The 57671-nt window shown below is 68.2% G+C and carries 47 protein-coding genes, 1 tRNA gene and 2 pseudogenes; 33 read left to right on the top strand and 17 right to left on the bottom strand.

Annotated features, from left to right (window positions below; genetic code table 11):
* The first annotated feature begins 117 nt into the window (after positions 1-117).
* On the top strand, positions 118-792 hold the full coding sequence (locus ACGF5U_RS11825; protein ID WP_014046869.1) for a Crp/Fnr family transcriptional regulator: 675 nt from the start codon (positions 118-120) through the stop codon (positions 790-792).
* 195 nt (positions 793-987) lie between these two features.
* On the opposite strand, the gene ACGF5U_RS11830 is transcribed toward ACGF5U_RS11825, so the two are convergent.
* The 5 genes and pseudogenes from ACGF5U_RS11830 to ACGF5U_RS11850 all read right to left on the bottom strand — a co-directional run bounded on the left by ACGF5U_RS11830 (position 988) and on the right by ACGF5U_RS11850 (position 4897).
* Entirely contained in the window at positions 988-1875 is an 888-nt protein-coding gene (locus tag ACGF5U_RS11830; RefSeq protein WP_392709877.1) for a prohibitin family protein, read from the bottom strand.
* A gap of 204 nt (positions 1876-2079) precedes the next feature.
* Positions 2080-2910 (bottom strand): MBL fold metallo-hydrolase, encoded by an 831-nt coding sequence (locus tag ACGF5U_RS11835; protein WP_392709879.1) that lies wholly within the window; start codon positions 2908-2910, stop codon positions 2080-2082.
* A gap of 281 nt (positions 2911-3191) precedes the next feature.
* Positions 3192-4070 (bottom strand): annotated as a pseudogene (locus ACGF5U_RS11840) (NUDIX hydrolase); the annotation flags it as partial.
* A gap of 201 nt (positions 4071-4271) precedes the next feature.
* Positions 4272-4742, bottom strand: a complete 471-nt coding sequence (locus ACGF5U_RS11845) for a RidA family protein (protein ID WP_392709881.1) — start codon at positions 4740-4742, stop codon at positions 4272-4274.
* Positions 4739-4897, bottom strand: coding sequence for a DUF4177 domain-containing protein (locus ACGF5U_RS11850; RefSeq protein ID WP_019992579.1), 159 nt, complete (start codon positions 4895-4897; stop codon positions 4739-4741). The genes ACGF5U_RS11845 and ACGF5U_RS11850 overlap by 4 nt, the downstream gene beginning before the upstream one ends.
* A 94-nt stretch (positions 4898-4991) precedes the next feature.
* On the opposite strand from ACGF5U_RS11850, the gene ACGF5U_RS11855 reads away from it, so the two are divergent.
* Together ACGF5U_RS11855 and ACGF5U_RS11860 are read left to right on the top strand one after the other, a co-directional pair.
* Positions 4992-5954 (top strand): ArsA family ATPase, encoded by a 963-nt coding sequence (locus ACGF5U_RS11855; RefSeq protein ID WP_392709883.1) that lies wholly within the window; start codon positions 4992-4994, stop codon positions 5952-5954.
* Complete coding sequence (locus ACGF5U_RS11860; RefSeq protein ID WP_392709884.1) at positions 5951-7333, top strand: ArsA family ATPase; 1383 nt, start codon at positions 5951-5953, stop codon at positions 7331-7333. Before ACGF5U_RS11855 ends, ACGF5U_RS11860 begins: the two co-directional genes overlap by 4 nt.
* Before the next feature lie 398 nt (positions 7334-7731).
* Here the strand turns inward: ACGF5U_RS11860 and ACGF5U_RS11865 are convergent, their stop codons facing one another.
* Complete coding sequence (locus tag ACGF5U_RS11865) at positions 7732-8076, bottom strand: WhiB family transcriptional regulator (protein WP_175408568.1); 345 nt, start codon at positions 8074-8076, stop codon at positions 7732-7734.
* 850 nt (positions 8077-8926) lie between these two features.
* Between ACGF5U_RS11865 and ACGF5U_RS11870 the strand changes: the two genes are divergently transcribed.
* Positions 8927-11176, top strand: a complete 2250-nt coding sequence (locus ACGF5U_RS11870; protein WP_392709885.1) for a transglycosylase domain-containing protein — start codon at positions 8927-8929, stop codon at positions 11174-11176.
* 387 nt (positions 11177-11563) lie between these two features.
* On the opposite strand, the gene ACGF5U_RS11875 is transcribed toward ACGF5U_RS11870, so the two are convergent.
* Complete coding sequence (locus tag ACGF5U_RS11875; RefSeq protein ID WP_392709886.1) at positions 11564-12031, bottom strand: GatB/YqeY domain-containing protein; 468 nt, start codon at positions 12029-12031, stop codon at positions 11564-11566.
* Positions 12032-12119: 88 nt separating this feature from the next.
* Here ACGF5U_RS11875 and ACGF5U_RS11880 point away from each other — a divergent pair, with 88 nt between their 5' ends.
* The 5 genes from ACGF5U_RS11880 to ACGF5U_RS11900 all read left to right on the top strand — a co-directional run bounded on the left by ACGF5U_RS11880 (position 12120) and on the right by ACGF5U_RS11900 (position 15899).
* Positions 12120-13058: a metallophosphoesterase gene (locus ACGF5U_RS11880; RefSeq protein WP_392709887.1), complete on the top strand. Its 939-nt coding sequence runs from the start codon at positions 12120-12122 to the stop codon at positions 13056-13058.
* 33 nt (positions 13059-13091) lie between these two features.
* Entirely contained in the window at positions 13092-13826 is a 735-nt protein-coding gene (locus tag ACGF5U_RS11885) for a Pr6Pr family membrane protein (protein WP_392709888.1), read from the top strand.
* A gap of 28 nt (positions 13827-13854) precedes the next feature.
* Positions 13855-13928 (top strand) — tRNA-Pro (locus tag ACGF5U_RS11890).
* Positions 13929-14195: 267 nt separating this feature from the next.
* Positions 14196-14984, top strand: coding sequence for a DUF1883 domain-containing protein (locus ACGF5U_RS11895; RefSeq protein ID WP_392709889.1), 789 nt, complete (start codon positions 14196-14198; stop codon positions 14982-14984).
* Positions 14985-15593: 609 nt separating this feature from the next.
* Positions 15594-15899 (top strand): hypothetical protein, encoded by a 306-nt coding sequence (locus ACGF5U_RS11900; protein WP_392709890.1) that lies wholly within the window; start codon positions 15594-15596, stop codon positions 15897-15899.
* A 215-nt stretch (positions 15900-16114) separates the two neighbouring features.
* Here ACGF5U_RS11900 and ACGF5U_RS11905 read toward each other — a convergent pair whose 3' ends face one another.
* The 3 genes from ACGF5U_RS11905 to ACGF5U_RS11915 are packed head-to-tail and all read right to left on the bottom strand — an operon-like array spanning position 16115 to position 18380.
* The gene (locus ACGF5U_RS11905) at positions 16115-17644 is read right to left on the bottom strand and encodes a LacI family DNA-binding transcriptional regulator (protein ID WP_392709891.1); all 1530 of its coding nucleotides are present in this window, start codon (positions 17642-17644) and stop codon (positions 16115-16117) included.
* Between the two features lie 50 nt (positions 17645-17694).
* The gene (locus tag ACGF5U_RS11910; RefSeq protein WP_392709892.1) at positions 17695-18075 is read right to left on the bottom strand and encodes a helix-turn-helix domain-containing protein; all 381 of its coding nucleotides are present in this window, start codon (positions 18073-18075) and stop codon (positions 17695-17697) included.
* Between the two features lie 47 nt (positions 18076-18122).
* Positions 18123-18380, bottom strand: a complete 258-nt coding sequence (locus tag ACGF5U_RS11915; RefSeq protein ID WP_282696159.1) for a helix-turn-helix transcriptional regulator — start codon at positions 18378-18380, stop codon at positions 18123-18125.
* A 510-nt stretch (positions 18381-18890) separates the two neighbouring features.
* Between ACGF5U_RS11915 and ACGF5U_RS11920 the strand changes: the two genes are divergently transcribed.
* The 5 genes from ACGF5U_RS11920 (at position 18891) to ACGF5U_RS11940 (ending at position 24470) form a co-directional block, all read left to right on the top strand.
* Positions 18891-19823 carry a hypothetical protein gene (locus ACGF5U_RS11920; RefSeq protein ID WP_392709893.1) on the top strand — a complete coding sequence of 311 codons (933 nt, stop codon included), beginning with the start codon at positions 18891-18893 and terminating at the stop codon, positions 19821-19823.
* Complete coding sequence (locus tag ACGF5U_RS11925; RefSeq protein WP_392710622.1) at positions 19820-20521, top strand: ATP-binding protein; 702 nt, start codon at positions 19820-19822, stop codon at positions 20519-20521. Before ACGF5U_RS11920 ends, ACGF5U_RS11925 begins: the two co-directional genes overlap by 4 nt.
* A 226-nt stretch (positions 20522-20747) precedes the next feature.
* Entirely contained in the window at positions 20748-22040 is a 1293-nt protein-coding gene (locus ACGF5U_RS11930; RefSeq protein ID WP_392709894.1) for a hypothetical protein, read from the top strand.
* Positions 22041-22260: 220 nt separating this feature from the next.
* On the top strand, positions 22261-22737 hold the full coding sequence (locus ACGF5U_RS11935; RefSeq protein ID WP_392709895.1) for a plasmid mobilization protein: 477 nt from the start codon (positions 22261-22263) through the stop codon (positions 22735-22737).
* Positions 22734-24470 (top strand): relaxase/mobilization nuclease domain-containing protein, encoded by a 1737-nt coding sequence (locus ACGF5U_RS11940; RefSeq protein WP_392709896.1) that lies wholly within the window; start codon positions 22734-22736, stop codon positions 24468-24470. Before ACGF5U_RS11935 ends, ACGF5U_RS11940 begins: the two co-directional genes overlap by 4 nt.
* 132 nt (positions 24471-24602) lie before the next feature.
* Here ACGF5U_RS11940 and ACGF5U_RS11945 read toward each other — a convergent pair whose 3' ends face one another.
* From ACGF5U_RS11945 to ACGF5U_RS11955, 3 genes and pseudogenes are all read right to left on the bottom strand, one after another.
* Positions 24603-24794, bottom strand: coding sequence for a hypothetical protein (locus ACGF5U_RS11945; RefSeq protein WP_392709898.1), 192 nt, complete (start codon positions 24792-24794; stop codon positions 24603-24605).
* Positions 24795-25212: 418 nt separating this feature from the next.
* On the bottom strand, positions 25213-26022 hold the full coding sequence (locus tag ACGF5U_RS11950; RefSeq protein ID WP_392710623.1) for a DUF317 domain-containing protein: 810 nt from the start codon (positions 26020-26022) through the stop codon (positions 25213-25215).
* A gap of 183 nt (positions 26023-26205) precedes the next feature.
* Positions 26206-26553, bottom strand: a pseudogene (locus ACGF5U_RS11955) (DUF317 domain-containing protein); the annotation flags it as partial.
* 184 nt (positions 26554-26737) lie between these two features.
* Between ACGF5U_RS11955 and ACGF5U_RS11960 the strand changes: the two are divergent.
* Together ACGF5U_RS11960 and ACGF5U_RS11965 are read left to right on the top strand one after the other, a co-directional pair.
* Complete coding sequence (locus ACGF5U_RS11960; protein ID WP_392709899.1) at positions 26738-27442, top strand: nucleotidyltransferase domain-containing protein; 705 nt, start codon at positions 26738-26740, stop codon at positions 27440-27442.
* Between the two features lie 372 nt (positions 27443-27814).
* The gene (locus tag ACGF5U_RS11965) at positions 27815-28438 is read left to right on the top strand and encodes a nucleotidyltransferase domain-containing protein (RefSeq protein WP_392709901.1); all 624 of its coding nucleotides are present in this window, start codon (positions 27815-27817) and stop codon (positions 28436-28438) included.
* A 471-nt stretch (positions 28439-28909) separates the two neighbouring features.
* On the opposite strand, the gene ACGF5U_RS11970 is transcribed toward ACGF5U_RS11965, so the two are convergent.
* On the bottom strand, positions 28910-30136 hold the full coding sequence (locus tag ACGF5U_RS11970; RefSeq protein ID WP_392709902.1) for a damage-control phosphatase ARMT1 family protein: 1227 nt from the start codon (positions 30134-30136) through the stop codon (positions 28910-28912).
* Positions 30137-30161: 25 nt separating this feature from the next.
* The gene (locus ACGF5U_RS11975) at positions 30162-33689 is read right to left on the bottom strand and encodes an NB-ARC domain-containing protein (protein ID WP_392818373.1); all 3528 of its coding nucleotides are present in this window, start codon (positions 33687-33689) and stop codon (positions 30162-30164) included.
* A gap of 375 nt (positions 33690-34064) precedes the next feature.
* Between ACGF5U_RS11975 and ACGF5U_RS11980 the strand changes: the two genes are divergently transcribed.
* The 6 genes from ACGF5U_RS11980 to ACGF5U_RS12005 are packed head-to-tail and all read left to right on the top strand — an operon-like array spanning position 34065 to position 39866.
* On the top strand, positions 34065-34634 hold the full coding sequence (locus ACGF5U_RS11980) for a class I SAM-dependent methyltransferase (RefSeq protein ID WP_392710625.1): 570 nt from the start codon (positions 34065-34067) through the stop codon (positions 34632-34634).
* A complete protein-coding gene (locus ACGF5U_RS11985; protein WP_392709904.1) occupies positions 34631-35947 on the top strand; it encodes a N,N-dimethylformamidase beta subunit family domain-containing protein in 1317 nt (438 codons plus the stop codon). The genes ACGF5U_RS11980 and ACGF5U_RS11985 overlap by 4 nt, the downstream gene beginning before the upstream one ends.
* 14 nt (positions 35948-35961) lie before the next feature.
* Complete coding sequence (locus tag ACGF5U_RS11990) at positions 35962-37104, top strand: glycosyltransferase family protein (protein WP_392709905.1); 1143 nt, start codon at positions 35962-35964, stop codon at positions 37102-37104.
* A gap of 4 nt (positions 37105-37108) precedes the next feature.
* Entirely contained in the window at positions 37109-38701 is a 1593-nt protein-coding gene (locus tag ACGF5U_RS11995; RefSeq protein ID WP_392709906.1) for a hypothetical protein, read from the top strand.
* Positions 38653-39207 carry an FkbM family methyltransferase gene (locus ACGF5U_RS12000; protein WP_392709907.1) on the top strand — a complete coding sequence of 185 codons (555 nt, stop codon included), beginning with the start codon at positions 38653-38655 and terminating at the stop codon, positions 39205-39207. Before ACGF5U_RS11995 ends, ACGF5U_RS12000 begins: the two co-directional genes overlap by 49 nt.
* Positions 39208-39227: 20 nt before the next feature.
* Positions 39228-39866, top strand: a complete 639-nt coding sequence (locus ACGF5U_RS12005) for a histidine phosphatase family protein (RefSeq protein WP_392709908.1) — start codon at positions 39228-39230, stop codon at positions 39864-39866.
* Positions 39867-39898: 32 nt separating this feature from the next.
* Here ACGF5U_RS12005 and metG read toward each other — a convergent pair whose 3' ends face one another.
* Positions 39899-41620, bottom strand: coding sequence for a methionine--tRNA ligase (metG, locus tag ACGF5U_RS12010; RefSeq protein WP_392709909.1), 1722 nt, complete (start codon positions 41618-41620; stop codon positions 39899-39901).
* Between the two features lie 341 nt (positions 41621-41961).
* Here metG and ACGF5U_RS12015 point away from each other — a divergent pair, with 341 nt between their 5' ends.
* Genes ACGF5U_RS12015 through ACGF5U_RS12025 form a run of 3 tightly spaced genes read left to right on the top strand, consistent with a single transcriptional unit; the run spans position 41962 to position 45848 of the window.
* Positions 41962-43257, top strand: coding sequence for a nucleotide sugar dehydrogenase (locus tag ACGF5U_RS12015; RefSeq protein ID WP_392709910.1), 1296 nt, complete (start codon positions 41962-41964; stop codon positions 43255-43257).
* A gap of 12 nt (positions 43258-43269) precedes the next feature.
* Positions 43270-44337: an NAD-dependent epimerase/dehydratase family protein gene (locus tag ACGF5U_RS12020; protein WP_392709912.1), complete on the top strand. Its 1068-nt coding sequence runs from the start codon at positions 43270-43272 to the stop codon at positions 44335-44337.
* 50 nt (positions 44338-44387) lie between these two features.
* The gene (locus ACGF5U_RS12025) at positions 44388-45848 is read left to right on the top strand and encodes a DNA phosphorothioation-associated putative methyltransferase (RefSeq protein ID WP_392709914.1); all 1461 of its coding nucleotides are present in this window, start codon (positions 44388-44390) and stop codon (positions 45846-45848) included.
* 6 nt (positions 45849-45854) lie between these two features.
* Here the strand turns inward: ACGF5U_RS12025 and dndA are convergent, their stop codons facing one another.
* On the bottom strand, positions 45855-47000 hold the full coding sequence (dndA, locus tag ACGF5U_RS12030) for a cysteine desulfurase DndA (RefSeq protein WP_392709915.1): 1146 nt from the start codon (positions 46998-47000) through the stop codon (positions 45855-45857).
* Between the two features lie 75 nt (positions 47001-47075).
* Here dndA and dndB point away from each other — a divergent pair, with 75 nt between their 5' ends.
* From dndB to ACGF5U_RS12070, 8 genes are all read left to right on the top strand, one after another.
* On the top strand, positions 47076-48206 hold the full coding sequence (gene dndB / locus ACGF5U_RS12035) for a DNA sulfur modification protein DndB (protein ID WP_392709916.1): 1131 nt from the start codon (positions 47076-47078) through the stop codon (positions 48204-48206).
* Positions 48203-49711, top strand: a complete 1509-nt coding sequence (gene dndC / locus ACGF5U_RS12040) for a DNA phosphorothioation system sulfurtransferase DndC (RefSeq protein WP_150185333.1) — start codon at positions 48203-48205, stop codon at positions 49709-49711. The genes dndB and dndC overlap by 4 nt, the downstream gene beginning before the upstream one ends.
* A complete protein-coding gene (gene dndD, locus ACGF5U_RS12045; protein ID WP_392709918.1) occupies positions 49698-51689 on the top strand; it encodes a DNA sulfur modification protein DndD in 1992 nt (663 codons plus the stop codon). Before dndC ends, dndD begins: the two co-directional genes overlap by 14 nt.
* Positions 51679-52059 (top strand): DNA sulfur modification protein DndE, encoded by a 381-nt coding sequence (dndE, locus tag ACGF5U_RS12050; protein ID WP_392709919.1) that lies wholly within the window; start codon positions 51679-51681, stop codon positions 52057-52059. Before dndD ends, dndE begins: the two co-directional genes overlap by 11 nt.
* A 296-nt stretch (positions 52060-52355) precedes the next feature.
* Positions 52356-52823, top strand: a complete 468-nt coding sequence (locus ACGF5U_RS12055) for a hypothetical protein (protein ID WP_392709921.1) — start codon at positions 52356-52358, stop codon at positions 52821-52823.
* Positions 52824-52855: 32 nt separating this feature from the next.
* Positions 52856-53215 (top strand): GIY-YIG nuclease family protein, encoded by a 360-nt coding sequence (locus tag ACGF5U_RS12060; protein ID WP_392709922.1) that lies wholly within the window; start codon positions 52856-52858, stop codon positions 53213-53215.
* Positions 53216-53217: 2 nt separating this feature from the next.
* Entirely contained in the window at positions 53218-54948 is a 1731-nt protein-coding gene (locus tag ACGF5U_RS12065) for an ATP-binding protein (protein WP_392709924.1), read from the top strand.
* Positions 54949-55213: 265 nt separating this feature from the next.
* The gene (locus ACGF5U_RS12070; protein ID WP_392709926.1) at positions 55214-57301 is read left to right on the top strand and encodes a hypothetical protein; all 2088 of its coding nucleotides are present in this window, start codon (positions 55214-55216) and stop codon (positions 57299-57301) included.
* The last annotated feature ends 370 nt before the right edge of the window (positions 57302-57671 follow it).

Below are 57671 nucleotides of genomic sequence, written 5' to 3' on the forward strand. Positions count from 1 at the left end.
GCCGTGAAGCTGTATGAAGCTGCGAGGGGCCTGGGGAGCCGCTCTCCTCGACGGCACCGAACAGTCCGGCATCATGGGGACCAACGTCCCTGAGCAGGTCGACATAGGAGAGAACTCGTGGACGACGTTCTGCGGCGCGCCCCGCTCTTCGCGGCGCTCGATGACGAGCAGGCCGCGGAGCTCCGCGCCTCGATGAGTGAGGTGACGCTCGCCCGTGGTGACGCGCTCTTCCACGAGGGCGACCCGGGCGACCGGCTGTACGTGGTGACAGAAGGCAAGGTCAAGCTGCACCGCACCTCCCCCGACGGACGCGAGAACATGCTCGCCGTCCTCGGCCCGGGAGAGCTCATCGGCGAGCTTTCCCTGTTCGACCCCGGCCCGCGTACGGCCACGGCCACCGCGCTGACGGAGGTCAAGCTGCTCGGCCTCGGCCACGGAGACCTCCAGCCCTGGCTGAACGCCCGCCCCGAGGTGGCCACCGCCCTGCTGCGCGCCGTCGCGCGTCGGCTGCGCAAGACCAACGACCAGATGTCCGACCTGGTCTTCTCCGACGTCCCCGGCCGTGTCGCCCGCGCGCTCCTCGACCTGTCGCGCCGCTTCGGCGTGCAGTCGGAGGAGGGCATCCACGTGGTGCACGACCTCACCCAGGAGGAGCTGGCCCAGCTCGTCGGCGCCTCCCGCGAGACGGTCAACAAGGCCCTCGCCGACTTCGCCGGCCGGGGCTGGCTGCGGCTGGAGGCCCGCGCGGTGATCCTGCTGGACGTGGAGCGCCTCGCGAAGCGCTCGCGCTGACGCGGCGCGCAACCGGTCGGCAGACCGCAGCCCGTCCGGACGGCAGGCAGAGCGCCGAGACGGGCGGGCAGAGCGCCAGGACGGCAGCGCGGCACGGCGGCGCCACAGCAGAAGAGCCGCAGCACAGCAGCACGACGAAGGGCCGCCCCGGTCACCCGGGGCGGCCCTTCGTCCGTCCGTACCGCCGTGGCGGCGTCAGTTCTTCTTGCCGTCCACGATCACCGGGGTACCGCTTCCGCTGCCGCAGGGAACGGCGTACACCGGGTTCTTCGCCGCCGCCTCCTTGAAGGCGTCGATGCACTGGTTGAGCAGGACCTTCTCGGTCAGCGAGTCGTTGAGGATCTTGTTGGCCCTGGCGATGCCCTCGGCCTCGACACGGCGGCGCTCGGCCTCCGCCTTGGCCGTACGGGCAGCCTCCTGGGACCGCTCCGTGGCCTGCTCCTGCTGGATCTTGCGGTCGATCTGGCTCTGGAGCTGGTCCGACGGCTTCACGTTCCGGAGGTTGACCGTCGTCACGTCGATGCCGCGCGGGGCGAGCCGCTCCTTGATCAGGTCGGCGATCTCGGTGTTGATCTTCTCGCGGGCGGAGGCGTAGCCCTCCTCGCTCGTGTGGCGGGCGAAGACGTTACGGATGATCTCCCGGCTGTCCGGGAACACCAGCCGCTGCTGGATCGCGGACTCGCTGCCCGCCAGCCGGTACAACTCCACCGCCTTGGCGGGGGTCACCGCCCACTTCACGGTCACCTCGACGTACATGACGCCGCCCTGAGAGGAGCGGACCTCGACCACGTCCTTGTCGGAGAGGTTCAGGTCCACCGGGCGGGTGGAAAACGTGGTGACGGTGGTGAACGGCGAGGTGAAGTTCATGCCGGACGTCATCGGCGAGCCGACCTTGCCGAAGGTGACCGGGACACCGACCTCGTACGCGCTGATGACGTGCAGGCAGCTGGCGAGGCCCGCGAAGACTCCGGCGAGCAGGGCACCCACCGCGCCGAGCCGGAAGCCGCGGTGGCTGTCACCGCCGCGGGCGACGAAGTACAGCACCGCCGCACCGACGAGCAGCAGGATGGACAGGACGAACATGTGGAGACCCCCCATGGTGTGAACGCGTACGGCCGTACGGCTCAGCGGCCGGACGTAAAGGGAGCGTAAATCATCCTGTCGGTCCGGACCTTGTACGGACGGTTGCGGATCCGTACCGGATTCGTCCGTCAGAGCGGGCCGCGCCCGCCAGAGGAGGCCCTGCCCGCTGGAGCGGGCCGCGCCCGCCAGACCAGGCCGCGCCGGCTAGATCAGGCCGTGCTCGCTCAGGTACTCCAGCTGGGCCCGTACGGACAGTTCGGCCGCGGGCCACAGGGACCGGTCCACATCCGCGTACACGTGTGCCACGACCTCCGGCGCCGTCGTGTACCCGTCCTCGACGGCCGTCTCCACCTGGGCGAGGCGGTGGGCGCGGTGGGCGAGGTAGAACTCGACCGCCCCCTGTGCGTCGTCGAGGACCGGACCGTGCCCCGGCAGCACCGTATGGACCCCGTCGTCCACGGTCAGCGAGCGCAGGCGCCGAAGGGAGTCCAGGTAGTCGCCGAGACGCCCGTCCGGGTGGGCGACCATCGTCGTACCGCGTCCGAGGATCGTGTCACCGGTGAGCACCGCCCGGTCCGCCGGCAGGTGGAAGCAGAGCGAGTCGGCGGTGTGGCCGGGCGTGGGGACGACGCGGATCTCCAGCCCGCCGACCCGGACGGTGTCGCCCGCGCCGAGACCCTCGTCGCCGAGACGCAGCGCCGGGTCGAGGGCCCGCACCCGCGTCCCGGTCAGCTCGGCGAACCGCGCGGCGCCCTCCGCGTGGTCGGAGTGGCCGTGCGTGAGGAGCGTGAGCGCGACGCGCTTGCCGAGCCGCTCGGCGGTGTCGCGCACGTTCCGGAGGTGCCCGTCGTCCAACGGGCCCGGGTCCACGACCACGGCGAGTTCGGAATCCGGCTCCGACAGCAGCCAGGTGTTGGTGCCGTCCAGGGTCATCACGGACGGGTTCGGCGCGAGGACGTTGACGGCCCGCGCGGTGGCGGGACCCGAGACCACGGCTCCGCGCGGCTGGCCGGGGAGGGCGGCTGCGTCGGTCATACGGCACCTCCGGTGGGCGCGCCGGCGCCGGGCACGGACGGGGCCCCATCGGACATGGACAGCAGGGGCTCATCGGACGCGGACGGCGCCCCATCGGACACGGACAGGGACCCACCGGAGGCGGACGGGGCCCCATCGGAGACGGACAGGGACCCATCGGACACGGACAGGGGCCCACCGGACGCGGACGGGGCCCCATCGGAGACGGACAGCAGAGGCTCATCGGACGCGGACGGGGCCCCGTCGGACACGGACCGGTCGGCGCCGGGCACGGACGGGGGCCCGTCGGGCATGGACGGGGTGGCGCCCGGCACGTGCTTGGTGAACTCGTCGTGGCCGGGCCAGCTCAGGACGACCTCGTCGCCCTCCACGCGCGCGTGCGCCAGGACCGGCGTCAGATCCTGGTCGCGGGCCGCGTCCAGGGCCGCGAGCGGGGAGCCGTACGAGGCGAGGGTGCGGAGCGTGGCGATCGTCGGCGGCATCATCAGCAGCTCGCCCCGGTCGTATCCGGCCGCCGCGTCGGCGGGGTGGATCCACACGGTGCGGTCGGCCTCCGTCGAGGCGTTCCTGGTGCGCTGCCCTGCTGGGAGGGCGGCCACGAAGAACCAGGTGTCGTAGCGGCGCGGCTCGAACTCGGGCGTGATCCAGCGCGCCCACGCGCCCAGCAGATCTGAACGGAGGACCAGCTTCCGCCGGTCGAGGAACTCCGCGAACGGCAGCTCACGGGCGACCAGCGCGGCCCGGTCCGCCTCCCAGTCGTCACCCGTGGTGTCGCCGACCACCGACGAAGGGTCCGGCCCGGCCAGGAGGACGCCCGCCTCCTCGTACGTCTCCCGTACTGCGGCGCACACGATCGCCTGGGCCTCGGCCGCCCCGGCGACTCCCAGGCGCGCCGCCCAGTCGGCCGGGGACGGGCCGGCCCAGCGGACGGGCTGCTCGTCGCGCGGGTCCACGCCGCCGCCCGGGTAGGCGTACGCGCCGCCCGCGAAGGCCATGGACGTGCGTCGGCGCAGCATGTGCACCTCGGGCCGGCCGTCGGCGCCGTCCCGCAGCAGCAGCACGGTCGCGGCCCGTCTGGGCGTCACGGCCGTCAGCTCGCCGGCGGCGAGGGCGCGGATACGGTCGGGCCATTCCGGCGGATACCACTGACCATTGGACATGGCCGGAGCCTATGCGGATCGGTCCGGATGTTCGAGGGGTCGCCCGTACGACGACGGCCCCGCGTCCCGCCATGGGCGGGGGCACGGGGCCGTACGAGGGTGTCCACGAGCCGTACCCCGGCCCAGGACCGTCCACGGAACGCCTACCGGGAGCTCCCCGGCGAGTGCCGTCCACGGGACGACCGGGCGGGACGGCGTGTCCTAGTCCTGGACGAGTTCGACCTGGAGCTCCACCTCGACCGGCGCGTCCAGCGGCAGTACGGCGACGCCCACCGCGCTGCGCGCGTGCACGCCCTTGTCGCCGAGGATCTCGCCCAGCAGCTCGCTGGCACCGTTCAGGACGGCGGGCTGCCCGGTGAAGTCCGCGGCGGACGCGACGAACCCGACGACCTTCACGACCCGCGCGATGCGGTCCAGGTCGCCGGTGACCGACTTGACGGCGGCCAGGGCGTTGAGGGCGCAGATCCGCGCGAGGTCCTTGGCCTCCTCCGGCGTGACCTCGGCACCGACCTTGCCGGTGACCGGCAGCTTGCCCTCGACCATCGGCAGCTGGCCCGCGGTGTACACGTACGCGCCGGACCGCACGGCCGGCTGGTACGCGGCCAGCGGCGGCACCACCTGCGGAAGCGTCAGCCCCCGCTCGGCGAGGGCGGCCTCGACGCGCCCGGTCACGGCTTCTCCCGCTTCAGGTAGGCCACGAGCTGCTCGGGGTTGTTCGGGCCGGGGACGACCTGGACGAGCTCCCAGCCGTCCTCGCCCCAGGTGTCCAGAATCTGCTTCGTCGCGTGCACGAGAAGGGGCACGGTCGCGTATTCCCACTTGGTCATGGAGCCGACTGTAGCCGCTCCCCCGTCGCCCCTCGAACGCCCCCGAAGGCAGCCTCCTGCGTGGGCCGCGACACGACTGGTTAGGCTCGCTGGTGTGAGCAGGCTCCAGGTCGTCAGCGGCAAGGGCGGTACCGGTAAGACGACGGTCGCCGCCGCCCTCGCTCTCGCCCTCGCGACGGAGGGCAAGCGGACCCTCCTCGTAGAGGTCGAAGGCAGACAGGGCATCGCACAGCTCTTCGAAACCGAGGCGCTTCCGTACGAGGAACGCAAGATCGCCGTCGCGCCGGGCGGCGGGGAGGTGTACGCGCTGGCCATCGACGCCGAGCGCGCGCTCCTCGACTACCTCCAGATGTTCTACAAACTGGGCGGCGCGGGCCGGGCGCTGAAGAAGCTCGGCGCCATCGACTTCGCGACCACCATCGCGCCCGGCGTACGGGACGTCCTGCTGACCGGCAAGGCGTGCGAGGCGGTGCGGCGCAAGGAGAAGCACGGCGGTTACGTGTACGACCACGTCGTCATGGACGCGCCGCCCACCGGCCGTGTCACCCGCTTCCTGAACGTCAACGACGAGGTGGCGGGCCTGGCCAGGATCGGTCCGATACACCATCAGGCACAGGCCGTGATGCGGGTGCTGAAGTCCCCGGAGACGGCCGTCCACCTGGTGACCCTCCTGGAGGAGATGCCGGTCCAGGAGACCGCCGACGGTATCGCCGAGCTGCGCGCGGCCGACCTCCCGGTCGGCAACGTCATCGTGAACATGGTCCGCCCGCACGTCCTGGACGAGGACGCCGTACGGGCGGCCGCGGGCGACCACCGCAAGGACATCGCCCGGGCGCTCACCGCCGCCGGGGTGAGCGGTGGGGCCCGGCTCGTCGCCCCGCTCATCGCGCAGGCGGCCGAGCACGCCCAGCGGGTGGAGCTGGAGCGGGAGCAGCGCGAGACGCTGGCGAAGCTGGACGTCCCGGCGTACGAACTGCCGTTCATCGGCGAGGGCGCCGATCTCGCCGGGCTGTACCGGCTGGCCAAGGAACTGCGGAAGCTGGGGGTGGGCGCATGACACGCGAGGCGGACCGCGACCGTGACGGTGACCGTCGCACAGCCGTCGACCTCGACCGCGAGCGCGGCTCCGGCCCCGACTCCGGCCCCGGCCCCGGCATCGACGTGCCGCCGCGGCTCGAGGTCGATCCGCTGCTGGACGACCCGGCTACCCGCATCATCGTGTGCTGCGGTGCGGGCGGCGTCGGCAAGACGACCACCGCCGCAGCGCTCGGCGTACGGGCGGCCGAGCGCGGCCGGAAGGTCGTCGTCCTGACCATCGACCCGGCCCGCAGGCTCGCGCAGTCGATGGGGATCGACGAGCTGGACAACACCCCGCGGCGGGTCGAGGGCGTCGAGGGCACCGGCGAGCTGCACGCCATGATGCTCGACATGAAGCGCACCTTCGACGAGATCGTGGAGGCGCACGCGGATCCGGAGCGGGCCCGCGCGATCCTGGGCAACCCCTTCTACCAGTCCCTGTCGGCCGGCTTCGCGGGCACGCAGGAGTACATGGCGATGGAGAAGCTGGGCCAGTTGCGGGCGCGCGACGAGTGGGACCTGATCGTGGTGGACACGCCGCCGTCCCGTTCGGCGCTGGACTTCCTGGACGCGCCGAAGCGGCTGGGGTCGTTCCTGGACGGCAAGTTCATCAAGCTGCTGATGGCGCCCGCGAAGGTGGGCGGCCGGGCGGGGATGAAGTTCCTGAACGTCGGCATGTCGATGATGACCGGGACGCTGGGCAAGCTGCTGGGCGGTCAGCTGCTGCGGGACGTGCAGACGTTCGTGGCCGCGATGGACACCATGTTCGGCGGCTTCCGTACGCGGGCGGACGCCACGTACCGGCTGCTCCAGGCGCCGGGAACGGCGTTCCTGGTGGTGGCGGCGCCGGAGCGGGACGCGCTGCGGGAGGCGGCGTACTTCGTGGAGCGGCTGGCGGCGGAGCGGATGCCGCTGGCCGGGCTCGTACTCAACCGGGTCCACGGCAGCGGCGCCTCCCGGCTGTCCGCCGAGCGGGCCCTGGCCGCCGCGGAAAATCTTGACGAGGGCCGCATTGTGGATCAGGGGGGCGGGCAGACTCGTGGGGGTGGCCGGGAGGCCGCCTCTCCCGGGACCCCCGAACCCGAATCGACAACCGGCACCACCACCGTCACCGGTACGTCGCCCGCCGTGGCGGAGTTGACGGCGGGTCTGCTGCGCCTGCATGCGGAGCGGATGCAGGTGCTCGCACGTGAACAGCGAACACGTGACCGCTTCACCGCGCTCCACCCCGAGGTCGCGGTGACCGAGGTGGCCGCGCTGCCCGGCGACGTCCACGACCTCGCGGGGCTTCGGGCCATCGGCGACCGGCTCACGTCCACGGGCGGCTCGTCGTCCGGTGGGCGGTCGGCCGCGCGGTGACGACGGGCACGGTGAACACGGACGTGGTGACGGCGGGCGCGGTCGCGCGTACGCGCAGGGGCGCGGTCACGCGAGGCGCCGTCGGACCGTGAGGTCCATCGGGCTGCGGGGCGCCGCCCCGTCGTAGGGCAGACCGCCCGGGCCACGGAACACCGCCGTACGGTCAGGGCCGCCGGGCGGCGAAGCACCATCGACCGCGCGGCATCGCAGGTCGCGAAGCATCGCGGGTCGCGAGCCAGGCCGCGAGGCACCGTAGGCCGCGAGGCACCGTAGGCCGCGAGGCACCGTAGGCCGCGGCGTGGGTCTATGGTGCGGCGAGCCGTCGGGCGGGCCGGGGCCGACGCGCCGACGCCGGGTCGGCGGTTCAGCCACCCGCGCGCTCAGTCCGGTCGCGCGGTTCAGCCCACCGCCGCGTACGTCTCGTAGGTCTCGTCGTCGTTCAGCGCGACGGGCAGGATGCCCGCGCTCCGCTCGTACTCCGTACGCGCGGTCTCCAGAAGCCGGCGCCATGAGGTGACGGTCGGCCGGCGGCGCAGCAGCGCACGCCGTTCGCGCTCCGTCATGCCGCCCCACACGCCGAACTCGACGCGGTTGTCCAGCGCGTCGGCCAGGCACTCGGTCCGCACCGGGCATCCGGTGCACACCGCCTTGGCCCTGTTCTGCGCCGCTCCTTGTACGAACAGTTCATCCGGATCGGTAGTGCGGCAGGCCGCCTGCGCACTCCAGTCAGCTACCCAGCCCATACCGGCGCCGTCCTCTCCCGAATCGAGGCTCCCCCACGGCGGTAGCGGCATATTCACCGCTGCCAGTTGAGGACGTTACGGAAGGCAGGCACAGCGCAACACCCCCTTCGGGCCCAATCTTGAATGGTCCGAACGGACTATGCGTACGCGGCAGATCACCCAGGGGAGTGACCGATAGACATACAAGATGAACCCAGCAAACTGGGGCATTTCACACGCGCCACACTCGACACCTCACAACACAAGGGATGAAAACGGGCATCCATCGATGCGCGGTGCGCAGACCGGGAACCCGCCCGTCAGGACCAGGCGGCCCGGCGCACAGCAAGGATCTCGGCTACGGGGATGACAGGGGCAATCGACGGCGGCAATGACGGGACGGCTCAGTAACGGGCACCGCCCAGAGCCACAACAGGGGCGAGGAAGCAGGGGGCTTGCTTCCTGACCGCTACTGCTGTGACAGTTGTGACCAGCTTAGGCCAACGCATGTCCGCGTGTCCGGCGAATGGGAACGTAGCCGCGCGAGGAATCCGACCGCCGGGCCGGACGGCTTCCCATGCCGACGACCGCCGTATCGGCGACCCGCCATATCGGCGACCCGCTATATCGGCGACCCGCTATATCGGTGGGAACCCCCGCCTGCCCTCCAGCCCTCCAGCCCTCCAGCCCTCCAGCCGAGGTCCGCACGGCCCGACTGTCCCCTGCCCGGCTGCCCCGTCGCCCCGTCGCCCCAGGTGATCGGCTACCGCTACCGCTACGACCGGTTCCGGATGTCACGGTCTGGTACTCGAACGCTCCGAGAGGCCCCCGCTCCTGCGGAACGCCGTCGGCGACGGATTAGGCTGCCTTCATGCCAAAGAAGCGCTCGGGCGGAGGTCTGTCCCGGACCCAGCAGGCCGCCAAGTTCCTCGGTGTCAGCGTGCTCTCCGGAGCCGTGCTGGCGGGCATCGCGCTGCCCGCCGCCGGAGCGCTGGGGCTCGCGGCGAAGGGCACGGTCAAGGGGTTCGACGAGATCCCCTCGAACCTGAAGACGCCCCCGCTGAGTCAGCGCACCACGATCCTCGACGCGAAGGGCGGCCAGATCGCCACCGTCTACTCGCGTGACCGGACCGTCGTCCCGCTGGACAAGATCTCCCCGTACATGCAGAAGGCGATCGTCGCGATCGAGGACTCGCGCTTCTACGAGCACGGGGCCATCGACCTGAAGGGCGTCCTGCGCGCGCTGAACCGGAACGCCCAGTCCGGCGGTGTCGCCCAGGGCGCCTCGACGCTGACCCAGCAGTACGTGAAGAACGTGTTCGTCGAGGAGGCGGGCGACGACCCGGACAAGGTGGCCCAGGCCACCCAGCAGACCCTCGGCCGCAAGATCCAGGAGCTGAAGTACGCGATCCAGGTCGAGGAGGAGCTCGGCAAGAAGAAGATCCTGGAGAACTACCTCAACATCACGTTCTTCGGGCAGCAGGCGTACGGCATCGAGGCCGCGTCCCAGCGCTACTTCTCCAAGCACGCGTCCGAGCTGACCCTGGCGGAGTCCGCGATGCTCGCCGGGCTCGTCCAGTCACCGAGCCGCTACGACCCCGTCAACGACGCCGAAGAGGCGACGAAGCGGCGCAACATCGTCCTCCAGCGCATGGCCACCGTCGGCGACATCAGCCAGACCGAAGCCGACCAGGCCAAGGCCAGCCCGCTGAGCCTGAAGGTCAGCAGGCCGAAGAACGGCTGCATCACCGCCGTCGACGGCGCCGGCTTCTTCTGCGACTACGTCCGTGAGGTCTTCCTCTCCGACCCGGTATTCGGCAAGGACCGGGAGGAGCGGAACAAGGTCTGGAACCGGGGCGGTCTGACCATCCGGACCACGCTCGACCCGCAGGCCCAGAAGTCCGCGCAGGAGTCGATAAAGGATCACGTCTACCAGAGCGACAAGGTCGCGTCGGCGGTCACGATGGTCGAGCCGGGCACGGGCAGGATCGTCGCGATGGGCCAGTCGAAGCCGTACGGCTTCGGGCGGAACGAGACCCAGATCAACTACTCGGTCAACAAGGGCATGGGCGGCTCGAACTTCGGCTTCCCGACCGGTTCGACCTTCAAGCCGTTCGTGGCGGCGGCGGCCATAGAGCAGGGCAAGCCGCCGACGCAGGTCTACTCGTCGCCGTACAAGATGCCGTACCCGGCGTCCGTGGCGTCCTGCGGCGGCAGGCCGTGGGTGAACAACGGCGGCTTCACCGTGGAGAACGAGAACACCTCCGAGGTGGGCCCGTACGCGCTGAAGGAGGCGATGGCGAAGTCGGTCAACACCTACTTCGTGCAGATGCTCGGCGAGATCGGCATGTGCCCGGTCGTGGAGATGACCGACAAGCTCGGCGTGCTCATGGGCAACGACAAGAAGCTGCCCGAGAACCCGTCGGGCCTCACCCTCGGCTCCCAGGGCATGTCGCCGCTGATCATGGCCAACGCGTACGCGACCTTCGCCAACCGCGGCACGTACTGCACGCCCGTCGCCATCGAGTCCATCAAGACGGCCGACGGCAAGCGCATGAAGGTGCCGCAGACCAAGTGCTCCAAGGCGATGTCGGAGCGGACCGCCGACACGATCAACGAGCTGCTGCGCGGTGTGATCGACTCCGGTACGGGTCAGCAGGCCGGGCTCTCGTCCCGTGACAACGCGGGCAAGACCGGTACCACGGACGGCCGCAAGAACGCCTGGTTCGTCGGTTACACCCCGAACCTGGCCGGCGCGGTGTGGGTCGGCAGTGCCGCCCAGGACGTGGAGATGGAGTACATCACCATCGGTGGCCAGTACCACGAGAAGGTCTTCGGCGGCAAGGTGCCGGGCCCCATCTGGAAGGACGCCATGACCGGCGCGCTGGACGGCAAGCCTGCGCCGCAGTTCACCCAGGTCTACATCCCGGACGCGCCGAAGCCGGACAAGGACAAGGGGCGCGGCGACAACAAGCCGGGCCGTACGTCCGGCGGCGGCAACAACGACCCGTTCCCCGGCATCTCGATCCCGCCGGATCTGCTCGGCGGCACCGACGGCGGCGACGACGCCACCGGCGGCCCGGGCAACGGGAACGGCGGCCCCGGCGGCGGAGACCGCTGACCGACCGATACGAGAGAGGGCGCCCGGCCGATGCGGCCGGGCGCCCTCTCGTCATGTCTTCGCAGCCCCGGCCGCCGCCCTTTGTCAGCCCCAGGCTGCCGCCGCGCGTGCTCGGCCCGCGCCGGGAGCCGCCGCGAGTGCTGAGCCGGGGGGCCGCCGCACCTCCTGAGCCCCGGGGGCCGCCGCGCCTCCGCAGCCCCAGGAGCGCCGCCGAGCCTCCTGAGCCCGGGGGCCGCCGCGCGTGCTCAGCCCCAGGCTGCCGCCGCGAGTGCTGAGCCGGGGGGCCGCCGCGCCTCCTGAGCCCGGGGGCCGCCGCGCGTGCTCAGCCCCGGGGCGGCCGCACCGCCGCGGCGCCGCACAGGAACCGCGCGGCGGGGGTTTGCCGGCCTACTGGCCCGCGAGGAGCTGCTTGACCACGGCGGCCACCCGGCCGCCCTCGGCGCGGCCCGCCACCTTGGGGTTCACGATCTTCATGACGGCACCCATCGCGCGCGGCCCCTCGGCTCCGGCCGCCTTGGCCTCGTCCACGGCCTGCGACACGATCTGCCGGAGCTCGTCGTCCGTCAACTGCTGCGGCAGGTACGCGTCGAGGATGACGCCCTCCGCCTTCTCCCGCTCGGCCTGCTCGGCACGACCGCCCTGCGCGAAGGCATCGGCGGCCTCGCGGCGCTTCTTCGCCTCCTTGGCGATCACCTTCTGCACCTCGTCGTCCGAGAGCTCACGCGCTGCCTTGCCCGCGACCTCCTCCTTGGTGATGGCGGCGAGGGTCAGCCGGAGCGTCGAGGAGCGCAGTTCGTCGCGCGCCCTGATCGCCTCGGTGAGGTCTTCCTGAAGCTTGGACTTGAGCGTGGTCATGCGGACAAGTGTGGCAGGTGGGTCCATGTGCACGCCCGCACATTTCACCGCGGCCGCCCTGCGGTCCCCGGTCTGCGACGATGGCACCATGCGCGCGCGATACGGAGTACCCCTGAAAGTCACCGCGGGAGTCGCGGCGGTCGGCGCGGCCGGCCTCGTCTACGCCGCGGGCTTCGAAGCCCGTTCCTTCCGGCTGCGACGGGTCACCGTGCCCGTACTGCCGCACGGCACACGGCCGGTGCGGGTGCTTCAGGTCTCCGACGTCCACATGGTCGCAGGGCAGCGCAAGAAGCGCGCCTGGCTCCAGTCGCTGGCCGGTCTGCGGCCCGACTTCGTCGTCAACACCGGTGACAACCTCTCCGACCCGGACGCCATCCCGGAGCTCCTGGACGCCCTCGGACCGCTGCTCGACTACCCCGGCGTGTACGTCTTCGGCTCCAACGACTACTACGGGCCGACGCTCCGCAACCCGGCCCGCTATCTGATCGAGAAGGTGCAGGGCCGGCACGGCCTCAACGGCAACGCCCCGGTCGTCGGAGCCGTGCACAACGAGTGGGAGCGGATCCGGGACGCGTTCGACGCGTCGGGCTGGCTGAACCTGACCAACACGCGGGGCCGGCTCAAGGTGGACGGCCTGGAGATCGCCTTCACCGGTCTGGACGACCCGCACATCAAGCGCGACCGCTACGAGCGGGTCGCGGGCGGCCCCGAGACGGACGCCGACCTGTCGGTGGGCGTCGTGCACGCCCCGTACCTGCGGTCCCTCGACGCGTTCACGGCCGACGGCTACCCGCTGATCCTCGCCGGTCACACGCATGGCGGACAGCTGTGCATCCCGTTCTACGGGGCGCTGGTCACCAACTGCGACCTCGACACCGACCGGGTGAAGGGCCTGTCCACGCACCGCGCCGGGGGCCACACCGCGCACCTGCACGTCTCGGCGGGGTGCGGCACCAGCCGCTACACCCCGGTCCGGTTCGCCTGCCCGCCCGAGGCGACGCTCCTGACGCTCACGCCCCAGGACTGAACGAGGCTCCGGCCCGCCCCTTACGGTAGGGCCATGTCTGCCCCGTTTTGGACGCATGTGCCCGCATCGGCGGTGGCCCCGCCGGTGCGACGCCCGTACGCGGCCGTCTTCCGCGCGCTGATCGCGCTGGCCGCACTCACCGGGGTCGTCATCGACCTGGTGCTCGGCAGCCCGGCGCGCGTACTCAGCTACTTCACGATCCAGAGCAACGTCCTCGTGGCGGTCGTCTTCGCCGTCTCCGCCCGCCGCGCCTGGTCAGGCCGCCCCCCGGTACCGGCCGGCGTCACGGGCGGCACGCTGCTGTTCATCTCGATCACCGGCCTGGTCTACCACCTGGTGCTGGCCGACGACGCGAGCGGCTTCGCGATGACCGCCGAGATCGCCGCGCTCTCCAGCTGGCAGTCCCTCGCCAACCAGCTCCTCCACACCGCCACCCCGCTGGGCGTCGCCCTCGACTGGCTGCTCCTCACCCGCCCGGGCGGCCTGCGTCCCCGGGACGCGACCCTCTGGCTGCTGTACCCGCTGGCGTACCTGCTCTTCGCCCTGACCCGGGGCTCGCTGCTCGCCCCGGGAGCCCCGGCCCGCTACCCGTACCCCTTCCTCGACGTCGCCGCCCACGGCTACGACGGCGTGCTCGGCAACGCCGTCCGCCTCGGCCTGGGCTTCTACATCCTGGCGATCACCGTCGTCGGCCTGGACCGCGTCCGTCCCTACGTCCGGGGCCGCGAGAACCGGATTTCGCCTCAGGGCCCCGGTGGGCTAAAGTAAACGACGTCGCCGGGACAAACGGCGACATCGGGGTGTAGCGCAGCTTGGCAGCGCGCTTCGTTCGGGACGAAGAGGTCGTGGGTTCAAATCCCGCCACCCCGACAGCTGAAACACCAGGTCAGGCCCGGTGCTGAGAGATCAGCGCCGGGCCTGATTTGCTTTGTGGCCCCGTTTTGGGAGCCGTTTGGGAGCCGACTACGGAATCCGGCTCCCAGGCGGCTCCCGCGAGCGCTGCCCCGAAGGACTCGCCACCGACGGGAGTCGAGCGTCCCACCGACAGGGGGTTGCCCCTGCTCCGCATCACCCTCCGATTGTCAGTGGCGGTCCCTACCCTGAGACGTGCTCGGCCGTACGTTCCCAGGAGCAACCGTGGACCACCTCTACAAAGATCTCGGCAACCTCAAGGGAGGTTCCGCAGTCATCATTACTCTGCGTAACCAAGCCAACGTCCAGGTGATGATGCGCAGCGAGTACAGCAAGTACAAGTCAGGGAGGACGTATCGATACCTGGGCGGTCGTGTCACTCGCTCTCCTCACCGGATCACCATCCCCAGCAACGGACACTGGGTCGTGGCCATCGACCTGGGTGGCTATTCCGGTCGTATCGCCGCCTCTGTCCAGGTCCAGCCGCCTCCGCGGGGTTTCCTCCCCCCGGCTCAGCAAGCACAGGGCAGCCCGGCCCGCTCCGTCGCAGTCCATGAGCCGGAGGAGCCTGCCGGGGACGTGCTCGGGGGCCAGACGTGGGACGTCTTCATCTCCCACGCGTCTGAGGACAAAGGCGCTGTTGCCCGACCCCTTCGGGACGCACTTGCCAAGCTTGGCGTGACTGTCTGGCTCGACGAAGCCCAGATGCGGATCGGCCACAGCCTCCGCCGCAAGATCGATGAAGGGATCAGGGCAAGCCGATTCGGCATCGTCGTGCTCTCCGAACCGTTCTTCGCCAAAGGCTGGACCAACCACGAACTCGACGGACTCGTCACCCGCAACGTGGCTGGCGAGCAGTCGCTCCTGCCGATCTGGCACAACCTGAGTGCTGATGACGTCCGGCGCTACAGCCCCTCGCTCGCGGACAAAGTGGCTATGAGCACAAGCGAATACTCCATCGAGGAGATCGCACGGCAGATCGCTGATGTGGTTAGAGAAGAAGGCCCAGCTTGAGCCCGGGAGCACTGTCGCCGAGTCAGCTGCCAGCCCACCCTCTCTAGAGTGGCATGGCCACGTTCACCGGAGAAGGGAGCACACGAGCCCCGGAGAACGGGAGGTGGCCGTCGTGTCAGATGCTAGGGACGCCACTCAAGACGGAGTCAGTACGACAGGGGGACCGATGGCCAGGTGGAGTGGGCGGGGAGGCAGTGGCGCAGTTCGCGTGGCGTTGCGCGCGGTATTAGCCGGCGTTATGGGCAGCGTGATCGGTATTGCCGCATACTCGATCAGCCAGACCGGCGGGCAGCGGCTGTCGGTCATCGTGGGGTGTCTAATCGGCGTCGCCGCAGTCCTCGGTCTGGAGCTGTACCGCAGGCCAGCTCAGCTGACAGAAGTCCGCCTCATCTTCCTCGGCAACGAAATGTCGTTCACCACCAAGGCGGACATGCGTCAGGCCGCGCAACGGATGTTCTTCCAAGCCGCCACCCGGGTGGCCACTCGCCCGCTGGAAGAAGGCAGCGGGAACCTGCGCGAGGCCCTGACCTCACTCAAGACGCTATTCGATCTCTATCGCGAGCCCCTGGAGGGCTACACAACCCCTCCTCCCCCGCCAAGGGGGACTCGGTGTACGAACTGGCGCTGGATATCCTCAACTTCGAGCTCGCTCCGTTCCTGGCCAAGTGGCACCCCAGCCTCAAGGACTTCGAAGACCGTCACCCCGACCAGGACGAGTCCGAGTGGCCACAGCACGCCGCGTTCCGCGTAGAGCTCAGCCAACTGCAGGAACGGCTGAAGCCGTATGTAATCGGGCTGGGAGAGATCGCCGGTATCCGTGATCCGGAGCGGCACCTACGCCCGTCAGGCCGCTACGTGCAGTCCCGACTTGTCGCGCCACGGCAGGACGGGTCGAGACCTGGGCCGCAGGAATGAGTCCCCCCGGCGCAGTCGTACGGCGGACGCGGTGTCGCATGATGACAAGGGGGACGATCTTCGTGGTGCAGACGCCTCGTGGGTCGGCCCCGGACGACCAAGCGATCTACGTGCCCCCCATGGCCGACCGCGCCGAGACGACGGCCTCGCGCAGGCTTCGGGGACATGACTGTGCCCTCCGGCAGGGGTCGCTGGAGGGCACAGCACTCTGTTTGCTACGACTTGATGGGCACACGTGACACCTCGCGTGCCCGCAGGAGATCACTCAGCACGCGCACTGGTGACGTGCCACTCATGGCCAAACGTGCGTCGAGTGCTGCCTCCCACTGCTCGGTCAGCCCCAGCATGAGGCGCTTACGCATGCCTGGGGTGACGTGGGCGTAGCGTGCCGAGACCGAGCCGTCGATGTGGCCCATGCGTTCGTCCATGAGTACCTTCTCGGTTCCCAGGTCCTCCATCATCGTCCGGTGGGTGTGGCGAAGGCCGTGGGGCGTGAGTCCCTTGGCTATCGGGAGCCAGCAGGCTTCGGCCCGTTCGCTGGCACCCCGCCCCCGGGCCGGGACGCCGGGCCAAGGCTCGCCGAGCAAGGGCACCGGCCGTGGCTCCTGCGGCGCCTTCTTCGGGTACCAGCCAGAGACCGCCGGCGTGAACAGCCACGTCACGAAACCGTTCCTGCGCCAGTGGGCGGCATGCTCCGGCACGACGCCGCCCCGGACGAAGCGGAGGTCCGTGATGGCCTGCTCGACCTTCTCTCGCGTGGCCTCGGTGACGCGCTCGGGGTGGTTGAGGACGTTGGACACCGTGCCGGTCGAGACGCCGGCGCGACGGGCGACGTCGACGAGCTTCGCGCCCTGGTGGCCGCCTGTGCGGGCCGCGCCCTGCCCTCGGAAGACGTATGTCTTGCCGTGGCAGGGGCACGGCACGGGTTTCGTGCGGGCGATGTGGTTGGCGACCAGCGCGGACAGCCAGTCCATCGAGTCGATGGTGCGGTAGCTGTCGTCCTTGGGCGGGCAGCGCACCAGCTCGCCCGTGTCGAGCTCGTACAGCTGCCACTCGACACGGACGGCCCCAGGGCGGACGAACGCGGTCTCCAGGCCGACGATCTCGCCCCAGCGCATGCCGGTGTACCCTTTGAGGACCACGGCGACGAACTCGTCGTCGCGGCCGGAGAGCAGGGCGGCGCGCTCGGCGGTCAGCAGGATGCCGAGCGCGTCGGTGACCACCTTCTCCGGGCCGCGATCTCGGGAACGGCCAGCGCGCTTACCCCGTCCACGCCGCCGGGCGGCCGGGTTGGACGTGATCAGGCCCTCGTCGATCGCGTCCTCGAAAATCAGGTGGAGCGTCGAGCGCCAGGTCTTGACGCTGGAGGCCGCGTACACGGCCTTCTCCTTCTTCTCCCACAGGTCGACGTCCGTGCGCAGGATGCCGGCGAGCGCCTTGTCCTCGAAGTCGGGGAGGAGGTGCTCCTCGATGTGGCGCTTGTAGTTCTGCATGGTGGAGGCCGCCAGGTCCTGGGCCTCGTACCAGCGGTTCGCGTACTCGCCGAAGGTCTCCCGGCCGAGGGCCGGGTCGCGCCAGTCGCCGCGCCGGTACTTGTTCTCGGCCTCAGCCGCTGCCCGTTGGGCCTCGCCCTTGGTGGCGAACCTGATCGCCTTGCCGTTCTCGTCGACGACCGTGTTGTGCTTGCCGGGCGCGACCTTGTACCGGCCGCGCCAGTAGTTTCCGCGCTTCTCCGCGAAACCCAAGTCCCGCTGTCCCCTTCTTCCTTGTCTCGTCTACGGCAGATTCGCTCGGGTCACGCGACAGCGCTGTACTGCTGTTGTCGACGCGGGGGACGGGATCGTAGGCGGGTCGTCGGAGCAACGACAGGGCGACGAGGTTGCGCGGAGCCGGTCTGCGCACCGGGCGCGGAGAACGGCTCGGTCGCCCCTGCGGCTGCCTGTGCAGGCTTGGCCGGCCGCTCTTCGTAGAGGCGGATGATCTCCGCAAGGTGCTCGGCGGTGAAGCGGTAGGCACGGCCCACCCGGGTGTGCGGTATCAGGCGCCGTCGTGCTCGGTCCTTGACCCACCAGGCCGAGCAGCCGAGGGTGTCGGCGATCTCCTCGGGACGGTAGAGGCGGGGCGGAGGGGCGTCGGACAGCCTGTGGTGAACGGGCGCGGGCGTGGATCGGTGCAAGGGGGGCGGCTCCTGATCGCGAGGGCGAGGACGGATGCGTGAGCGGCTCAGGCGGCGCCCGGGCCCTGGAGGAGGGCGGCGGGCGATACCTGCAGGGCTTCGGCAATGGCGACGAGGTCGTCGATATCGCATCGCCGCTTGGCGAGTTCGATGCGGGACAGCATCGTGTTGGACATAGGGCGACCCAAAGCGGTACATCGCGCGGCGAGCTGGCGCTGCCCAAGGCCGCGTTCCGTGCGGAGGATTTCGATAGTGCGAGCCGCCAGCATTCCTGCGGGCCCTATTTCCAGAGATCGTGCTGCCATGGCTCCAGTTGTAGCGTGCATTCACCGGTTTGGTTAACCGGCGATCGTCGGCTATGTTGCGCCGCGCTCAATCGGTGAGCGAGGCGGTCGGGGTACTGGCGCAAGGCCGGATCCCCGAACCGGTCCCGACACCAGAGAACCTCTCTGACGTGGGGTGTTGTGTTGTAGCTTCGTCGCTCGCAGGACGTCAACGGCTTGCCGATGTGATCCTTCTGGCTCGGGACGCGGGGCAACTGTTTGGTCAACCGGCGATCGTGCCCTACCGTTTTCGCACCGCCCTCGCCGACTCGTTTTCCAGCGGCATTTCTGCCGTGAGAGATTGCGCCGGTAAGGGCTGGACTCGCGCGACCTGGGTGTGGCTATGTTGACGACGCCCGGAAAGCGCGAGCGGCCATCAACGCTCCCGCGCCAACGGCCGGACATCCCCGCCCCTTCACGCCCGTCCCGCCCCCGACCGACGGTGAACCGTGGGCACCCAGCCCACCGGTCACCGAGTGAGGACCGCCCCTCTTGGCACGAATCCGCACCATCAAGCCCGAAGCCTTCGTCTCCGAGTCCCTGGCCGCCGTCTCCCTGACCGCCGAGCGCACCTTCTTCGGCCTGCTCACCCAGGCTGACGACCAGGGCCGCCACCGCGACCACGCCGCGATCATCGCCGGGCAGCTGTGGGTCCTGCGCCCCGAACACACACCCGCCGACGTCGAGAAGGACCTCGCCCAGCTCGCCGACGCCGGGCTGATATGCCGCTACAAGGGCCCGGACGACAAGCGCTACCTGCACATCGTCACCTGGCGGCAGCATCAGAAGATCAACCGCCCCAGCACGAGCCGCCTTCCCGCCTGCCCGCACCACGACACGCCGCCTCGCACCGCGACCGGCGTCGGCACGCCGACTGCGGGGGCTGGCATCACGGAGCCCGCACCGCTGTCTCACGGAACCCTCCGTGAGGGCTCCGGGCAAGTACACAACCCTGCGGTGAATCCCGCCCCAAATGAGGAAACCACAGGTCAGAGCGATTTCACGGAGTCCTCCGTGAGACGGCAGGGAGGGTTCAGTGAGGGAGCGGTGACGCCTCACGGTCCGGATCTAGGACCTAGGATCATGGATCTAGGAGATACCCCCTCGGGGGGCGCGAGCGCCCCCGCACCCGGCACCGTCTCGGCCAACCAGCTCATCGCCGAGTACGCCGCCGCTTGCGCACACCGTCCGCCCGGGAACGTCCTGGGCCATCTCGGCCGGGAGGCACGCAAGCTGCTGGAGGAGGGCATCGCGCCCGCTCACGTCCGGGCAGGGCTCGACCTGCATCGCGCCAAGGGCCTGCACCCCAGCACGCTGCCGAGCCTCGTGCACGAAGCCATGAACGCGGCCCCCACCGCGCCGGTTGTCCACAGGGCGTGGACAAACCCCGCCGATGTCGAAGCCGCCTACGGAGGTGACCTCTGACCGCCACCCTCACCCGCGAGCCCCATCGGGTCGGCCCGCTCGCCGACCGGCTCAACGGCATCCTTGCCAGTCGCGGCATCGACCTCGCCACCGCCGCTGTCGAGGAAGGGAACGCCGAGCCCGTCACCGCGCTGGAACTCGCCGACGCCAGGATCCCCGCCCGCTACCGCCGAGCCCTGGCCGACCACCCGAAGGTCACCGCCTGGGCCGACGAGATCGCCCACGCCGGACGCCCCGGCCCCGGTGGGCCGGGCATCGCCGAAGGCCCGTCGCTGCTGATCGCCGGCCCCACGGGCACGGGCAAGACGTACCAGGCGTACGGAGCCATCCGCACCCTGCTCGCCCGAGGAGTCCGCCTGCGCTGGGAAGCGACCACCACCGCCGATCTCCACGCTCGCCTGCGGCCCCGCGCCGGCCACGACGCCGAACGCGACCTGCAGATACTGGCGCGGTGCCCGCTGCTTGTCCTGGACGACCTCGGTGCGGCCAAGACGAGCGAGTGGACCGAGGAGCTGACCTACCGGCTCATCAACCACCGGTACGAGCACATGCTCCCGACCCTCATCACCACCAATCTCCCGATGGAGCAGCTACGCGGCGCCCTCGGTGACCGCGTCGCCTCCCGCCTCGCCGAGATGACCGAGCGCGTCATCCTCGACGGCCCCGACCGACGACGCCGCACCGCGCCCGTCGCCTGACCGGCCGCCCGCCTCGCCGCGCCGCCCGCGCTCACACCTGCCTTGGCCCGCGCCCGGCCTCGCGCGCGGGGGCCGCTCAACGCACTGCCATGACAGTCCTGCCCTCCCGTCTCCTCTCACACCTTGGAGCCCCCTCCTGCCTCCTCTCGCCCTCGTCCCCCTGGCTACCCGGGCAAGCGGCACGCCGCTCCTCCCCGACTGGGCCACGTCCCCGACGACGACCGTGATGTTGCTTATCTCCCTCGTGCTGCTCGGCCTGCTCGCCGGATGGCTGATCCGCCAGCAGCGCCGCCGGGCGCCCGGCACCAACCGCTGGCGCGGCACCGTCGCAGTGCCCGTCGCGGCCATGGCCGCGCTCGGCTGCACCGCCTACAGCGCCGACACGAGCTGGCGCTTCGCCGCCGACTACCTGGACATGGGCAGCACCGTCGAGCGCGCCTTCATGTTCGCTACCGCCGAGCTCGCCCTGTTCGCCACCGCCCTGATGGCACGCCAGAACCTCAACGGGCCTGCACGCGCGCCGGGCCTCCCCGGCGCCCTGGTGTGGGTAATCACCGGCGTGCAGATCATCCCCGCTTATGCCGAGTTCGGGCTCGTCGGCGGCACTGTGCGCGCTCTCATCGGCCCGGTCATGGCCGCCATGCTGTGGCACCTGGCCATGGGCATCGAGCTGCGCCACCGCACCCCCCAGGCCGCCTCCCGCAGTCTGGCCGCCGTCCTCGTCCGACAGACCCGCGAACGGCTGCTGGCCCGGCTCGGCATCGCCGACCAGGACGCCGACGCTGCCCGGCTCATCCGCGAGCGCGCCCTGAGCGAAGCCGTCGCCCTGATCCTCCGCGCCGAAGCGATGACCGAGCGACAGCGCGGCAGGTTGCGTGGCCGACGCCTCTCCTATCGCCTGCACGAGGCGCTGGAGCGGGCCGACGTCGACGGTGACCCGCTCCAGGACGAGCTGCTGCTGCGTAAGCTCGCCACTCGCAAGCAAGCCCTCGGCCTCGCCTCCATCACCCTGCCCCCGCGCTGGCACGCCCCGGCTTCGTACATCCCCAGCACTTCCGGGCAGGCCCGCCCGCGCGCCATCTCTCCGAAGCGGGCGAAGACGGCGGGCGGCTCTTCCTCGTCGAATGCGGGCAGCGAAGACGCTCACCGGGCAGCCCGCTCGCAATCCGCCCGCCCGGAACCCGCAGACCGCTCCAGCGCGAGTTCCGGTGACCGCCCGCAACACCCCGCAGCCCCAGCCGACCGCCCGGAACCGATAGCGGGCGAGGCAACGGGGGCCGATCCGGGCAACGCCGCCGAAGCGAAACCGAAGCGGCCGGGCCGCAAGCCCGACGCCTCCTGGGACGTCCTCGTCCAGTACGCCCACCGCATCCACCAGGACACCGAACGTCTCTCCCGCGACCTGCTGGAGGCGGCTGTACGCGCTGACGGCTACCGCATCTCCAGCGACCGCGCCGCCGAGGTCGTCCGCACCGTCAAGGCCGAGCTGAAGACCGCTCGCGCCAGCCATCCCCACTGAGGCAAGCCGCGGGGATCCCGCCCCAACCTGACACCACCCACGCCCACTCCCCCACCGATTCGGAGAGCACATGCACGATCCCACCTCCACGGCCCTCAACGACACCGCCGTCACGCGGGAGATGACGCCTGGCCCAAGCGGAGCAAGTTGGAGGTCCGGACACTCCCCCGCTGGGGGAGCGCCCGAACCCGACCCCGCCCCGGGGGTGGCGGGGCCCGACGTGCGCCAGGGGGCGCCGGACGGGAAGGCTGCGACCGAGGGCGGACCGCAGCCAGGCAAGGCCAGCCACAAGGGCAAGGCCAAGAAGGGAAAGTCACGCCCGCGCGACAAGAAGCAGCGCCCCGCCCACAGCGTCCGCCTCAACGAGCACGAACTCGCCATCATCCAGGCCGGCGCCGACCACGTCGGCATGAGCGTGGCCGGGTTCCTCGCCTATTCCGCCCTGGCCGCCGCCCGCGACCAAGCGCGTACCGCGGCGGCCATCGCCACCGAGCGAGATGTCCTGACCGCGCTGTTCGGCGTACGCCGCCAGCTCGGCTGGGCCGGCAGCAACGTCAACCAAATCGCCAAGGCACTGAACTCCGGTGCCGACGCACCACACTTCGCCGCGGCTCTCGAAGATCTGCAGCGCGCCGCGCAGGCCGCCCAGCGGGCAGCCGACAGGATCACGCACCGACAGGAGGAAGAGACGGCTTGATCCCTCGGATCCACAAGCAGGGCAGCAACACCCTCGGCCTCCTGCACTACCTCTACGGCAAGGGCACCCACGAGGAGCACGTCGATCCGCACCTGGTCGCTTCGTTCGACGGCATGGCCCCCGACCCCGGCCGCGACCTTTCGGTGACGAAGAAGGACCTCCAGCACCTCCTCGACCAGCCCCTGTCGCTGCTCGATGCGGGCCAGCGTCCCGACAAGCACGTCTGGCACTGCTCCGTGCGCGCCGCCCCAGACGACCCGATCCTGTCCGACGAGCAGTGGGGCGATATCGCCCGCCGCATGGTCGCCGCCACCGGCATCGACCCTGGCGACGGCGCTGGCTGCCGCTGGGCCGCCGTCCGGCACGCCGACGACCACATCCACATCATCGCCACCCTGATCCGCGAGGACGGCCGCCGCCCCGATCACCACCGCTCCGGCAAACGCGCCCAGGCCGAGTGCCGCCTGATCGAGAAGGGACTCGGCCTGCACCAGGTCGCGCCTGGGGACGGCACCGCCGCCAAGCGGGCCACCAGTGCGGAGCGGCACAAGGCCGAACGCGATGGTCGGGAGCGCCCGGCGCGCGAGGAGCTGCGGGAGACCGTACGGCGTGCGGTGGCCGGCGCGACGAGCGAGGAGGAGTTCTTCGACCGGCTGGCCGCCGCCGGTCTTCTGATCCGCAAGCGCATCGCGCCCTCCGGTGACCTGCTCGGCTACAAGATCGCGCTGCCTGATGACCGCAACGGTGAGAAGGAGCCGGTGTTCTACGCGGGCTCCACGCTCGCACCCGATCTGTCCCTGCCCCGCATCCGCGAACGCTGGGCCCATCCCGCGCAGGCGGCCGCCTCGGCAGACGGCTCCAGGCCGGAGCAACCCGCCCTGCCGGACGTGACTGGTCCCGCGTTCGCGCGGCGCCGGGCCTCCGCCGCCACCTGGCAGGCTCTGCTGATCATCGACCACGGCGACGAGGGCACAGCGGCAGCCCAGATCGCCGCAGCCGGGGAGCTCCTCGACGCGCTCGCCCAGACCTCCGCCGCCCACACCCGCGCTCAGCTGCGCGAGGCGGCGTTCGTGTTCGAGCGTGCCAGCCGCTCCCATGTGAAGGCCGTACGCGGGCACGACCGCGCCCTGCGACAGGCCGCCCGCGATCTCATCCACAGCGGGCCCGCCCTCGGCCGCGGCGAAGACGGCGCCACCACCGCCATGCTCATCGACATGGCCTTCTTCCTCGCCACCGCCGCAGCGAACTGGCACGCCAGGAAGCACCACAGCCAACAGGCAGCCGCCGCCGAACAAGCCGCCCAACACCTCCGCGCCGCCTACCAAGCCGCCGCAGCCCACCCCATGGCCCTCCTGCGCCAGCGAGGCCATCGTCTGGCCCCGCGTATCCGGCAGCGGCAAGCAGACCTTCTCCACCAAGTGCTGCCAGAGCTGGCCGAACGAATCCGGACCGAGCCGGGCTGGCCCGCCCTGGCCACCACCCTCGACGACGCCCGCAGAGCCGGCCACGACCCGGCCGCCCTGCTCGCCGAAGCCACCCGACGGCGCGAGCTCGACACCGCCACCTCCATCAGCGACGTGCTGGTGTGGCGCCTGCGCCGCAGCGCCCACCTGCCCGCCCTACCCGAAAGTCCCCACGGCACCCCGACCCAAGGCAGTCGGCGCACCGTGTCCCCGGCGCCCTCCACACAGCCGGCGCCCAGCGCGGCGAACGACGCCAACCGTCGGCGCTAACCAATGGGTCGCGGATCTGTGCGGGCGCCGACGAGGCGGTGCGGCGATGGAGCACCGGTGGTTTTTCGAAGCTCCATCGCCTGCGTCGCGCTTCATCCCTTGACTGTTGGCACAGGCGCGCTGGACGGTGGGTCAGCTGGCCGCGAGACGGGCTCTCTTCTCGGCGCGCGGTTCCGCCTGCCAGCCAGGCAGGAACGCCGAGAGCAATGGGTCGCTTTCGATCTCCTGCTGGGTGAGCCGCATGCCTTCGTCGATGATCGCGTCCCACTTCTCTGTGGCCAGCTCGACACGGCAGGGGAAGTCCTTGATGATCGTTTCGTTCACCGTCAGGTAGTTCGATGCCCGACTCCTACCCCCGCGGCCCGTAGGCGTCGGCGCCAGCCTGGTCTGGAAGCAGGGAGATGAGGACCGCGTCCCCGTCCTCAGCGATCCTCCGGGCCGCCTTGTGGGCTGCTGAGACCTCCGTCCTGGAGGGGTCTCGTTGCAGCATCTCAACCAGGGTGCTTCGGATGCTGACCGTGTCCCGACTGGCCAGCGCATTTTGCAGGGCCTCGTGGAAGGTCTCCATCATCGATGTCATGACCGCGATTTTCACGATTGGCTGGCCTGGGGCCATGCGCTTGAGGTCGGCACCCAGTTTGTGTTCCCCCGTTCGGCAGAAACGTGCTGGGCGTCGTCGCCGACGGTCCCGCCAGTCGGGCGGAGGTCGGTCTTCAGCTGTGACCGACCCATCGGACTGGCCCTAGCTGGCTGGAGCGCGCAGGAGCCGGTCGCGTGTGCTCTCCGGCAGCACCCGGCGCAGGACCGGTGCACTGGAGCTGAGGGAGTCGGCGAAGGCGGCGACGAGGTCGTGCGGCACGCTGGAGCCGAAGGAAGCCGCCCACAGGTATCCCGCGCCGAGTACCGGCTCGGCCCACGCTTGCCATCCAGCCAGGTCCGCATCGTCCGCCTGAGCCACCAGCGCCCGAGAGTCGGCGTCCTGGATGAGGGGCGGCACCTCGCCAAGGCGGATGTGGGAGGCGAAGGTCGGATCGATTGCTCCCGTGCCGGGCTGGTCGACGTCACGCAGCCACCCATGACCCGTAACGGCGTCGAGGACCAGCTCGAGGCCACCGAGCGACAGGGCGGGCTGATCGCGGGCGTCGAGCGCGACGAGGAAGTCGGCGAGGGCCTCTGCGGGGACCTCGGGGGTGAAATAGGCCGACCACTGGGCGAGTGGACTGCTCGGGTCCGTACGGGCGGAGACCTGCCAGGCGATGGGCAGATTCCCCAGATGGAACGGTTCGTCCGGCAAGACCCACTGCGCCCACCGCAGGGAGTCGGGGCTGATGTGAAGGACGGTGCTGCGCAGGACCTGGCGGTCCTCCGGAGCCTCGTCCGGCTCCTGGCGGCCACGGACGATCGTCAGGGCCGTCCAGCCCAGGCCAGCGAGAGTGTCGGCGACTGCGTCGTAGAGACGTCCGTCGTCACCAGCCAGGTAACGGGGACCGACCCAGTATGCGGACGGGTCGCTGGCCGGGGTGAGTGGGCCGAACGGGAAGTCGGGACGCAGGGTGCCTCCAAAGGCGTCGGGGTACTCATTGCCGCTGGCGGTGTGTGGCGCTGGTCAGGAGTGCCGGGCCGGTTGTGTGCCGGCCTCTGGTGGCAGATGACCAAGCTTCGTGTCCGCATTGCGGCCCGGCAAGGCGGACGCCGGTCCACCCGAGGGGCTCCGCCTTGAGCCTCTGCTGTCACACCTGCTGGAGGTCTCCAGCACGCGAGCGACTGCGGCGGCGACGATATCGGCCGGCGTCTCGGGGTCGAAGGACATCTGGTAGCCGCGCACCTTGGCCGTACCAGTAACGGCGATCTTCCATCCCTCGCTGTCGGTGCCGGGGCGGCCGGATGGGAACCATCCGAGATAGAAGGAGCCGTCCTTCGAGTTGACGTGTACGTCCGCGCGGTCGTCGACGACCAGGTTGAAGTCGTCGGCGCAGAACTGGTCCATTACGAGCGTGGGCTGGCCCCGCCCGAGCTGCCACTCACGCAACCGCAGGGCCTCGATGATGGTGGAGAATCCCGGACTCGGGGGTTCCGGAATCACAGGCGATCACCTCTTTGACCTGGTGGTTTACCAGAAGGTCATCCACGTTGACATGCCATTGCAGCGTTGGCCAGTCATTCATCGATCTTTGCTGTCTGCCCCGGGCGAACTGCGACGAGGCGTGAGACAGCACACGCCGAAGAAACGGCGTGCGCGTGGTTGGCAGAATGCTGATAGTTGCCGCATGGATGCGATCGAGGCCGCACGTGCCGTTGTAGATGAGCACCACCCTGACGCTCTGACTGCCTTCCTGGGAGGCAGCGTCGTGACGGGCCGCCGCACGGCAATGTCGGACCTCGACATCGTGGTCCTGCTCCGCGGAGCCCCCGCCCCATACCGGGCCAGCCTTCGGAGCGACGATTGGCCGGTGGAGATGTTCGTGCACACCGAAGCGACGTGGTACGCGTACGTTGAGCGGGAAGTACGCAATCGCCGGTCGCCGCTGCTTTGGATGTGCGCCGACGGTGAGCTGCTATTCGACACCGACGGAGTCGGAGCGCGCATCGCAGCTGATGCCCGAAAGCTGACCGCCGCAGGGCCACCCATGTTGTCGGCTGACGAGATCGATGATCGCCGTTACGCGATCACCGACCTTCTCGACGACCTCGCAGGGAGCAGCGACCAGAGCGAGCGACTGTTTATTGCCACCGAACTGGTCCGACGGACAGGCGAGTTGGCACTGGCCATCGGGGGCTCGTGGGGCGGGGGTGGAAAGTGGCTCGCACGCCGTCTGGAGACGACCTCACCGGGGCTCAGCTTGCGCCTGCACCGTGGCCTGCGGGAGGTATTGGACGGACGGGTAGAGCCTCTCGTAGCCGCTGTGGACGAGGTGATCGGGCAGGCCGGTGGTCGGTTGTGGGTCGGCTACAAACGTGGTGGAACTTCATGAACCTCGCGGAGACCGAGGCGAGGGCGGCGGACGGCGCACTGATCACCGGGTGGCGGACCTCCTGCGGGTGACGTCGGTGGCCTCCTCCCAGGGCTCCCGGAGCGGCCGCGGCAGTGCGTACGCCACCGAAAGGCGTAGAAACCGCATAAAGCACCATGGCCGAGCGTGTCCGGCCCCTGGGATGGTCGTGGCTCAAGCCCCCGGCCACGAGGCCGGTCGCGAGTCACTCGCTCAAGGGTGGCTGCCGGTGGCCCTGATGCTCATGGGCGTTTATGAGCACAGGGTGCGAGCGGGCGACAGGCGCTCCAGCGAGACCGCCGACCCGCCGTCGGCCTTCGCCTCCGCCCCTCTGGTCACTGAGAGTATGAGCGAGTGAGTGCCGACGTGCTGGGACGCTGGGTGCCGGATCGTCCCGAGAATGTGGCCGCGGTCTTCGCCGAGGCGGACTTCCCGTGGTGGATCGCCGGTGGCTACGCGATCGAACTCGCTGTCGGCCGCGAGCTGCGCCCACACGGCGATCTCGATGTCCTCGTCCTCCGGCGCGACCAGGCCCGCGTACGGAACCTCCTGGCCGACTGGGACCTGTACGTGGCCGACCCACCCGGCCAGGGGGAGCTGCGACCGTGGCGTCCTGGAGAGCTCCTACGGCCGCCGCTCCACGACATCTGGTGCCGCCGCACGCCCAAGGCGCCCTGGTCGGTGCAGCTCATGCTGGACGAGGCCGAGGGCACCCAGTGGGTCTCGCGGCGCACCCCGGACATTCGCCTCCCGATCGACCGGCTCGGGCGGACGAGCGAGACGGGCATCCCGTATCTCGCGCCCGAGGTGCAGCTCTTCTACAAGGCGAAGGCGACCCGGGACAAGGACGAGACCGACTTCACAGCGGTACTACCGCTGCTCGACGCTCCGGCACGCGCCTGGCTGGCGGACGCGATCAAGGTGATCGCGCCCGGCCACCCCTGGCTCCGCCGGCTCCTGCCGGTCAGCCGAACGTGAGCAGCGGAACGTCGTAGAGGTCGGGGTTCCGGGGCGAGGTCATCGTGGGCGACGTGACCTCCACGATCAGCAGCACGCTGAGGAACTGCACCTTGACGCTGAGGAGGTGGCTCGTCCTGCCGTCGGCCGACTGGGCCTTCAGGCCGGCGGAGACGTGGATGTGCGGGAGGATCCCGCCGGTGGCGCGAAATGGGCTCGGCGAGGGAGTCGCGGCCCAACTCGCTCTTCCGGAGACCTCGTGGACACTCCAAAAACGGGCTTCTGTGTGGTCAGGGCCGAGCAGGCGGCAGCGTGGCGGGCCGATCCCTCGTCGGATCCATCGATTTCGAGAAGCGTGGGCGGACAGGGCCAGGGGTCGAAGCCGGAAGGGAGGTCCGTCCACGCACCCCACGGCTCCAGGTCGCACTAGGTAGGACCTGGCCCCGCTCGGTGCATGGAACACGTCAGCGAGGAGTCGCGTCGCGGCCAGGGCTATGGCCGAACCTGGATCAGCGCGTGAGTGCCGCTCGTACGCCACGCCGCACCGGACTGTTCGAGGGCGTGCAGCGTTCCGTGGTCCAGGCCCACGATGACGTCGGACTTCAGGGTGCGGAGGGCTGCGACGGCCCCTGGGAAGTACGCGGTGAGGTCGGCGAACGGCGCCGTGGCGTCCCAGAGCCGGTCGCCCACCAGGCGTCGGTAGTTGAGGTCGCCCTTCAGGATGGTGAGCGTGGCGGCCTCGAACTCGCTCCGGAGGTCCTCGGGCATCTCCTCGTACGGCAGCGGAGCGCAGAAGAAGGGATGGGTACGGACCTCCAGGCGCCCTGACGCCATGGCCTTCCACAGTCGGCCGCCGATCGTGCCGGCTTCGCCGGGTGCCTCGGTGAGGCGGCGGAGGCAGTCGACGACGTCTGCCGTCATCGCGTCGGACACGTAGTACGGGCTGGGCTTTACATGGAGCACGACCCGTTCGGCGTGCTGGCGTTCGAGGAGGTGGTCGATGAGGATCAGGTCCGGGATCAGCTCGCGTCCGGCGTTGTCCGCCACAACGGCGACGGTCGAGGGGGCACCGGCGGGCAGGAGCTGCCAAAGCACGCCGCTGTCGTCGGCGACCAGCGCGGAGGTAGCTTCGCCGGTCGCTGGCTCCCCCGCCGAGACACGGAAGCCGAGGTCCGCGCGGTTGCCCCAGAGCGAGGCGTGGAGCAGCGCCGCAGCCCGCTCGTCGGCAGGTGCGTCGGCGAGCGCGTCCAGGGCCCGCAGCTCCTCCTCCACCGCCTCGCCGCGCAGTTCGGCCTGCTTGAACGGAGCGAAGGGATCGACTCCCTGCCACGGGCCCGTACCGAAGTACTCGATGGCGCCAAGCAGCCGGCGGTAAAAGTAGCTCTCCGCCCACAGGAACGGGGCGTCGAACCACGACCGCCCAAAGTGCTCCCGGCCCCAGTTCTTCCACTGCCGGTGATCGTGCTCCGAGGCAGCGAGCGGTTCGATGACGCCGTTGGTGATCTCGTCCAGCAGGGCATCGAGGGCCTCGTGCTGTCGACGGCCGTACGGGAAGGCGTCTCGCACCTGCTGGATCAGGGCCGGGTGGCGTTTGGCCAGGACGCCCCAGGCGAACGAGCCGGGCTCGTTGCTCAGGATGACCGTCGCGTCGCGGTCGGCGGCCGGGCCGGAGCTGCTGTCGGCCCTGCCGTCCGAGGTGCTGGGAATCTTCTCTGTCATGGTGTGCAAGCCCTTCGCTTGTCGCTCATGAGTCCTTGATCTCCAGGGACACGACCCCCGCCGCACTGCCGATCAACACCTCGCCCGTACGAGGTTCGAAGGCCGCGCAGTGCAAGGAGGCATCCACCCTGACCTTGGCGATCTGGTGCTGCTCGCTGAGTGACCACAAGCGCACCGTTCCATCCGCCGCGGCCGACACCAGGCGGTCCCCGTCGTTGAGGAAGCCCAGCATGAGGATGCGGCCGGTGTGCCCGGAGAGGTGGGAGGTGAACCTGTCCGTAGCCAGGTGCCGTACCGCGATATCACCGGTTCCCGCCCCAACCGCGACGCGATGCCCCGGTCCGTCGACCGTGACGGCGCGGGCCCACCCGCTGGGGCTGGAGAACCGGCCCTTGAACTCGCCGGTGAGGGCGTGCCACACGCGTACGGAGCCGTCACCGCCACAGGCGGCGAGGAGCTCTCCGCTGTCGTCGAAGGCGAGCGAGCGCAGTCGGCCAGCGTGAACATCCTGGCTCCACAGCAGGGCCCCGGTGGAGAAGTCCCAAACCCGGATGTGTCCGTCGCCCGTACTCGCGGCAAGGCGGGATGCCGAGCGAGCCATCGCCACGGCCCACGTACGCGGGGTGTCCTGGTTCAGGGTGAGGGACCACTCTGTGTCGAGCAGCGACCAGACCCTGACCGCCCCGTCGCCGCAGGCCGCCGCGACGTGCTCACCGCCGCCTGCCAGGGACCAAACACGCCCATGGGCCGCCGCGAGCCTCCTGCTGACCGTCCCGGTCGAGGTGTCGATGACGCCGATGCCGCCGGCTCCGTCGCCTACCACGGCGGTACGGCCGTCGGCGGCGAACTGCGTGGACCACACGGTGTTCGAGCCGCTGGCCAGCGTCCTGAGCCTGCTTCTGCCCACCGTCCAGACGCGAACAGCCCCGTCCTCGCATCCTGCTATCACGGTGCCGTCGCCTGTTCTGACGAGCGAACGCACCCAGTCGACTCCCGGTGGGGGCTGGGTCTCGCCCGCCGGACCTTCCGCCGAGAACGCCTGGATCCTCGGCTCTTCGGTGGCGGCGACGATGACATCGTCGTGCGAGGAAAGAGCAACGGCGCGGACGCGGGCCTTAAGATCGGCGATCCGGCGAACGAGAACGAGTTGACCGTCCGCCGCGTCCCACACAGTGATGGAGCGGTCACCTGATCCGGAGGCCAACAGAGAGGAGCCGGGGGTGAAGGCCACGGAACGTACCCAGTCGCGGTGAGCGGCTCGTTCATCCAGGAGACGACCTGTACGCAGGTCGAAGAGGCGGACGAACTCATCCTCGCCGGCCACGGCCACAAGCGACTGGGAGTCTCCTCCGATCGCCACGGACCAGACGGGAGTGCCGACGGTACGCATCGATCGCACGAGCACGAGCCTGTCCACGTCCCACACGTGCACAGCTCCGTCCTCGGCCCCGGAGAGCAGGAACGGGCCGGAGGGGGAGAAGGCGAGGCTGCGGATGCGGCGATTGTGCCCGGGCAGCACGCCGATGGGGTCTCCGGTGTCGGTGCGCCACAGTCGGATCGCTCCGTCGTCCCCCGCCGAAGCGAGGACCAGCCCGTCTGAGGAGAGCGCGGTGGCGAACACCCACCCGATGTGCGCCTGGTGGGCTCGGAGCAGCCGGCCGGTGTTGACGTTCCAGAGCCTGACCACTCCGTCCTCACCACCCGACGCGACCATGTCGCGAGCGGCGGAGACGCTGACGATCGCACCAATGTGGCCGGGGGCCGCCGCTTCCGTGGTGTCGTCCTCGGGAGGCAGTAGCCACTTCGGGGCGAGCACTGCCTCCGCACCAGTGACGCGTTCGGGCGTTCGCGTGTCCTGGGGCAGAGGTGAGCGCCGCAGCACGATGGAAAGCGTCGAGGCGATGTCAGCCGGGCTTTCCAGTCCGTTCAGCAGGTACCCGGCGCCGGTCAGGGCGCGGGCGGTCAGCCACTCCTGACGCTGGGGGTGGCCGGCCTCGTGCCGCCCTGGCAGAGCGTCGAGGACGGCGGCGTCCGCGGTCAGGTGCTGGTGTCCGACGATCGCGACCTTGCGGATCACGTACGACGGGGACGCCAGGAGGCTGACGAGCTCGGCGTCAAGCTCGGCTTCACGCAGGTGGAAGGGAAGATGGCGCCACAGGTAGCCCTCGGTCTCGTCCAGCGTCTCCCACGCGCCCTCGGTGCCGTGCCGGTATGACTCGATCAGGGACCGGTGAAGGGCCGCCCAACGATCGCCGATCAGGTGGCGCAGGTAGGACCGGAACACATCGTGCAGCACGATGGCGTCCCGGTCCGCGAGATAGGCGCTGATCAGGGACCGGTCGGACAGCAGTCGGCAGAACTGCCTCACCACGTGAGGCGCCCATCCGTGCGCTGTTCGCCACCAGTGGGTGAGCACCGACACGGGGATCGGCAGCGACGGCGGGAAGACCGCGAGCGAGAGGTACCGGTCCCGCAGGTCCGAGTGCCCCGCGATCGAGACGCTCTCCTCAAGGCTGCGGAGACTGGACGCGAGTGCCTGCCCGATAGCGTTCTTCCGCTGGTCCGAGTCCCAGACGTCGAATGCCTGGGGGCCGTACGCACGGATCGCCGCACCCGTCTCGGCGACCACACGACCGGCCGGGGCACCAGAGACGACCTCCTGTGCGACGTTCGCCCCGACGATCGACGCCAGCAGGGGCCATCCTCCACACGCGCCGGCGAGGCGCGCGGCTTCGGCCTCGTCCAGGTTGCCGACATTGCGGACGAGCAGCTCTCTGATCTCGCCCGACGCCATGGGACCCAGCCGTACGACCCTGGCGGCGCTGGGGCACACGCGCACGTTCCTGGTGGTGACAAGCCGTACGCAGTCCTCCCCACCCAGCAGGAAAGGGCTGAGGTCGGCCGCGGACCAGACGTTGTCGATGACGAGGAGCGCACGCCGTCCTTGGAGCAGACGAGCCAGGTGGAAGCCGGCCTGCTCCGGATCCGCGAAAGAAGGGCGGCTGCCGTCCAGATGAACGCACAGGTCGGAGATCAGCTCGACAACCCTCGCCGCCGTGCACTCCTCGCCGGTCTCCACCCACAGGAACTCCGAGAAGGAGTTCCGTACACGAGGGTCTTGGCACACCTGCGTCGCGAGCGTCGTCTTCCCGAACCCGCCGGGACCGCAAAGGGCGACTGTGGAGGCGCTGTCGTCCGCCGACGCCTCCCGCAGGACGGAGACGAGCCCCTCGAAATCATCTGACCTGTGCACCAAGCCGGGCTCCGGGACGGGTATCGGGAGGTATCTGTCCGGTGCGGGCGCGGCTGAGGACATCGGAGCACCAACCGTGTCCCAGAAGCGCTGCCGCACCTCCGCGTCGCTCCGCTCCAGCGCCGTATCCAATAACGCCTGGGAATCCGGGGTGAGAACGATCTCCTCGCCTCGGGCCTCCCAATTGGACACCGTCCGGTCGCTGACGCCGAGGTAGGCGGCGAAGCGACGCACGCTCCGACGCGTCGCGAGCCGCAGAGCGCGCGCCTCCCTTCCGGTCCAGCGCTGCACTGTGGCCACCGAAGCTCCTCCGACCGACACCAACGACGGTAACAGCGTAGGGCGGTCTGACCAGGGGCGTAGGGCCTTCGCTGCGACAGGAGTTCAGCACCGGTTCGACACCCGGGCCGTCCCGGCCGACGTAACCGGCGGTCCCGCGATCGCCCACGCGAACGACGGCGTTGCCACGCGAGTGCGGCACGACGGCAGCCCGCTGTCCCGCACCGCTCGGCAGTCTGCTCACCACGGAGCGCTGCCGCTCCGCGTGGACGACGAAGGGGTGGGTTTCAGGTGATCGAAGCAAAGCAGCATGGCGGTGCGGGCGGATGGTCCGAGAGGCAGATCGCCTACTACCGAGCGCGAGCCGGCGAGTACGACGACTCCTACAGCGACCGCATGCACATGCCCCAGCTCGCGAACGTCCTCGACGACCTGCCGATCCGCGGCGACGTCCTGGAGCTGGCGTGCGGTACCGGCCAGTGGACCCGACTGATCTCCGACCGCGTACGCAGCCTGACCGCGCTGGACGCCGCGCCGGAGATGCTGTCCGCGGCCCGTGAGCGGATGCACGGGACCGCGACTCGCTTCATCGAGGCGGACGTCTTCAGCTGGGAGCCGGATCGCCAGTACGACACCATCTTCTTCGCCTTCTGGCTGAGCCACGTGCCGCCCGTGGAGATGGAAGCCTTCTGGGACCTCCTGAGGTGGACGCTGGCGCCGGGCGGCCGCGTGGTGTTCCTCGACGACGCACCTGCCAAGGCGGGGATCGAGGAGGCCGTCGCCGAGGCCCAGGTGCCCACTGTGCACCGCAGGCTCGCCGACGGATCCCACCACCAGGCCGTGAAGGTGCTGCGTGACGCCGCCGACCTCACCTCGCAGCTGTGCGACCTGGAGTGGGAAGCCCAGATCGAGCCGGTCGACCAGTACCACATCGCTGGTGTCGCGCGCCCCTGGACGAGCGCATGACGAGCATCAGCGGCTACCCCGCCCGGCCGAGCGTCCGCGCCGGCGAAGTGCTCCGGCTGCACATCGCCGCATCGACCCCGCACTTCCACGTCGACTTCTACCGCTGGGGCGCGACGCCCCACCACGCCGGCCATGTCGAGTGGCCCGGCGGCACCGCAGAGTCCGGCACGTTCGACGCGGACTGGCGGTGGCCCGCCTACGAGTTCCTCGTGCCCCCCGAGTGGAGGTCCGGGGTCTACATCGCGACGCTGAGCACGGAGCCGACATCGGACATGCCGCCGATGGACTCCCGTGAGGCGCGGATCCTCTTCGTGGTCACACCCTCCGCGCCGTCTGGCCGCAAGGTCCTCTTCAAGATCCCGACCTTCACCTACCACGCCTACAACACGGCAGGGGGAGGCAGCCTCTACAGCGCCGCCCAGGTCACGATGCTCCGCCCCGGAGGCGGCGTCGGCGGCCCCGTCAAGGGCCTGCCCGACCCGTACGACACCGCCTCCCCGCGGCAGACCTTCGCTCACTGGGACGCCCCCTTCATCGCGTGGATGGAGGAGAACCGGATCGAGAGCGACTTCTGCACCGACCTGGACCTTCACGAAGGTCGGCACCTCCATGACGGATACCGCCTCCTGGTCGCCGCCGGCCACGACGAGTACTGGAGCGGCGAGATCCGCCGAAACGTGACCGCGTTCCGGGACAGCGGAGGAAACATCGCCAACTTCGGCGCCAACACCTGCTGGTGGCGAGTACACGTGACTCCCGACGGAGCCGGGCTGCGCTGCGACAAGTTCCCGCCCGGAGCCTCGGCCGAGAAGGATCCGGACAGCTCGTACGGCTGCCCGGATCACTGGTGGGAGTCGGAGCCCGAGAACTCCCTTCTCGGCGTGAGTTACCGAAACGGTGGTGGCCACTGGGACGGCCCGCGTACCCCGCTCGGGTTCACCGTCACGGATGCGGACCACTGGCTTTTCTCCGGCACGGGCCTGCGGACGGGCGACGTCGTCGGCCGCGACGGTGCGCTGGTCGGCTACGAATGCGACGGGGCGGCGTACGAGCTCGACGCGTCCGGCCGACCGCGCCCGACAGGCCGGGACGGGACTCCCAAGGACTTCGAGATCCTCGGCATCGCGCCGCTGCCCGGCGATTGGAACTTCGCGGCTCGGGAGGCGATGGACAGCCCTCGGGCGGCGACCCTCGGCCTTTACACGGCGAACGGCACGGTCTTCACCGCCGCCACGACCGACTGGGCCCGCCTTCTGGCCACCGACACACAGGTCTCGGCCATCACCCGCAATGTCTTCACCCGTCTCTCCTGACCGAAGGGATCGTCGTGTCTGGAAACGTACGGCCGCTCACTGTGATCATCGGCGTCAACGGCATCGGCATGGGCCACTCGGTCAGACAGAGCGTGATCGCCCAGTACCTCCGCGACCGCGGGCACGAGGTGCGCATCGTCACCAACGGCGGCGCCCGCGTGGAGTACTTCCGGGACCTCGGCTTCCCCGCTTGGGACGCGTGGATGCCGACGCTCCTCGCCCGCGCGGACCGCATATCCGCGAGTGACGCCGTACGCGCGAACATCTGGCAGGCCCCCGCCGGCCTTGCCAAGCACATGCGCCTGCGCCGGATCGTTCGCGAGACCGGCGTCCCCGACGTGTTCATCACCGACTACGAGCCCAACACTCCCCGCCTCGCGTACCACTTCAACAGACCCCTGATCTCCGTCGATCAGCAGAGCAAGTACCGACACCTCGACCTACCGGCCGTCGGCCGTTACGCCCGGACCGCCGACGAGCAGCGTCTCCGCTACTTCGCGCCCCGCGTCGACCGGTCCTTCATCTGCTCGTACGTCCCACTGGAGGCGGACGACCGAAGGCTGGAGTTCATCGCCCCGGTCATCCCCGACTCAGTGCGTTCCACGCCGGTCACGATCGAGCCCCTCGCCACCGCCTACTTCTCTCGCTACTTCGACCACGGGCCGGAAGAGTCCGTCCGAACGCTGACCAGGGTCTTCCGCCAGTACGTCCCGGACCGCGGTCTGCGGATCTACGTTCAGCCGACCGAAATCGGAAACCTGCGTCAGTACGCCGATGGCAAGATCGAGATCCGCACCTTCGACCGCGAGGCGTTCATCAGGGACATGGCGCGGTCCGAGGCTGTCTTCTCCAACGCCGGCTTCAACCTCATCAGCGAAGCCTTCGTCCTCGGCAAACCGGTCCATCTGATCCCGCTGCCCACGTACGACCAGCACTGGTGCGCCAAGGTCGTCCACGAGGCGGAACTGGGCACATCGGCTCCCCGCATCGACGGCGGAGCGGTGCTCGACTTCCTCAACCGAAGCCGGGAACTCCGCGCGAACGTCGCACGCCACCGGGACGAGCACCTCGCGGTCGACCCTCGGGAGCGGATCGCCTCCTACCTGGAGAGTCTGCCCACAGCCGCTTCGGCGATCCTCGCGCCGTCCAGGCGGTAGGCCCATGGGGACGCCACTGCTCGCCGCGTACCTGCACACCGCCGTGACCGTCTCCGCCGTCGCGGCCTGCTACCGCTTCGCGATCTCGCCTACCGTGCGGGCCATAGCGCGCCGCCCAAGCCGGTTGATCCTCATCGCGAGCATCACACCCGCCGTACCGCTCGCCTTCCTGTCCTCACCCGATCCCGGGCCCTTCCGGTGGTTCGCCATGGTCGTGATCGCGCTGCTCACGTGGCAAGGCGCGACGAGCGACTACGACGTGACGGAGCCGATCGGACCGCAACGCCTGGACAAGCGGCTCCTTCTCGTGCTGGGTGCCGCCTCGTGCTTCTGGCCCCCGGCTCTACTCGCCTGGATGGGCGTGTACTGCGGCAAGCTCCTGGGCTGGAAGCACCACGCGATGATGCCGTTGCGGCTGCTCAAGGCATACCTCGCCTGGTTTCTCGTGGCGACGTTCTTCGAGACCCCGGGCTCCCCGGCGGCACTCCTGCTCGTCCTTGGCTGCGTCTCACTCTCCCACTACGTGAAGCCGGCCTGGAGCAAGGCCCGACTCGGGCCGCGACCCTGGTCATGGGCCTGGCACAACCGCACCCACTACCTCATCGCTTCGGCGTACTCCTGGGGCTGGGCACGCTTCCTGCGCCCCGAGACCGTGTCCCGCGTATTGCGCCGCGCACGCGGCCTGGATCGGCCGGTCAACGTCCTCGCGATGGTGATCGAGGCAGCGGGGCTGATCGCGTTCCTCGATCGCCGTCTCCTGCTCGCGGTCCTCGCAGCGACGGCCGTCTTCAATGTCGCCGTCACTCTAGCCTCCGGCATCCTCTTCTGGGAGAACATCGGCACCAACATCGCTCTCGCGATCACCGTCGGGTTACTCCCCGCTGCGGAGTACGACGCGGCCTTCGGTTGGCCAGCCGCGCTGCTGGCACTCGCGGTGCTCGTGCTCAGCGCCGCCGACCTGCTGTGGCAGCCCTGGCACCTGGGGTGGTGGGACTCTCCTTTCACGGCCCGTGTCCACTGGCAGGTGGAGACCGCGTCCGGCGAACAGCAGAGCCTCTACAACGGCTTCATGTGCCCGTACGAGCGGGAGTTCGGCCGCGTTCTGGGCTACTTCCTGACGAGCGAACCGGTCCTCCACGACCACCTCGGCATCGTCTGGGACCGGCGGCTCCGCGACCTCATCGTCCACGCGGACGGGGACCAAGAGACGCTGCGCCACCTCAAGAAGACCTACGGCCGTGTGCATAAGGACGAGCAGCAAGCGAACGAGCACGTCGATTTCCTGACCACGATGTTCAGCCGCCTCAACAACGGTGTCCCGAAAGGCCCGTTGCCCCGACCGCTGCGCTGGCTCAAAGCGCCCGGCGGCCAGCTCTACCGGTGGGGCGACCTGCCGCCCTACCGCGGCGACGAAGTCGTCCGCCGCATCACCATCCGGTACGAGGAGCGCTGCTACCGCCCCGCGACCGGCGACTTCGTCCTGCTCGCCGACGACGTCCTACACGAGATCGACCTCGTACCCCCGAAACCCGACCACGGGAGCACCTCATGCGCAAAATCTTCATCGACTGCGGCGCCAACCTCGGAGTCGTGCTGAACCGCTTCATACACGAGCTTCCGGATCATGACTTCTACGCCTTCGAGCCGAACGCGGAGCTAGTCCCTTCCATCCGCCGGCACGTCGAACAGGCCCAGGGCTCCGCCCGTATCGAGATCTCCCAGAGCGCGGTGTGGACCCATGATGGGACGATCGACCTCTTCCTCGGCCACCACGAGAGTTCCACCGTCATGCCGGGCAAGCAGGTGCCGCCGGTGTACGACCAGCAGATCGACTACACCTCGCCGATCTGGGTACCGGCCATCGACTTCAGCGCCTGGCTGCGGCGGACGGTCAGTCCCGGTGATCACGTCGTCGTGAAGATGGACATCGAAGGTGCCGAGTACCCCGTGCTCACCAAGCTGCTGGACGACGGGACGATCAACCTCATCTCCGTCCTCTACATCGAGTGGCACTACGACCGCTTTCCCGCCATGAGCCGTGCCGAGCACGACCACGTCGCCGCGGCGGTCTCCGCTTGTGTCGACGTCCGCGACTGGGACTGATACGAGGAAGGGGCCACGCCATGCGCACCAAGCACGTCTACCTGATCAAGCACGGCGAGACTGAAGAGAACCTGCGGGGCATCCACCAGGGCCAGGCCGTCGGAGGCAGGCTGAGCGACCGCGGCAGGAACGACATCCGCGCGGTCGGTAACGGCCTCGCCGCAACCGGTATCACCGTGGACCAGATGCTCGTCAGCCCGATGTCCCGTTGCCGCGAATCGGCGGCGCTGCTGACCGCGGTGCTCAGGCCGACCGACGTACGCGTGGACGAACGCCTCGCCGCCAAGAACAGCGGCCACCTCGGTGGCCGGCCCAGGGAGCTCGCCGCCTCTGAGGCAGCACGCCATGGCGTGCCCATCCACCAGCTCCGCACGCCGGGCGGCGAGTCATCGGAGGACGTGCAGGCGCGCTATGTGGACCTGTGGAACCAGGTCCACACCGGGCCGCATCGGACGACCGTCCTCGTCGGGCACGGCGGGGGCATCGCCTGCCTGCTGCTGTGGCTCACGGGGAACGGCTTCGATCGCTACCTCCAGCACGTCCCTGGGTCAGCCGGCGTCACGTGGGTCGAGGCAGACGACACGGCTTCCCACATCCGGCTGATGAACGTGCCGCCCGCGAGCCTGCCCAGCCTTCTCGACCCCCGTACCGCCCGATGAGAGCACGGACGGTACGGGCGCGGGAGACACGGTCAGGCGTCCGGGGAACCGCCGAAGCGCGCCCGGTAGGACTCCAGGTCCTCCTCCGTGATCTTCGCGAAGAGCACGGGCGGCACGGTGAACGCGGTGCCGGCCGGCACGGCGTCCAGGGACTTGGCCTGCTCGGCGGTCACCCAGGTCGCGGTGTCGTTCTCCAGGGCGAAGGCCCCGCGCATGGCGGCGGCCGTAGCCGGGATGAACGGCTCGGAGACGACCGCGTACAGGTGGATCAGGTTCATCGCGGTACGGAGAGTCAGCGCGGCGCCGTCGGCGTCGGTCTTGATCTCCAGCCAGGGCGCCTTCTCCTCCAGGTAGGAGTTGCCCGCGGACCACAGGGCGCGCAGCGCGGCGGCCGCCTTACGGAACTGGAGCGCCTCCATGTGCTCCTCGTACTCGGCCAGCAGGCGCGCGATCTCCTCGCCGAGCTTCGCCTCCGCCTCGCCGGCGGCGCGGCCGGCCGGGACTTCGTCGCCGAACCGCTTCCGGGAGAAGGACAGCACGCGGTTGACGAAGTTGCCGAGAGTATCGGCCAGGTCCTTGTTGACCGTGGCGGTGAAGTGCTCCCAGGTGAACGACGAGTCGTCCGACTCGGGGGCGTTGGCGATCAGGAAGTAGCGCCAGTAGTCGGCGGGGAGGATCTCCAGGGCCGCGTCGGTGAAGACGCCACGCTTCTGGGAGGTGGAGAACTTGCCGCCGTAGTACGTCAGCCAGTTGAAGCCCTTGACGAATTCGACCATCTTCCACGGCTCGCGGACACCGAGTTCGGTGGCCGGGAACATCACGGTGTGGAAGGGGACGTTGTCCTTCGCCATGAACTCGGTGTAGGTGACGTCGTCCGCCTCGTACCACCACGACTTCCAGTCGCGGGTCTCGCCGTCCGTGGCGGCGTCCGCCCACTCCTTCGTCGCGCCGATGTACGCGATCGGGGCGTCGAACCAGACGTAGAAGACCTTGCCCTCGGCCGCGAGCTCCGGCCAGGTGTCGGCGGGGACGGGCACGCCCCAGTCCAGGTCACGGGTGATCGCACGGTCGTGCAGGCCCTCGGTCAGCCACTTCCGGGCGATCGACGAGGACAGGTGCGGCCACTTCTCGCTCACCGAGTCGATCCACGCCTCGACCTCGTGCTGGAGCTTGGACTGCAGCAGGAAGAGGTGCTTGGTCTCGCGGACCTCCAGCTCCGTGGAGCCGCTGATCGCGGATCGAGGGTCGATCAGGTCGGTCGGGTCGAGCACGCGTGTGCAGTTCTCGCACTGGTCGCCGCGGGCCTTGTCATAGCCGCAGTGCGGACAAGTGCCCTCGACGTACCGGTCCGGCAGGAAGCGCCCGTCGACGGGCGAATACACCTGGCGGATCGCGCGCTCCTCGATGAAGCCGTTCTCGTGCAACTTGCGCGCGAAGTGCTGGGTGATCTCGACGTTCTGCTGGGAGGAACTCCGGCCGAAGTAGTCGAAGGCCAACTCGAAGCCGTCGTACACGGCCTTCTGCGCGTCGTGGGCCTGTGCGCAGAACTCGGCGACGGAGAGCCCGGCCTCCTTGGCGGCCAGCTCGGCCGGCGTGCCGTGCTCGTCGGTGGCGCAGATGTAGAGGACGTCGTGACCGCGCTGGCGGAGGTACCGGGAGTACACATCCGCCGGAAGCATCGACCCGACCATGTTGCCCAGGTGCTTGATCCCGTTGATGTAGGGAAGCGCACTGGTGACCAGGTGTCGAGCCATCCTCGGATGCTCCATTTCGTACGTACGGCGCCGGTGACAGTGCCACGGCGGGCCCAAGTCGGGAGGCTGCAGCCGATGCGATCACTCGGATCGCACGCTGGTGTCACGCATGGTGACGGAACGGGTCTACAAGCCAACGCCATCGTATCGAACCGGGGCTTTCGCCATCCCACAGGTTTTCTGACCGGCCTGGGCGGAGCGCGAAAAGCACTCGGCCGTCCAAGACAGGCGGCCAAGCGAGTCTCGTACGGCCGAGGCGCTTTCCATCTTAAAGCCACCGCCGGGCCACGGGTCCGCGCCCGCCGTACACATCCGCACGCTTACACAACGAGGTGGAGAGCATGATCGAGAAGCGTGAGACCCAGCGGCTCCGCGTCGTCGTCGTGGGGCAGGGGTATGTCGGGCTCCCGCTCGCGGTGAGAGCCGCCGAGGTCGGGCACCAGGTCGTCGGCTTCGACGTGGACGCGCGGCGGGTCAAGCGGCTCATGCTCGGAGAGTCCTACATCGAGGACGTCACCGACTCGCGTCTGGCGCCGCTCCTCGCCGCCGGCGCCTACCGACCCACCATCGACCCCTCCGACTGCGCGGGATTCGACGTAGCGGTCGTCACGGTGCCCACGCCGCTCCGCGACGGAGCTCCGGACCTGTCGCATGTCGAAGACTCGGCGCTGCTGCTGGGCCACCACCTCACTCGCGGGGCGACCGTCGTCCTGGAGTCCACGACGTACCCGGGCACCACGGAGGAAGTATTCGGCCCCCTCCTCGAAAGCACTTCCGGCCTGACGGTGGGCTCCGACTTCCACCTTGGCTATAGCCCTGAGCGCATCGACCCTGGCAACCCGAAATGGAGACTGGAGAACACCCCGAAGATCGTCTCCGGGATCGATGCGGCGGCCCAGGAAGCAATCCGTCACTTTTACGCATCCCTCGTCGACAAGGTCGTCCCGGTGGCCAACTGCAAGGAAGCCGAGCTGACAAAGCTGCTCGAGAACACCTTCCGGCACGTGAACATCGCGCTCGCCAACGAGCTGGCGATTTTCGCGCACGAGCTGGGCATCGACGTCTGGGCCGCCATCGACGCCGCCTCCACCAAGCCGTTCGGGTTCATGCGCTTCGCCCCGGGACCAGGAGTCGGAGGCCACTGCCTGCCCATAGACCCCTCCTATCTGTCCTGGCGCGTCCAGCGGACCGTAGGGCGCAACTTCCGCTTCGTCGAACTCGCGAACGACGTCAACAACCACATGCCCGACTACGTCGTCCGGCGCCTGGTCGACGGGCTCAACAAACGCAAGAAGTCCGTCAACGGCTCCCGGGTACTACTGCTCGGCCTCGCGTACAAGGCCAACACCGGGGACGCCCGCGAGACGCCGGCGGCGCGGATCGCGGAGCTGCTCATCGGCATGGGCGCGGAGGTGCAGGCGGCCGACCCCCACGTCAGCGACGACGCTCACCCTCGCGCCGACGGCCTGGCGAACCTCAAGCGAGTCGACGCCACTCCCGCTGGCCTCGCGGCGGCCGACGCCGTCGTCCTCCTCGCCGACCACGACGCCTTCGACTACCCCCTGATCACCGCGCACGCCCCCTACATCCTCGACTGCCGCCGTCGCCTCGTCGGCGCACACGTCGACTCTCTCTGAAGGGAAGCCCACGTGAAGATCGTGATCACCGGTGGCGCCGGCTTCATTGGAAGCAACCTCGCCCGAGCCCTGACCGACCACCCCAAGATCACCCAAGTCCGGGTGGTCGACAACCTCTCCACCAGTCGCGAGGCCAACATCGCCGGCCTCGGCGTCGACTTCTTCGAAGGCGACATCCAGAACGCCGACCTCCTGGACCAGGTGTTCCGCGGCGCGGACGCCGTCGTCCACCTCGCCGCGCTGCCCTCCGTACCGCGCTCGGTCCGAGATCCCTTGGCCAGCCACGAGGCCAACGCGACCGGAACCCTCCAAGTCTTGGAAGCCGCGCGCCGCGCGGGCGGCCTGCACGTGATCGCCGCGTCCTCGTCCTCCGTGTACGGCGCGAACCCTCGCCTGCCGAAGCACGAGGACCTCACCACAGCTCCGATGAGTCCGTACGCGGTGACCAAACTCGCCACGGAGGCATACCTGGGCGCCTACCACCACAGCTTCGACCTGCCCGTGCTGCCCTTCCGCTTCTTCAACGTCTACGGCCCCGGCCAGCGCGCGGACCACGCCTACGCCGCGGTTATCCCGAAGTGGATCAGCGCCACGCTCGCCGGCGAGCCCGTGACCGTCTACGGCGACGGCACCCAGACCCGCGACTTCACGTACGTGGGCACCGTGTGCCGCATCCTCACCGACGCCCTCCTCCGCCGGATCGTCGAGCCCCGCCCTGTGAACTTGGCCTTCGGGACTCGCACACCGCTCCTGGACCTCATCCCGGAGATCGAGACGGCGACTGGTCACCGCGTCCGGCGGGAGCACGTGTCTGCTCGCACCGGCGACGTCCCTCACTCTCAGGCCGATAGCAGTCGTCTGCGGGCACTCTTCCCGACGGTGGCGCCGGTGACACTTGAGGAAGGCATCTCGGCGACCGTGCGCTGGTTCCGCAACTCGGTGAGGAGCGGGACTCGATCGCATGGCCAGTCGTTCAACCCTACAAGCTACAACGCGCTGTACGCGTGCCCATCTCTGCAGGAGCACCCTCGCGGCAGCTCACCTGCCACTCCGTACGTCCCGCCAACTGCCAGGCGGTGAGATTCGACAAGGCGCCGTTAGTGCCCGCTCAACTTCGCCATACTCCGAGAGTGAGCCAGGAGACACCGGGGAAGGTCATGACTCAAGAGGCCAGAAGCAGGAGATGGCTCACTGCCATCACGCGAGGCAGCTTGTCCGTCCCCGCCCGTCAAGCCCTACTCGACCGACAAATCCTCCCCGACGAATCTGTCTTCGACTACGGATGCGGGCGCGGGGAAGATGTTCGCGCACTGCGGCACCTGGGATGCGATGCCGCCGGCTGGGATCCCTTCTACGAGCCCGATGCGCAACTGAAGTCGGCCCCGGTGGTACTTCTCACGTACGTCCTAAACGTCATCGAGGACCCTGTCGAACGGCGGCGCACTCTCCAGAACGCCTGGGATCTCGCAGGGAAGGTGTTGATCGCTGCCGCACGCCTGTCTTGGGAGAGATCGAAGGTCAACGGTCAGGAGTTCGGGGACGGTCTGCTGACCCGGCGCAAGACGTTCCAACACTTGTATGGGGCCAACGAGCTCCGGACCTACGTTGAAGAGATCACTGGTGTCCGGGCCGTGTCCGCCGCACCAGGGATCATCTACGCATTTAAGAGCGACAGCGACCGGTTGAGCTATCTCGCACGCCGCATCGTCGCCGACGACGAGTGGCTGGCTTCCAGCGACACGGCTACCGCAGTAGCCGCGCTCATCAACCACGTGGAGCGCCGCGGACGCCCTCCGCGCCTGGAAGAAACACCCCGGCTCACAGCCCAACTACTGGCGCGCCTGAGCCCGGCGGAGGTACGCCGTCTCGTACGCGAGTCCGCCGACCCGGCCAAGGTGAGCGAGGGTGCCAAACGCACCACTCTCAACACGCTACTGTTCCTTGCGGTTGATCTCTTTAACGGCCGCGGTCCGTTCACCAGTCTGCCGCTGACTCTGCAGCTGGACATTCGGGCGTTCTTCTCTTCATACAAGGAGGCGTGCCGACGAGCCGACCGGCTGCTGCTCAAACTTCGGGACGACGCCTACGTCCGTGGAGCTATGAGCGCCTCCAACGTTGGCAAGCTGACCCCAACCGCGCTTTACGTTCACGCGAGAGCGGTCGATTGGATGCCGACCGTGCTGCGCTTGTACGAGCACTGCGCCTCGGTTGCAGCCGGGCGACCGCAGGCGTGGAACGTTGTCAAGCTCTGCCATCGGGGCCGTGCAGTGAGCTGGTTGGACTACCCGGAGTTCGACCGCGACCCTCATCCACGCTTGCTGACGTCCTACCAGGTGGACTTGGAGACCTTCGAGACGTCCCATCATTCGTATGAAGGTCGCAGCAATCGGCCGCTCCTCCACCGAAAGCACGAATTCCTGCACCCCGATGATCCGGAGGCGCCGAAGTACCGGCGCCTGACGGAGGCTGAGATCAAAGCTGGGTTGTATGCACACCCGCACCAGATTGGTACTGAGGCTGGCTGGGAGAGCGAGCTTGCTCGGTGCCAGCGCGCCCTCCACGGGCACCGCCTCATCCGAGTTCGCGACTAGGCCCACTCAGGACCGAGGCCGAAGCTTGCCAACACCGTTGGCCAGCTCCGCGACGTCCAGCGTCTCTGCTTGTTCGGGATACCAGGAGAACCGCAGCCCATTTCTCGCCACTTTGTCCGGCAAGTCCATTGCGGTGAGAACGTGGCTCGGCGTGTAGGAGGCGCTAGTGCACGCAGAACCCGTCGCGACCGCGACGAGTTCCTTGAGGGTTACGAGGAACGCTTCAGAGTCCACATCCTCGAAGGAGATGTTGAGGATGTGCGGGACGACGTGATCCTGGTCACCATTCAGATGGAAGCGCTCTGATGCCAACCCTTCGAGGAGCCTCGCACGCAGTTCCAGGGCGGCAGCCTGCCACCGGGCGTGCTCCTTCTCGGAGATCTTCGCGGCCTCGGCCAGGCCCATGATCAAGGGCACGGGGAGGGTGCCGGGCCGCAGGCCGCGTTCCTGCCCGCCGCCAAACATGATCGGCTCCAAGGGGGGCCGCTCATCATCCATGCTTTCTCGGCGTCGAGCGACCAGTGCGCCTACGCCTTTGGGTGCGCCGATCTTGTGACCGCTAATGCTGATCATATCGATCGGCGCGGTCAGATCAGCAGGGACCTTGCTGTACCCCTGAGCTGCATCCACGTGCAGGTACGTCAAAGTGGATTGAAGCTCGCGCGCGAGGTCCGCAACGGGCTGGATGACCCCAGTCTCGTTGTTCACGTGCATCAGCGACACGAGCAGGGTGTCCGGTCGCAACCGTTCCAACACAGCCTCGACCGCGACCCGGCCCGAGGGGCCGGGCTTGAGGAAGTCCACTTCGAAACCTCGGCGAGCTAGGTGCTCCAAGGGCTCAAGCACCGCCTTGTGCTCGATGGCGGAAGTGATGATGTGGCGCCGGCCAGTCCGCTCGCCGTAGGCAGCTAGCCCAAGCAGAGCGATGTTGTTGCTCTCCGTAGCGCCGCTAGTGAAGATCAGCTCATCGGGCTCTGCCCCGACGGTCCCCGCCAGGTAGTCGCGGGCACGTTCAACCGCACGCTTGGCGCGGAGACCGAACTCATGGCGGCTACCGGCGTTCCCGAACTCGGCCGTCATCCAGTGCAGGACAACATCGGCCACCCTCTGGTCCACGCGCGTCGTCGCCGCCGCGTCGAGGTACGTCACCATCGAACCCAACCACCTTCGAGCGTGATTCCCACGTGCTGTGTACGTCATTTACCTGACGTACGATAGCGTGTGCAGGTGGGATCTTCTGTCACTCCTCAACCTGCGGAACCGCCGACATCTGCCGGTTTCGAGTACATTTTTCCGGCCATCCGCGGTGTCCAGGCAGGACGCGAGTTCTACGTGTCCATGTGCCCACTGCGCCTCATCCCCAAGATCTTCCTCTTCGATGAGGACGAGTTGGCCCCCGAGGTGCGCGCGCAGCGGACTTTGAACAAGGGGCGACTGCCGGCGCTGACCCGCTACATCATCGACAACCCCGCCGACTACGTCTTCAGTGCGCTGACCGCTTCTGTCGATGGCGACATCCGCTTCGAAGGCATTGCGGACAGCGGCGTGGGCATGCGTGCCGGCCAGATCCGCATCTCGATGGCTGCCCGGTTCCTCATCAACGACGGCCAGCACCGGCGCGCCGCTATCGAGCAGGCACTGAAGGAGAACCCCGACCTCGGCGAGGAGACGATAGCCGTGGTGTTCTTCCACGATGCCGGCCTCGCTCGCTGCCAGCAAATGTTCGCTGACCTGAACCGGCATGCCGTGAGGCCCCCCCGCTCCATCGGTGTGCTGTACGACCACCGTGATGATCTGTCCACCACTGTGCGGCTGCTGGCCATGCGTGCCCCGATGTTCAAGGGGCACGTGGACATGGAGAACAGCACCTTGTCGCAGCGCTCCCGTAAACTGTTCACTCTGAGCTCCCTCTATTACGCCACGCAGTCTCTGCTGCAGGACCTAAAAATCAGCAAGCAGCAGTCCCACGAGTTGGCCGAGGCGTACTGGAGCGCGATCGACGCATTGATCCCAGAGTGGGACATGGTGCGACGGCGTGAGATGTCAGCATCGGAGATGCGCCGCGACTTCCTGCACAGCCACGGCATCGCCTTGCATGCGCTAGGACGTGTCGGCAACACGTTGCTGCGAAGGTCCCTGGCGCCACGGAGCTGGTCCCCAACCCTTCAGCGCCTGTCCACTGTGGACTGGACACGTTCCAACACGGACTGGGAAGGGCGAGCCCTTGTCGGCGGGAGGGTCTCCAAAAGTCGACAGAACTTGACCTTGACCGTGAACTACGTGCGGCAGCACCTCAAGCTAGAGCTGAGCCCCGAGGAACAGCGCGTGGAAGACGCCTATCTGCGAGGAGAGTCATGAGCACCCCCAACTCGACGAGGACCTTCCAAGACAGGCCCTTGGCGGAGGTCGTCGAAGAGCTGACGGAAGAGATCCGCGAACTCTATATCGCGGATGAAGTGCCCTGGGTCATCGGGTACAGCGGCGGAAAAGACTCCACTGCAGTTCTCCAACTGGTTTGGCTCGCGCTAAGGGGCCTGCCCACCGGCCAGCGCACCAAGCCAGTCCACGTGATCAGCACGGACACTCTGGTGGAGAACCCTGTCGTTTCCGCCTGGGTTGGGCAATCCCTGGACACCATGCGTGCCGCCGCGCAGGAACAGCAGCTTCCGATCGAGTCACACAAGCTGACCCCGGACGTCAAAGACACATTCTGGGTTAGCTTGATCGGTAAGGGCTACCCCGCGCCCCGGCCGAGGTTCCGCTGGTGCACCGAACGGTTGAAGATCAAGCCGTCTAACGCCTTTATCCGACGAGTTGTGCGACGTCACGGGGAGACCATCCTCGTGCTGGGAATCCGCAAGGCCGAAAGCCAGGCCCGGGCTCGGTCGATGGCCCAGCACGAGAAGCGTCGCGTTCGCGACCGCCTCTCGCCCAATGGAAAGCTTCCCAACTCCCTGGTCTACAGCCCGATTGAGGACTGGTCGACCGAGGAGGTGTGGGCGTTCTTGATGCAGTACCCCAACCCGTGGGGCCACGACAACAAAGATCTGCTGACGATGTACCAGGGCGCGTCCGATGATTCAGAGTGTCCCCTGGTTGTTGACGACACCACGCCCTCATGTGGGGACAGCCGGTTCGGCTGCTGGACCTGCACGCTTGTCGAGCAGGACAAGTCGATGACTGCCATGATTCGCAATGACGACGAGAAGGAGTGGATGCGGCCGCTGCTCAAGCTCCGCAACGAGCTCGACGACGTCAATAACGAGAACCAGACACGCGACTTCCGCCGGATGAATGGCAATGTCCAGCTACTCGGCGACGGCGACCGAACCATCCCTGGACCGTACAAGCAGTCTGCTCGCGAGGACTGGCTCCGCAAGCTTCTCAGCGCGCAGAACAAGGTACGGAACCACAAGAAGGCGCCGGAGCACGTGCGCGGCATCGAACTGATCTCGATGAAGGAGTTGCACGAGATCCGCCGGATCTGGGTGTTCGACAAGCACGAGGTTGAGGACTCCCTGCCGCGAATCTACGAGGAGGTGACCGGCGAGACTTTCCCCGGCTTGCCCCTGGACGAGCAGCTCGTGCTGGGCGCGGAGGAGATCGGTCTGCTCAAGGAAGCGTGTGAGGACGACCCGATCCACTTCTCCATGACGCGTGAACTCCTCGCGGTCGAACGGCAATACCGGACAATGTCCCGACGCGCCGGCCTGTTTGAGTCTTTGGAGAAAGCCATCAAGAAGGGCTACTACGAGGACGCGGACGACGCGCTGCAGTTCGCCCAGAAGCTGAAGGCACTGCGCGAGAGTGACCCAACCCAGCTGTCGCTGAACGAAGAGACCACCACCGATGCACCTGCATAGCCTGACACTCCAAGATTTCGGCGCCTACCAAGGTCGGCAGCACCTCGACCTTCGAGTCAAGCCCAAACGCCCGATCATCTTGATCGGCGGTCTGAACGGCTGCGGCAAGACGACGCTGCTCGACGCGATCCAGCTCGTGCTGTACGGCCCTAGGGCCCGTTGCAGCGGGCGAGGCAACCGTTCGTACGAAACATACTTGCGCGAAAGCATCAACCGCGCAGCCGACTCCTCCAAGGGGGCCGCGCTACAGCTGGAATTCTCGATCACCGTCGAGGGCCGCAGCCGCACCTACGAGGTCGACCGAACCTGGGCACTCATCGGCAAGAACGTGAGGGAGAATCTGGCCGTCACCATTGACGGCCGGTATGACGCCACGATCAGCGAGAACTGGGCAGAGCACGTCGAGGAAATCCTGCCCCTAGAGGTTGCCTCGCTCTTCTTCTTCGACGGTGAGAAGGTCGAGCAGCTGGCCGACCCTGAGCGGGCAGCCGGCGTAATCGAAGCCGCCGTCCATTCGCTGCTCGGTGTCAGGGCTGTCGAACAGCTGCGCACCGACCTCCTCGTTCTTCAGCGCCGACAGAGGCTGTCATCAGAGGACCGGGGAGCCCTTGAGCAGCTCCACGACCTGAAGGCCCAGAAGCGGGCAGCCTCGGAGGAGGTGTCCGCCCGAGAGACGGAACTGGACCAGGCCAATAAGCGCCACACCGAGGCCGAGGAAGAACTGAAGAAGATAGAGCGGCAATTCAAGCGCGCGGGTGGACATCTGTTCGAGGAGCGCCTCGCGCTCGAGGCCGCCAAGGCAGCCGCGGCGGACCGCCTGGCGCAGGCGCAGAGGTCGCTGCGCGGTCTAGCCGAAGGTGCATTCCCTCTGGTGCTGCTCCGTGATCAACTCGCCACGCTGATGGAACAAGCCGTCCAGGAGCAGGAAGCGCACGAAGCGCGTCAGGTCGTTGGCATCCTCGAATCTCGGGATGCATGGCTGATTGATCAGCTGCCAGACAGCGTGCCCGCCGCCGCCCGCACCGCATTGAAGAAGAAACTGACGGTCGAGAGGAAGAAGCGCGCCGCAGCAGCCGACCTCGGCTTGGACCTGGGCCTGCCGGACAACCTCATCCAGAAGTTGTCCACGCTGGATGAGATTCTGCGAGCTCACGAGGCTCGCGCCGCCGAACTCCTGGAAGCAGCCGACAAGGGTGCGCACGAGCTGCAGCAGGCGGAACGTCAACTGGCTGCCGTTCCGGACGAACGTAAGATCAAGGACCTTATCGACGCGCGCCAGGCGGCCAGGGATGAAGTGACCGTCGCCCGTGCCGCTGTCGAACAGGCCACCCAGCTGTTTGCGGAGGCCAAAGCCCGCCAGGCGCGGGTTACGGCCGACTTCGAGCGCACACGCGAGAAGCAGGCCCTACCGCTGGTCCGCGAGGAAGAGCTCAAGCGAGTCGCCGCCTACGCGGAGAAGGCTCGCGCGACCCTGGAACGCTTCGGCTCTGCTCTCCTGCGCAAGCACATCAGCAGCCTGCAGGTGGCTGTCCTGATCAGCTTCCAGACTCTGATGCGCAAGAGCGGGCTAATCAAGAGCCTGCGGATCGACACTGACAAGTTCACCATCGCTCTGACCGACCAAGACGGGGAGCCTGTCGACCCCTCCCGGCTCAGCGCCGGAGAGCGGCAGCTCTTGGCCGTGTCCCTCTTGTGGGGGCTGGCCAAGGTGGCCGGCAACCGGCTCCCCACCGTCATCGACACCCCTCTGGGGCGCCTGGACAGCCGCCACCGCGAACATCTCGTTGACCGTTACTTCCCTTACGCCGGCCGACAGGTCCTGCTGCTGTCTACAGACGAAGAGATCGACGAGAACCTCTTGAACCGGCTGCGGCCCTCCATCGCCCAGAGTTACGTCCTCGCGCACGACGACACCACGTTCACCACCCGCGTCGGCAAGGGCTACTGGTGGACCGAGGGAGCCCTCCATGCCGTCTGAGATCACTATCCGGCTTTCCCAGACCGCCAAAGATCAGCTGGGCTGGCTCAAGCGCAACACTGGGCTAACCCAGTGGAACGAACTGTGCCGCTGGGGACTCGCGCTGTCGCTACGTGACCCGTCCACACCGCTCGTGCGGGACATCACCACCGACTCGAACGTGGAGATCTCCTGGAAGACCTTCGCCGGACCATACGGCGATGTCTACCTGTCTCTCCTGAAGCAGCGGTGCGCGAAGGATGGAGAGGAACCCACGGACGCTGCTGTGAGCAAGGCCCTGCTGATCCATCTGCACCGCGGTATTGGCTACCTCGCTGGCCGCCAGGATCTGCGTTCCATCCAGGACCTCATCGCCATCACGACCGAGTAGCCACGGCCCGTCGGAGCCCGCTTCCCCTGACTGGGGAGGCGGGCTTTGCCATACCAGTGGCCTCGAACCTGTTGCCCCGTCAAAAAATGTGCGCTGCAAGCGCAACAACTCCTCCCGCCACCCGACCTCTAGAGGTAGGGAGAGCAAAGCCCGCTCAACGGCGCGGACTTCACGCAAACGGCCGCGCTCTGTCAGCCCCTGGCAGTACGCTGGGCCTACAACCACATAACACCGCTTCACTTTTCGGACGTGTGCCACCGCATGGGGCCCACCACCAGACACCCGGAGCGAACAGCATGATCAGCCACCCCGTCGCCGGGGCGGTCAGCGCGCTGCAGAAGCAGGCGCTGGCTAGCAGGGACACCTACGAGCTCGACCGTATCGACCGCGCACTCGACGAGCTCCTGCGCAACCCGACGGACGCCTCTACTCCAGGCCCTTACCGCACCAAGTCGGCCATGGGGCATGCTTACGAGGTGCTCGAGCGTCGCCGAGCCATCGCCCAATTCATCCCGCTTGCGCCTGACCACGTCAACCGCGGGCAGCCCGATTCCAGCCTTCTGGCCGCCGAACTCCTCGCGTGGGTCAACACCGAACCGAACCTCACCCACGCAGAGCGGGTATTGCTCAACAACCTTGCCATCGGCCACGACGCTGCCTCCTTGGCCGACCGGCAAGCGGTACCGCTGCAGCGCATGCGTGAGCGCGTCAGCCGAGCCCGGCGCCGCGCGCGAGCCCTCTGGCAGGCCGCGGAGGCAGCGTGACCCCCATCCCTGTAAGGCTCAGCCCGAGCCTCGTGCGTACGCTCATACCGCCGCAGCGGATCGGCACCTACGTCCTGTACTCGGAGGACGGCCACCCCACCTACGTCGGCCGAAGCGACACGGACATCCGTCGACGGCTCCTACGGCACTGCTCAGACCGCCGCGCCGACTACTTCACCTACGACGTACACCACAGCGCCGCCAGCGCTTACATGGTCGAGTGCGCGCTGTTCCACCTTCTCACCCCTGACGCCTCCAATCGGATTCACCCGGCGCGGCCAGAGGGGCACCCCATTCCCTGCACCTTCTGCCTACCCCAGCAACAGGCCGCTCGCCGAGACCGCATCTACGCCGCCCAGGAGCACGTGCGGCCCGCTACGACGAAGGACTGACGATGACTACACCCATGTTCCTCGCCCCACACGACCAGCGCGCCGATCTCATTCAGGTCGACCGGGCGCTGGACTCCATGCGGGACGCCGGCTTCGACCTGACCGCGGCCATCGGTGAGCCGCTGGACAACTCCATCGAGGCCGAGGCCACCCTGATGCGCGTGCGGACGATCTTCGGCCGCGGCAAAAAGACGATCGACAGGATCCTTATTGCCGACAACGGCGTCGGCATCGAGCCCACAAAGATGCACCACGTGCTCTCGATGGGCTACAGCAGCCGCTACGGCGAGCGAAAGGGGCTGGGACGTTTCGGTGTCGGGCTCAAGCTCGCCGGGCTCAGCCTCGGTGAGCGCATCGACATCTACAGCCGACAGACCGGCAGCACGAAGATCTACCACAGCTACATCGACCTGCAGGAGATCCGCGAGGGGAAGCAGCACTACATCACCACCGACGAGGTCCAGGAGTGGCCCGCCGAGGCCGCCAAGCTGATGACCGGCCGTGACGAGACACCGTTCGCATCCGGCACACTCGTCGTGTTCGGCAAGATCGACCGACTTTCCAGCGGTGGGACCTACGGCACCTCGCTGGATCAGAAGATCGCTGAGCTCCGCAAGTTCATCGCCCGTGCCTTCCGCACCTACATCGATACGGGCAGGACCATCGAGCTGGACGGCAAGGTCACCACGCTGCATGATCCACTGTTCCTGCGCGACAACCCGAGAATCATCTCGCGCTACAAGCCGCTCGACCCCCGCGGTGAGCTCATTGAGGAGACTGACCTAAGGATCGACGGCCACAAGGTGCACGTTGCCGTCGCCATCGTGCCCCGCGAGTTCCGTCCCTACCCGGGTGCCGGCGGTGGCACGGACCACAAGGGCCACGACATCTCCGAGTTTCAGATCAACGAGGACAACACTGCCAAAATCAGCATCCTGCGCAACGGTCGGGAAATTTACTACGACATCGTGCCACGGCTGCTCGAAGGTGGACGCAGCGACAAGGTCCTGCGTTACGTCGCAATCGAGGTGAGCTTCCCAGCGGAGCTGGACGAGTACTTCCAGGTGCGCAATGTCAAGCGCGGGACGGAGCCGGTCAGCAAGCTCCGCAGTGAGCTTCGCGAATGGCTGAAGGCACCCGTGAAGCAGGCCCTCAAGAAGGTCCGCGCGGACTGGAAGGAGACCGAGAAGCGCAAGCGTCTTGAGGACGGTGAGCACACCGAGACGATGGACACTGCAGCTCGGGTCTTTCCGAACTTCCCGAGAGGGATCGCCGGCCGTGGCGCGACCCCTGAAGACGAGGAAAGGGTTGTCGAGCAGGCTGTGGTCGATCTCGGTCTGGACCGAGAAGAGGATGCCGAGAAGATCGAGCGGATCCGCGAGCAGATCCGCACCAAGCCCATCACCCTCATGGGCGGTTCGTGGCCCGGCAAGGAACTACTGGTCATTGACCACCTGAACGGCAAGGCCGCCGTCAAGTTCAATCTCCGACACGCTCTGTTCGACCGGGTGTATCTGCCCCTGAAGAAGCTCGCCGATGAGGGCACACAGAACCTGGATCCCGAGGAGATCACCGACCTTGCACGGCGGGCGCAGACCGCCGTCGACCACTTGCTGATCGCCTACGCCCACGCAGAGGCGATGTACCCAGACCCCGAGCGGCTCGACGACCTCCGAACCTACTGGGGCATGTTCACCGAGGCGCTTCTGCGGGAGGCGTTCAGGGACCAGTAGGGAATCCTCCGGTGGGGGCCCAGCACCCCACCGGAGGATTCCCTGGCATCGGGCTGCCGTGCCCCGGCGGCATCCCTTGCTCTCCAGCATCGAGGCATCCAGTACGTCTTGCGCCGTGCATCACCAGCATCCGCCGCCATGCGGCAGAACCGATTGAGAGGCATCACCAAGAATGTTTGGCTCAGGTTCCAAGCTCACGTTCCGCGACTTCGTCCAGGGAACCTGGGGGAGCTTCGACACTCCGGCTGGCCGAGTCGACTACATCATGACCAAGGCGAGGCTGGGTGGAGACGCCGACGCGCCGGAGCGGCAGCTCACCAAGAGCCTCGCGCCCGTTCGCGAAGTCATGGACCCTGGGGACCTGGACTTCAACCAGCTGCTGCAGCGTGACCTCGACGACCACCGTGTCGCCGGCAAGCTGATCCCGTACCTGTTCAAGCAGCAGATGACGGGGCCGGCATTCTTTCCACCGATCGTCGCCGTGCTGCTGCCCTTCCAGGCCAAGAAGCCGACTACCTTCCCAGCGCTTGGGGCGCCCATCCCGGTGGACCACGATGATGCGCGCTGGCAGGAGGAACAGGCTGGCAACGCGTTCCGTATCCACCGCCTTCTCGGGGGAGACGGCAACCTGCACCCCGCGAACCTGGGCAAGCTGTGGTGGAACCAGTCCGAGTCAAGTCTGGTTGTTCTCGATGGACAGCACCGCGCCATGGGGTTGCTGGCCGTGGAACGCACTCTGTCTCGCTCGTGGCAGGGCGCTGGAATGCAGTTCCGGCCCTTCTATGAGCACCAGGTCGAGCAGCTACTGCGGGACCACCAGGTCACCGAGGGCGACCTGGCGAAGATCGAAGTCCCCGTCACGGTGTGCTGGTTCCCGGAGGAAACCGGGGAGTCCTCACGTCCCCACGAGGCCGCCCGCAAGCTCTTCGTCGACGTCAATAAGGAAGCCCGGCCGCCAAGCGAGTCTCGAATCATCCTGCTGTCCGACGGCGAGCTGTCCAACGTACTCACTCGAAGCCTTCTGAGCGCCTTGCGTGGCCGGGCGGAGAACCAGCTGCCGCTTTACGCAGTGGAGTACGACAACCCCGAGATCAACGGAAGCCGTCCCGCACGCTGGTCCGTGATGACGAACATTCACCTGTTCAAGATGGTCGTCAAGCGGTGTATCTTCGGCCCGCCCAAGTACCTGACCAATCTGGCGCAACCGTTCGGTGGTAGGGAAAAGTTGGAGGACCGTGACAGCTTCATGCGCGAGCAGCTCGACCTCGTCAGCTTGCTCCCGCCCGAGTTCAGCGACGGCGGACGCCACTACGTTGCGGAAGCCATCGGAGAAACGGAATTTCCGTTGGGCCGCGCAGAGGAGCTGGTCGGCCGGTTCATGGACTCCTGGGGGACAGCCTTTTTGACACTTCTGTCCAAGACGGCGCCCTACCGGGCACATGCCGCCGGCCTCGCCACCTTCAAGGACAGCTGGGATACAACTCACAACCACTCGGCGCTCGCGTATGACGCCCTCTTCGGCGGTGTGGGGATCTACTGGACCCTACGCGACAGCTACGACGAGTACCAGCGGCAGCGCTCCGAAGGAAACGGTCATCTGCCGGTGAAGACGGATGTCATCCGGGCTTGGGAGGCATTGAAGGAGAAGGAGGCCGAGTTCGAGGAGCACCGCGCCCGCGCCTACCTCAACGCAGCGACTCCCCTCGCCATCAAGCAGTCGAAGGCTGCGTTCGCAGTATTCAACACCCACGCCTGCCAGCTCGGCATGATCATGACGCTTGCCTCTCTGTGGGAGATGCGCAAGAACCAGCCGGGTGGAGCCGAGCTCAAAGACCTGCCCGCCTTCGCCGCGTCACTCGTCGACGCTTGGAACGCGTTCTTCGAGCTGGACCGCCGGAGGGCCCACGATCGCCGGCATGCCTTCAGCAAGGAGGCGAGCAAGTCAATCAACCAAATCGTTAACATGGACACACCAAATGCGGTGTACTTCCGGTATTTCTGGCTGCAGGCGCTTGCCACCCCGTCGGCGTGGCAACACATCGCCCCGTGGCTGATCGACCGCACGGCGTTCGACAAGGGCTTGAGCCAGTCCCGCCGCCTCTACCTCGACCTGTGCACCAAGCAGCAGTCGAACGCGCTCAAGGTCAGTGAGCCCACCCTCGGACCGGGCAAACGGGAAGAAAAGGCTACAGACCTGGCCACCAGTGCGCTCAAGAAGGCGCTGGGCACCTGGTTCGAAGTATCGGGCGAGGAGTTCGAGGCGTGGCGGGCCTCCCAGCCCGGTCGGCCCGTCCAGTCTGAACTGGACCTGGATGACACATCGAGCCCGAATGAAGCCCCGGATCGCGACTGATCATCAAGGTCGCTGGCTTAGGCTGGGACGCCACGAGATGCCGGAGGCGGCACCACAGAGCAGTCCCAGCCTGGCCGCGCCCCTAATTCCTCAACGGCCACGACAGCGCCAGTAGGACGACTGGTTGGCTTCCATCCGCTGGCCCGAGTTGCCAGGTTAGGGCCAGGATGCCGCATCCCGAAGCTTGACCAGGCTTCCAGCTCGAATCTCCCACACCTCTTTGAATGGCGCGCAATGAGCTAGCACGTCAGCACCGTCTCGCTTCAACTCGTGAGACCGAGTCTTGGCGAGAAACATGCGACTGGGGCGCGCCACCTGGTCTGCATTGGTTGATTTTGCATATCGAGCGAAACCCATATGCAGCAGAAAC

It is taken from the genome of Streptomyces sp. NPDC047886, from assembly GCF_043204435.1.
Lineage (GTDB): Bacteria > Actinomycetota > Actinomycetes > Streptomycetales > Streptomycetaceae > Streptomyces.

Bases quoted from the DNA above. Each gene is read 5' to 3' on its own strand.
- ACGF5U_RS11850 (WP_019992579.1), bottom strand. From the start codon at position 4,897: ATGACCAAGTGGGAATACGCGACCGTGCCCCTTCTCGTGCACGCGACG.
- ACGF5U_RS12005 (WP_392709908.1), top strand. From the start codon at position 39,228: ATGCGCACCAAGCACGTCTACCTGATCAAGCACGGCGAGACTGAAGAG.
- metG (WP_392709909.1), bottom strand. From the start codon at position 41,620: ATGGCTCGACACCTGGTCACCAGTGCGCTTCCCTACATCAACGGGATC.
- dndE (WP_392709919.1), top strand. From the start codon at position 51,679: ATGCCGTCTGAGATCACTATCCGGCTTTCCCAGACCGCCAAAGATCAG.
- ACGF5U_RS11915 (WP_282696159.1), bottom strand. From the start codon at position 18,380: ATGGCAGCACGATCTCTGGAAATAGGGCCCGCAGGAATGCTGGCGGCT.
- ACGF5U_RS12070 (WP_392709926.1), top strand. From the start codon at position 55,214: ATGACCAAGGCGAGGCTGGGTGGAGACGCCGACGCGCCGGAGCGGCAG.
- ACGF5U_RS12015 (WP_392709910.1), top strand. From the start codon at position 41,962: ATGATCGAGAAGCGTGAGACCCAGCGGCTCCGCGTCGTCGTCGTGGGG.
- dndA (WP_392709915.1), bottom strand. From the start codon at position 47,000: ATGGTGACGTACCTCGACGCGGCGGCGACGACGCGCGTGGACCAGAGG.
- ACGF5U_RS11995 (WP_392709906.1), top strand. From the start codon at position 37,109: ATGGGGACGCCACTGCTCGCCGCGTACCTGCACACCGCCGTGACCGTC.
- ACGF5U_RS11885 (WP_392709888.1), top strand. From the start codon at position 13,092: ATGTCTGCCCCGTTTTGGACGCATGTGCCCGCATCGGCGGTGGCCCCG.
- ACGF5U_RS11875 (WP_392709886.1), bottom strand. From the start codon at position 12,031: ATGACCACGCTCAAGTCCAAGCTTCAGGAAGACCTCACCGAGGCGATC.
- ACGF5U_RS11980 (WP_392710625.1), top strand. From the start codon at position 34,065: ATGCACATGCCCCAGCTCGCGAACGTCCTCGACGACCTGCCGATCCGC.
- ACGF5U_RS11835 (WP_392709879.1), bottom strand. From the start codon at position 2,910: ATGACCGACGCAGCCGCCCTCCCCGGCCAGCCGCGCGGAGCCGTGGTC.
- ACGF5U_RS11985 (WP_392709904.1), top strand. From the start codon at position 34,631: ATGACGAGCATCAGCGGCTACCCCGCCCGGCCGAGCGTCCGCGCCGGC.
- ACGF5U_RS12055 (WP_392709921.1), top strand. From the start codon at position 52,356: ATGATCAGCCACCCCGTCGCCGGGGCGGTCAGCGCGCTGCAGAAGCAG.
- ACGF5U_RS11970 (WP_392709902.1), bottom strand. From the start codon at position 30,136: ATGACAGAGAAGATTCCCAGCACCTCGGACGGCAGGGCCGACAGCAGC.
- ACGF5U_RS12065 (WP_392709924.1), top strand. From the start codon at position 53,218: ATGACTACACCCATGTTCCTCGCCCCACACGACCAGCGCGCCGATCTC.
- dndD (WP_392709918.1), top strand. From the start codon at position 49,698: ATGCACCTGCATAGCCTGACACTCCAAGATTTCGGCGCCTACCAAGGT.
- dndC (WP_150185333.1), top strand. From the start codon at position 48,203: ATGAGCACCCCCAACTCGACGAGGACCTTCCAAGACAGGCCCTTGGCG.
- ACGF5U_RS12000 (WP_392709907.1), top strand. From the start codon at position 38,653: ATGCGCAAAATCTTCATCGACTGCGGCGCCAACCTCGGAGTCGTGCTG.
- ACGF5U_RS11880 (WP_392709887.1), top strand. From the start codon at position 12,120: ATGCGCGCGCGATACGGAGTACCCCTGAAAGTCACCGCGGGAGTCGCG.
- ACGF5U_RS11930 (WP_392709894.1), top strand. From the start codon at position 20,748: ATGTTGCTTATCTCCCTCGTGCTGCTCGGCCTGCTCGCCGGATGGCTG.
- ACGF5U_RS11860 (WP_392709884.1), top strand. From the start codon at position 5,951: ATGACACGCGAGGCGGACCGCGACCGTGACGGTGACCGTCGCACAGCC.
- ACGF5U_RS11960 (WP_392709899.1), top strand. From the start codon at position 26,738: ATGGATGCGATCGAGGCCGCACGTGCCGTTGTAGATGAGCACCACCCT.
- ACGF5U_RS11865 (WP_175408568.1), bottom strand. From the start codon at position 8,076: ATGGGCTGGGTAGCTGACTGGAGTGCGCAGGCGGCCTGCCGCACTACC.
- ACGF5U_RS11830 (WP_392709877.1), bottom strand. From the start codon at position 1,875: ATGTTCGTCCTGTCCATCCTGCTGCTCGTCGGTGCGGCGGTGCTGTAC.
- ACGF5U_RS11870 (WP_392709885.1), top strand. From the start codon at position 8,927: ATGCCAAAGAAGCGCTCGGGCGGAGGTCTGTCCCGGACCCAGCAGGCC.